General features: G+C 43.5%; 67 protein-coding genes and 1 tRNA gene (1 of these 68 running past the window's edge). 44 read left to right on the top strand and 24 right to left on the bottom strand.

Features of this window, described 5'->3' with window-relative positions:
* The 9 genes from pheS to FTD44_RS13130 form a co-directional block, all read left to right on the top strand.
* Positions 1-556, top strand: partial view of a phenylalanine--tRNA ligase subunit alpha gene (gene pheS, locus FTD44_RS13170; RefSeq protein WP_222166880.1) — the 3' portion only. 476 nt of this gene lie to the left of the window's left edge; the window shows 556 of its 1,032 coding nt (coding positions 477-1,032); its start codon lies beyond the left edge, outside the window; its stop codon occupies positions 554-556.
* A 70-nt stretch (positions 557-626) separates the two neighbouring features.
* Positions 627-1,616, top strand: coding sequence for an NAD-dependent epimerase/dehydratase family protein (locus FTD44_RS13165; RefSeq protein ID WP_222166879.1), 990 nt, complete (start codon positions 627-629; stop codon positions 1,614-1,616).
* 221 nt (positions 1,617-1,837) lie between these two features.
* Positions 1,838-3,535, top strand: a complete 1,698-nt coding sequence (gene rho / locus FTD44_RS13160) for a transcription termination factor Rho (protein ID WP_246625436.1) — start codon at positions 1,838-1,840, stop codon at positions 3,533-3,535.
* 113 nt (positions 3,536-3,648) lie between these two features.
* Positions 3,649-4,404 carry a hypothetical protein gene (locus FTD44_RS13155; protein ID WP_222166877.1) on the top strand — a complete coding sequence of 252 codons (756 nt, stop codon included), beginning with the start codon at positions 3,649-3,651 and terminating at the stop codon, positions 4,402-4,404.
* A 44-nt stretch (positions 4,405-4,448) separates the two neighbouring features.
* Entirely contained in the window at positions 4,449-5,075 is a 627-nt protein-coding gene (locus FTD44_RS13150; RefSeq protein ID WP_222166876.1) for a hypothetical protein, read from the top strand.
* A gap of 46 nt (positions 5,076-5,121) precedes the next feature.
* Positions 5,122-5,673 carry a DNA-3-methyladenine glycosylase I gene (locus tag FTD44_RS13145; RefSeq protein ID WP_222166875.1) on the top strand — a complete coding sequence of 184 codons (552 nt, stop codon included), beginning with the start codon at positions 5,122-5,124 and terminating at the stop codon, positions 5,671-5,673.
* 8 nt (positions 5,674-5,681) lie between these two features.
* Positions 5,682-6,428: a metallophosphoesterase gene (locus FTD44_RS13140; RefSeq protein ID WP_222166874.1), complete on the top strand. Its 747-nt coding sequence runs from the start codon at positions 5,682-5,684 to the stop codon at positions 6,426-6,428.
* A 4-nt stretch (positions 6,429-6,432) separates the two neighbouring features.
* On the top strand, positions 6,433-7,068 hold the full coding sequence (locus FTD44_RS13135) for an HD domain-containing protein (RefSeq protein WP_222166873.1): 636 nt from the start codon (positions 6,433-6,435) through the stop codon (positions 7,066-7,068).
* Between the two features lie 59 nt (positions 7,069-7,127).
* Positions 7,128-7,856, top strand: coding sequence for an outer membrane beta-barrel protein (locus FTD44_RS13130; protein ID WP_222166872.1), 729 nt, complete (start codon positions 7,128-7,130; stop codon positions 7,854-7,856).
* Positions 7,857-7,925: 69 nt separating this feature from the next.
* Here FTD44_RS13130 and FTD44_RS13125 read toward each other — a convergent pair whose 3' ends face one another.
* The 6 genes from FTD44_RS13125 to FTD44_RS13100 all read right to left on the bottom strand — a co-directional run bounded on the left by FTD44_RS13125 (position 7,926) and on the right by FTD44_RS13100 (position 13,172).
* Entirely contained in the window at positions 7,926-8,906 is a 981-nt protein-coding gene (locus FTD44_RS13125) for an EamA family transporter (RefSeq protein ID WP_222166871.1), read from the bottom strand.
* A gap of 101 nt (positions 8,907-9,007) precedes the next feature.
* Entirely contained in the window at positions 9,008-9,385 is a 378-nt protein-coding gene (locus tag FTD44_RS13120) for a hypothetical protein (protein WP_222166870.1), read from the bottom strand.
* Between the two features lie 407 nt (positions 9,386-9,792).
* A complete protein-coding gene (locus FTD44_RS13115) occupies positions 9,793-10,542 on the bottom strand; it encodes a hypothetical protein (RefSeq protein WP_222166869.1) in 750 nt (249 codons plus the stop codon).
* Between the two features lie 537 nt (positions 10,543-11,079).
* Positions 11,080-11,754, bottom strand: a complete 675-nt coding sequence (locus tag FTD44_RS13110; RefSeq protein WP_222166868.1) for a hypothetical protein — start codon at positions 11,752-11,754, stop codon at positions 11,080-11,082.
* A 358-nt stretch (positions 11,755-12,112) separates the two neighbouring features.
* Positions 12,113-12,814 (bottom strand): FG-GAP repeat protein, encoded by a 702-nt coding sequence (locus FTD44_RS13105; protein ID WP_222166867.1) that lies wholly within the window; start codon positions 12,812-12,814, stop codon positions 12,113-12,115.
* Positions 12,815-12,827: 13 nt separating this feature from the next.
* On the bottom strand, positions 12,828-13,172 hold the full coding sequence (locus FTD44_RS13100) for a hypothetical protein (RefSeq protein WP_222166866.1): 345 nt from the start codon (positions 13,170-13,172) through the stop codon (positions 12,828-12,830).
* Between the two features lie 128 nt (positions 13,173-13,300).
* On the opposite strand from FTD44_RS13100, the gene FTD44_RS16240 reads away from it, so the two are divergent.
* The 27 genes from FTD44_RS16240 to FTD44_RS12965 all read left to right on the top strand — a co-directional run bounded on the left by FTD44_RS16240 (position 13,301) and on the right by FTD44_RS12965 (position 28,879).
* Positions 13,301-13,570: a helix-turn-helix domain-containing protein gene (locus FTD44_RS16240; protein ID WP_222166865.1), complete on the top strand. Its 270-nt coding sequence runs from the start codon at positions 13,301-13,303 to the stop codon at positions 13,568-13,570.
* Positions 13,567-13,779, top strand: coding sequence for a hypothetical protein (locus FTD44_RS13090; protein WP_222166864.1), 213 nt, complete (start codon positions 13,567-13,569; stop codon positions 13,777-13,779). Before FTD44_RS16240 ends, FTD44_RS13090 begins: the two co-directional genes overlap by 4 nt.
* A gap of 548 nt (positions 13,780-14,327) precedes the next feature.
* Positions 14,328-16,829, top strand: a complete 2,502-nt coding sequence (locus FTD44_RS13085) for a BT4734/BF3469 family protein (protein ID WP_222166863.1) — start codon at positions 14,328-14,330, stop codon at positions 16,827-16,829.
* Positions 16,826-17,068: a hypothetical protein gene (locus FTD44_RS13080; RefSeq protein WP_222166862.1), complete on the top strand. Its 243-nt coding sequence runs from the start codon at positions 16,826-16,828 to the stop codon at positions 17,066-17,068. The genes FTD44_RS13085 and FTD44_RS13080 overlap by 4 nt, the downstream gene beginning before the upstream one ends.
* Before the next feature lie 30 nt (positions 17,069-17,098).
* Entirely contained in the window at positions 17,099-17,665 is a 567-nt protein-coding gene (locus FTD44_RS13075; protein ID WP_222166861.1) for a DNA cytosine methyltransferase, read from the top strand.
* A 444-nt stretch (positions 17,666-18,109) separates the two neighbouring features.
* Positions 18,110-18,316: a crAss001_48 related protein gene (locus tag FTD44_RS13070; protein WP_222166860.1), complete on the top strand. Its 207-nt coding sequence runs from the start codon at positions 18,110-18,112 to the stop codon at positions 18,314-18,316.
* Between the two features lie 9 nt (positions 18,317-18,325).
* Complete coding sequence (locus FTD44_RS13065; RefSeq protein ID WP_222166859.1) at positions 18,326-18,826, top strand: hypothetical protein; 501 nt, start codon at positions 18,326-18,328, stop codon at positions 18,824-18,826.
* A 124-nt stretch (positions 18,827-18,950) separates the two neighbouring features.
* Entirely contained in the window at positions 18,951-19,361 is a 411-nt protein-coding gene (locus FTD44_RS13060) for a hypothetical protein (protein WP_222166858.1), read from the top strand.
* Positions 19,351-19,986 (top strand): hypothetical protein, encoded by a 636-nt coding sequence (locus FTD44_RS13055; RefSeq protein ID WP_222166857.1) that lies wholly within the window; start codon positions 19,351-19,353, stop codon positions 19,984-19,986. Before FTD44_RS13060 ends, FTD44_RS13055 begins: the two co-directional genes overlap by 11 nt.
* A gap of 2 nt (positions 19,987-19,988) precedes the next feature.
* Positions 19,989-20,555 carry a hypothetical protein gene (locus FTD44_RS13050; RefSeq protein WP_222166856.1) on the top strand — a complete coding sequence of 189 codons (567 nt, stop codon included), beginning with the start codon at positions 19,989-19,991 and terminating at the stop codon, positions 20,553-20,555.
* 5 nt (positions 20,556-20,560) lie between these two features.
* Positions 20,561-20,746 carry a DUF4248 domain-containing protein gene (locus tag FTD44_RS13045; protein WP_222166855.1) on the top strand — a complete coding sequence of 62 codons (186 nt, stop codon included), beginning with the start codon at positions 20,561-20,563 and terminating at the stop codon, positions 20,744-20,746.
* A gap of 300 nt (positions 20,747-21,046) precedes the next feature.
* Positions 21,047-21,823 (top strand): hypothetical protein, encoded by a 777-nt coding sequence (locus FTD44_RS13040; RefSeq protein ID WP_222166854.1) that lies wholly within the window; start codon positions 21,047-21,049, stop codon positions 21,821-21,823.
* Between the two features lie 79 nt (positions 21,824-21,902).
* On the top strand, positions 21,903-22,436 hold the full coding sequence (locus tag FTD44_RS13035; RefSeq protein ID WP_222166853.1) for a hypothetical protein: 534 nt from the start codon (positions 21,903-21,905) through the stop codon (positions 22,434-22,436).
* Positions 22,436-23,275 (top strand): ImmA/IrrE family metallo-endopeptidase, encoded by an 840-nt coding sequence (locus FTD44_RS13030; RefSeq protein WP_222166852.1) that lies wholly within the window; start codon positions 22,436-22,438, stop codon positions 23,273-23,275. Before FTD44_RS13035 ends, FTD44_RS13030 begins: the two co-directional genes overlap by 1 nt.
* On the top strand, positions 23,268-23,771 hold the full coding sequence (locus FTD44_RS13025; RefSeq protein WP_222166851.1) for a hypothetical protein: 504 nt from the start codon (positions 23,268-23,270) through the stop codon (positions 23,769-23,771). Before FTD44_RS13030 ends, FTD44_RS13025 begins: the two co-directional genes overlap by 8 nt.
* 9 nt (positions 23,772-23,780) lie before the next feature.
* Positions 23,781-23,978 carry a hypothetical protein gene (locus tag FTD44_RS13020; protein ID WP_222166850.1) on the top strand — a complete coding sequence of 66 codons (198 nt, stop codon included), beginning with the start codon at positions 23,781-23,783 and terminating at the stop codon, positions 23,976-23,978.
* Positions 23,979-23,982: 4 nt separating this feature from the next.
* Entirely contained in the window at positions 23,983-24,183 is a 201-nt protein-coding gene (locus FTD44_RS13015) for a hypothetical protein (protein WP_222166849.1), read from the top strand.
* Positions 24,183-24,395 carry a hypothetical protein gene (locus FTD44_RS13010; RefSeq protein WP_222166848.1) on the top strand — a complete coding sequence of 71 codons (213 nt, stop codon included), beginning with the start codon at positions 24,183-24,185 and terminating at the stop codon, positions 24,393-24,395. The genes FTD44_RS13015 and FTD44_RS13010 overlap by 1 nt, the downstream gene beginning before the upstream one ends.
* A gap of 22 nt (positions 24,396-24,417) precedes the next feature.
* On the top strand, positions 24,418-24,852 hold the full coding sequence (locus FTD44_RS13005) for a hypothetical protein (protein WP_222166847.1): 435 nt from the start codon (positions 24,418-24,420) through the stop codon (positions 24,850-24,852).
* Positions 24,853-24,860: 8 nt separating this feature from the next.
* Entirely contained in the window at positions 24,861-25,526 is a 666-nt protein-coding gene (locus tag FTD44_RS13000) for a glycoside hydrolase family 19 protein (protein ID WP_222166846.1), read from the top strand.
* A gap of 6 nt (positions 25,527-25,532) precedes the next feature.
* Positions 25,533-26,090: a CHAP domain-containing protein gene (locus FTD44_RS12995; RefSeq protein ID WP_222166845.1), complete on the top strand. Its 558-nt coding sequence runs from the start codon at positions 25,533-25,535 to the stop codon at positions 26,088-26,090.
* A gap of 10 nt (positions 26,091-26,100) precedes the next feature.
* A complete protein-coding gene (locus tag FTD44_RS12990) occupies positions 26,101-26,352 on the top strand; it encodes a hypothetical protein (protein WP_222166844.1) in 252 nt (83 codons plus the stop codon).
* Entirely contained in the window at positions 26,349-26,711 is a 363-nt protein-coding gene (locus FTD44_RS12985; RefSeq protein ID WP_222166843.1) for a hypothetical protein, read from the top strand. Before FTD44_RS12990 ends, FTD44_RS12985 begins: the two co-directional genes overlap by 4 nt.
* 3 nt (positions 26,712-26,714) lie before the next feature.
* Complete coding sequence (locus tag FTD44_RS12980) at positions 26,715-27,776, top strand: hypothetical protein (RefSeq protein ID WP_222166842.1); 1,062 nt, start codon at positions 26,715-26,717, stop codon at positions 27,774-27,776.
* A complete protein-coding gene (locus FTD44_RS12975) occupies positions 27,773-28,234 on the top strand; it encodes a hypothetical protein (protein WP_222166841.1) in 462 nt (153 codons plus the stop codon). Before FTD44_RS12980 ends, FTD44_RS12975 begins: the two co-directional genes overlap by 4 nt.
* Positions 28,215-28,682 carry a DUF1353 domain-containing protein gene (locus FTD44_RS12970; protein WP_222166840.1) on the top strand — a complete coding sequence of 156 codons (468 nt, stop codon included), beginning with the start codon at positions 28,215-28,217 and terminating at the stop codon, positions 28,680-28,682. Before FTD44_RS12975 ends, FTD44_RS12970 begins: the two co-directional genes overlap by 20 nt.
* Positions 28,670-28,879 (top strand): hypothetical protein, encoded by a 210-nt coding sequence (locus FTD44_RS12965; RefSeq protein ID WP_222166839.1) that lies wholly within the window; start codon positions 28,670-28,672, stop codon positions 28,877-28,879. Before FTD44_RS12970 ends, FTD44_RS12965 begins: the two co-directional genes overlap by 13 nt.
* Positions 28,880-29,094: 215 nt before the next feature.
* On the opposite strand, the gene FTD44_RS12960 is transcribed toward FTD44_RS12965, so the two are convergent.
* The 5 genes from FTD44_RS12960 to lpxK all read right to left on the bottom strand — a co-directional run bounded on the left by FTD44_RS12960 (position 29,095) and on the right by lpxK (position 33,917).
* Entirely contained in the window at positions 29,095-30,171 is a 1,077-nt protein-coding gene (locus tag FTD44_RS12960; RefSeq protein WP_222166838.1) for a tyrosine-type recombinase/integrase, read from the bottom strand.
* Positions 30,172-30,249: 78 nt separating this feature from the next.
* Positions 30,250-30,322: transfer RNA gene (locus FTD44_RS12955), tRNA-Ala, on the bottom strand.
* Between the two features lie 41 nt (positions 30,323-30,363).
* On the bottom strand, positions 30,364-32,418 hold the full coding sequence (locus tag FTD44_RS12950; RefSeq protein ID WP_222166837.1) for a ComEC/Rec2 family competence protein: 2,055 nt from the start codon (positions 32,416-32,418) through the stop codon (positions 30,364-30,366).
* An 87-nt stretch (positions 32,419-32,505) separates the two neighbouring features.
* Entirely contained in the window at positions 32,506-32,751 is a 246-nt protein-coding gene (locus tag FTD44_RS12945; RefSeq protein WP_222166836.1) for a 2TM domain-containing protein, read from the bottom strand.
* 59 nt (positions 32,752-32,810) lie between these two features.
* On the bottom strand, positions 32,811-33,917 hold the full coding sequence (gene lpxK / locus FTD44_RS12940) for a tetraacyldisaccharide 4'-kinase (RefSeq protein WP_222166835.1): 1,107 nt from the start codon (positions 33,915-33,917) through the stop codon (positions 32,811-32,813).
* Between the two features lie 140 nt (positions 33,918-34,057).
* On the opposite strand from lpxK, the gene mgtE reads away from it, so the two are divergent.
* Both mgtE and FTD44_RS12930 read left to right on the top strand, forming a co-directional pair.
* The gene (gene mgtE, locus FTD44_RS12935) at positions 34,058-35,443 is read left to right on the top strand and encodes a magnesium transporter (RefSeq protein ID WP_222166834.1); all 1,386 of its coding nucleotides are present in this window, start codon (positions 34,058-34,060) and stop codon (positions 35,441-35,443) included.
* Positions 35,444-35,466: 23 nt separating this feature from the next.
* The gene (locus FTD44_RS12930; RefSeq protein ID WP_129019761.1) at positions 35,467-35,652 is read left to right on the top strand and encodes a hypothetical protein; all 186 of its coding nucleotides are present in this window, start codon (positions 35,467-35,469) and stop codon (positions 35,650-35,652) included.
* A gap of 75 nt (positions 35,653-35,727) precedes the next feature.
* Here the strand turns inward: FTD44_RS12930 and FTD44_RS12925 are convergent, their stop codons facing one another.
* The 7 genes from FTD44_RS12925 to FTD44_RS12895 all read right to left on the bottom strand — a co-directional run bounded on the left by FTD44_RS12925 (position 35,728) and on the right by FTD44_RS12895 (position 46,463).
* On the bottom strand, positions 35,728-36,324 hold the full coding sequence (locus FTD44_RS12925) for a hypothetical protein (RefSeq protein ID WP_222166833.1): 597 nt from the start codon (positions 36,322-36,324) through the stop codon (positions 35,728-35,730).
* 76 nt (positions 36,325-36,400) lie between these two features.
* Complete coding sequence (locus FTD44_RS12920; RefSeq protein ID WP_246625435.1) at positions 36,401-36,727, bottom strand: nucleotide pyrophosphohydrolase; 327 nt, start codon at positions 36,725-36,727, stop codon at positions 36,401-36,403.
* Positions 36,728-36,803: 76 nt separating this feature from the next.
* Positions 36,804-37,436: a carbonic anhydrase family protein gene (locus FTD44_RS12915; RefSeq protein ID WP_222166832.1), complete on the bottom strand. Its 633-nt coding sequence runs from the start codon at positions 37,434-37,436 to the stop codon at positions 36,804-36,806.
* 35 nt (positions 37,437-37,471) lie between these two features.
* The gene (locus tag FTD44_RS12910) at positions 37,472-39,136 is read right to left on the bottom strand and encodes a SulP family inorganic anion transporter (RefSeq protein WP_222166831.1); all 1,665 of its coding nucleotides are present in this window, start codon (positions 39,134-39,136) and stop codon (positions 37,472-37,474) included.
* A 196-nt stretch (positions 39,137-39,332) separates the two neighbouring features.
* Positions 39,333-39,635 (bottom strand): hypothetical protein, encoded by a 303-nt coding sequence (locus FTD44_RS12905; protein WP_129019766.1) that lies wholly within the window; start codon positions 39,633-39,635, stop codon positions 39,333-39,335.
* Between the two features lie 168 nt (positions 39,636-39,803).
* Complete coding sequence (locus tag FTD44_RS12900) at positions 39,804-44,708, bottom strand: Ig-like domain-containing protein (RefSeq protein ID WP_222166830.1); 4,905 nt, start codon at positions 44,706-44,708, stop codon at positions 39,804-39,806.
* A 159-nt stretch (positions 44,709-44,867) separates the two neighbouring features.
* A complete protein-coding gene (locus tag FTD44_RS12895; RefSeq protein WP_222166829.1) occupies positions 44,868-46,463 on the bottom strand; it encodes a DUF6029 family protein in 1,596 nt (531 codons plus the stop codon).
* Positions 46,464-46,620: 157 nt separating this feature from the next.
* Between FTD44_RS12895 and FTD44_RS12890 the strand changes: the two genes are divergently transcribed.
* The 3 genes from FTD44_RS12890 to FTD44_RS12880 all read left to right on the top strand — a co-directional run bounded on the left by FTD44_RS12890 (position 46,621) and on the right by FTD44_RS12880 (position 49,347).
* A complete protein-coding gene (locus FTD44_RS12890) occupies positions 46,621-47,121 on the top strand; it encodes a TlpA family protein disulfide reductase (protein ID WP_222166828.1) in 501 nt (166 codons plus the stop codon).
* Positions 47,122-47,230: 109 nt separating this feature from the next.
* The gene (locus FTD44_RS12885; RefSeq protein WP_129019770.1) at positions 47,231-48,574 is read left to right on the top strand and encodes a DEAD/DEAH box helicase; all 1,344 of its coding nucleotides are present in this window, start codon (positions 47,231-47,233) and stop codon (positions 48,572-48,574) included.
* An 11-nt stretch (positions 48,575-48,585) separates the two neighbouring features.
* Positions 48,586-49,347, top strand: a complete 762-nt coding sequence (locus FTD44_RS12880) for a phosphodiester glycosidase family protein (protein WP_222166827.1) — start codon at positions 48,586-48,588, stop codon at positions 49,345-49,347.
* Between the two features lie 8 nt (positions 49,348-49,355).
* Here FTD44_RS12880 and FTD44_RS12875 read toward each other — a convergent pair whose 3' ends face one another.
* Positions 49,356-49,751 (bottom strand): VanZ family protein, encoded by a 396-nt coding sequence (locus tag FTD44_RS12875; RefSeq protein ID WP_222166826.1) that lies wholly within the window; start codon positions 49,749-49,751, stop codon positions 49,356-49,358.
* A gap of 23 nt (positions 49,752-49,774) precedes the next feature.
* The gene (gene gcvH, locus FTD44_RS12870) at positions 49,775-50,152 is read right to left on the bottom strand and encodes a glycine cleavage system protein GcvH (protein WP_222166825.1); all 378 of its coding nucleotides are present in this window, start codon (positions 50,150-50,152) and stop codon (positions 49,775-49,777) included.
* A gap of 116 nt (positions 50,153-50,268) precedes the next feature.
* Between gcvH and FTD44_RS12865 the strand changes: the two genes are divergently transcribed.
* A complete protein-coding gene (locus FTD44_RS12865) occupies positions 50,269-50,742 on the top strand; it encodes a hypothetical protein (protein ID WP_222166824.1) in 474 nt (157 codons plus the stop codon).
* A gap of 10 nt (positions 50,743-50,752) precedes the next feature.
* On the opposite strand, the gene hpt is transcribed toward FTD44_RS12865, so the two are convergent.
* Positions 50,753-51,289, bottom strand: a complete 537-nt coding sequence (gene hpt / locus FTD44_RS12860; protein WP_129019775.1) for a hypoxanthine phosphoribosyltransferase — start codon at positions 51,287-51,289, stop codon at positions 50,753-50,755.
* 39 nt (positions 51,290-51,328) lie between these two features.
* Positions 51,329-52,663 carry a MutS-related protein gene (locus FTD44_RS16220; RefSeq protein ID WP_222166823.1) on the bottom strand — a complete coding sequence of 445 codons (1,335 nt, stop codon included), beginning with the start codon at positions 52,661-52,663 and terminating at the stop codon, positions 51,329-51,331.
* A gap of 145 nt (positions 52,664-52,808) precedes the next feature.
* Between FTD44_RS16220 and FTD44_RS12850 the strand changes: the two genes are divergently transcribed.
* A complete protein-coding gene (locus FTD44_RS12850; protein ID WP_222166822.1) occupies positions 52,809-54,245 on the top strand; it encodes an aminoacyl-histidine dipeptidase in 1,437 nt (478 codons plus the stop codon).
* Positions 54,246-54,313: 68 nt separating this feature from the next.
* On the opposite strand, the gene FTD44_RS12845 is transcribed toward FTD44_RS12850, so the two are convergent.
* Together FTD44_RS12845 and FTD44_RS12840 are read right to left on the bottom strand one after the other, a co-directional pair.
* The gene (locus tag FTD44_RS12845; RefSeq protein ID WP_222166821.1) at positions 54,314-54,820 is read right to left on the bottom strand and encodes a hypothetical protein; all 507 of its coding nucleotides are present in this window, start codon (positions 54,818-54,820) and stop codon (positions 54,314-54,316) included.
* Between the two features lie 29 nt (positions 54,821-54,849).
* Positions 54,850-55,791, bottom strand: a complete 942-nt coding sequence (locus tag FTD44_RS12840; protein WP_222166820.1) for an SPFH domain-containing protein — start codon at positions 55,789-55,791, stop codon at positions 54,850-54,852.
* A 70-nt stretch (positions 55,792-55,861) separates the two neighbouring features.
* On the opposite strand from FTD44_RS12840, the gene FTD44_RS12835 reads away from it, so the two are divergent.
* On the top strand, positions 55,862-56,356 hold the full coding sequence (locus FTD44_RS12835) for an IPExxxVDY family protein (RefSeq protein ID WP_222166819.1): 495 nt from the start codon (positions 55,862-55,864) through the stop codon (positions 56,354-56,356).
* Positions 56,357-56,427: the final 71 nt, after the last annotated feature.

Raw genomic sequence — 56,427 nt, 5'->3', positions numbered from 1 at the left:
AGCCCAAAACCCGGACTGGATCTTACGTACCCATACTTCCTCTGTACAAGCCCGTGTGCTGGAAGAAGGTAACCTTCCGGTAAGAGTGATCTGCCCGGGAAGAGTGTACCGCAATGAAACGATCAGCGCCCGTGCACATTGTTTCTTCCATCAGACAGAAGGACTGTACATTGATAAAAATGTGTCTTTTGCAGACCTGAAACAAGTACTCTATTACTTCGTGACAGAAATGTTTGGCAGCAATACTAAAGTACGTTTCCGTCCGTCATACTTCCCGTTCACCGAGCCGAGTGCTGAGATGGATATCAGTTGTACAGTATGTGGCGGTGATGGCTGTAACCTGTGTAAACATACCGGCTGGGTAGAGATCCTGGGTTGTGGTATGGTACATCCAGACCTGCTGCGCAACTTCGGCATTGACCCTGAAGTCTATTCTGGCTTTGCTTTCGGTATGGGTGTAGAGCGTATTACACAGATCAAGTACCAGGTAAACGATTTACGTTTATATTCTCAGAATGACGTACGCTTCTTGAAGCAGTTTACCCCAATTCAATAAATGTTACAGATGCAGTAAGCCCAAGGGCTTACTGCCTTTTAGTATATACAATACTCTAAACGATTTACTCTTGATATTAGTTACCGGCGCAAGCGGCTTTTTGGGCAATCATCTACTGACAGAACTTACAGGACTGTCTGTTCCGATACGCGCATTGTATCACAAGCGCCGTCCGGAATGGGAGCATCCGCTGGTAGAATGGTGTGCCTGCGACCTGCTGGACACTTATGCCGTAGCCGAGGTGATGAAAGGAGTAGATACCGTATTTCACTGTGCTGCCATCGTATCGTTCGAGGCAAAAGACCAGCACCGCGTGGTAGAGCATAACCGTATGGCTACGGCTCATGTCGTAGACGAAGCGATGGATGCAGGTGTACGCAGACTGGTGCATGTCAGCAGTATTGCGGCACTGGGTCGTGCAGCAGCACAGACACATAAAGTCACTGAAGAAACACACTGGCAGGATAGTTCAACCAACTCGGCCTACGCCATAGGTAAGTACTATGCCGAGATGGAAGTATGGCGCGGCATGGCAGAAGGACTGAATGCTGTGATCATAAACCCCGGTATTATCCTGGGTGAAACCCATGACTGGAACGAGGGCTCTGCGGCATTAATCAAGACAGCTTATAATGAATTGTCCTGGTATACCGAAGGGGTTAATGGCTGGGTAGATGTAAAAGATGTGGCCCGTGCCATGATCTCCCTGATGCATAGTGATATACAGGAGGAACGTTTTATCCTTACAGAAGGCAATCATTCTTACCGTGATATTTTCACCCTTATGGCACAGGCTTTAGGAAAGAAAGCGCCTTACCGGAAAGCGGGCAAACTGGCTTCCGGTTTATTGTGGAGGCTGATGGCCCTCAAAAAAATATTTACTGGTAAGCGCTCCAGCATTACCCGAGAAACCGCGCGTACCGCACAATCTCAGTGCTTTTACGACAATACTAAATGGTTGCAGGCCATGCCAGAGTTCCATTTTACACCTATATCCGAAACGATTCAACGTATGGCAGGTGCCTTTCTGCAGGTACAGACTTCAACTGCCCGTGCCTAGTAGGCAACACGGCATACGTATTATTATTTTTTTGCTATTCGGTATTTTTTTTGTAATCTTGCATAACAAGTCGGGCGAAATATTCAAATCGCTCCGGTCTCTCTTCCTAAATTTTATTTCAACAATTTCACACAAATCCCCCCACGTGTACATTCTATCAAAGAATCACTAAACTTAATCAAACTTATTCAATGCCATACGATATCAATCAACTTCAAGAGATGATTGTTCCAGAGCTAAACGATATAGCGGAACAACTTGGAGTGACTAATTTCAAAAAATTAGAGAAGCAGGAATTAATATATAAAATCATTGACAAACAGGCTTCAACAAGTGCCCTTGAACCGGACAAACCGAAAAGAGCACGTAAGCCGAGAATAGAAAAAAAGACTGCCGAAGAAGGAGAAGAACAAAGCTCTCCGGCACCTGAAGTAACTCCGGCAATTGAGGAAGCACCTGTACTGGAAAACAAATTAAAAAAAGAAGCCAGACCGAAGAAACAGGTTAAAAAGACTAAAACAGAAATACAGGCAATCAACGAAGCTGCTGATCTGGAGTTTGACGCACCGGAAGAAACTACTGCCCCTGCTACTATAAGCAATGAATCCAGTGCAGCCCCTACTACCCCTACCAAAGAAGTAATCGTAACCGAATCTGGTGAAGCAATCGAATTACAGGAGCCTAATCCTGTATCAGAACCACAAACTGAGCGTTACGCACATAAAAATAAACAACAACATAACAATAAACAGCAACAACAGCAGCACCGCAACCAACAGGAGCAAAGCAATTTCAATATTGAATTTGACGGCGTGATTGAAAGTGAAGGTGTACTGGAAATGATGCCTGACGGTTATGGTTTCCTGCGCAGCAGTGACTATAACTACCTCAGCTCTCCGGATGATATTTATGTTTCCCCTTCTCAGATCAAACTGTTTGGCCTGAAAACCGGCGATACCGTAAAAGGTAATGTACGTCCACCAAAAGAAGGTGAGAAATATTTTGCATTGCTTAAAGTATCTACCATCAATGGTCGCCTGCCGGAAGAGATCCGTGACCGTGTACCATTTGATTACCTCACTCCGCTTTTCCCGAATGAGAAACTGAACCTGGATATGGGCGCAAGCAACCTGAGCACACGTATCATGGACCTGTTTACCCCGATCGGTAAAGGACAGCGTGGCCTGATTGTGGCACAGCCTAAAACAGGTAAAACCATGTTGCTGAAAGAGATCGCTAATGCGATTGCCGCGAATCACCCTGAATGTTACCTGATGATCGTACTGATCGATGAGCGTCCGGAAGAGGTGACAGATATGCAGCGCAGCGTAAATGCAGAGGTGATCGCCTCTACTTTTGACGAGCCTGCAGAGAAACACGTTAAGGTATCGGGTATTGCTTTACAGAAGGCCAAGCGCCTGGTAGAAGTAGGTCATGATGTAGTGATCCTGCTCGACTCTATTACCCGCCTGGCACGCGCGCACAATACCGTGGCTCCGGCATCCGGTAAGGTACTGAGTGGTGGTGTGGAAGCTAATGCCATGCAGAAACCAAAACAATTCTTTGGTGCGGCACGTAAGATCGAAAACGGTGGCTCACTGACGATTCTGGCTACAGCCCTGACTGATACCGGTTCCCGTATGGATGATTATATCTTCGAGGAATTTAAAGGTACCGGTAATATGGAGCTGCAACTGGATCGTAAACTGGCCAACAAACGTATCTTCCCGGCTATCGACATTACCTCATCCTCTACCCGTCGTGACGATCTGCTGATGAGCAAGGAAGCGCTGGGTAAAATGTGGGTATTGCGTAACCACCTGTCCGATATGAATACAGATGAGGCGATGAAATTCTTATTGCAGAATATGAAAGGAACCCGCAGCAATGAAGAGTTCCTGATTACAATGAACAAATAATCTGAATTATAAATTAATACAAAAGAAGCGCCGCTATTCAGCGGCGCTTCTTTTGTATTACGTATGGTATATTTTACTTTATTACATTATCTTTAGGTACATACCATGCTCATATGAATTCCTTTCAGCGTCTGTACTTGATGATGATTTCTGTTGCACTGTGCAACCTATTCGGGTCCTGCGGTCATAAACAACAACTGCCCAAATCTTTGCTTACAGGAGAATGGCATCTGGATTCTATATACCCAATGCCAGAAGAATGGAAACAAGAGTGCGCCTGGTTTCCAGATACAAATACGTTCTGGAGCTTCAGTTATGAACATGATCATTATATTCTCGACAGTGCACTGGTAGTACGTCATGATAGCATTTTTCATAAAGGGGACTTCAGATATACATTCTGGCAGACCGACACAAACCGGCTGATTATTACACGCCCAAACAAACAAGTATACTATTATCGTAAAAGCTCGTACTCCAAACCAGATGACTTCAAAGAAAGATTAGCAGAATTTCAGACAGGAGACTCGATCCGCTCACATATCAGGGGCTGGTGGAAGCTAATACATGCAGCTTACATTCCTGTCCGGTTATTAAACTATCCCGGGCAGGGGGCAAATGAGCTGACCATACACTTCAAAGATAACGGGCGGGCAGATATGTTTGTGAACAATGATACCGGCGAGATCGCAGATTATTACTGGCATGGTATGAAAGATGACATTATAGGTATGGGTATATCCTTACATCGTTATTGTCTGAGAGAGAATATCCCAGTTTATACAATTAACCAAGATACCCTTATAACCGGTTCAATGGATCGTGTAATGGACACTTTAATATTTGTCAGAACACAGCCGCTCCGGTAAATCTATTCCGTATATTTGATCTTTGCAACCATAAATACACGCTCATGAATTTCTTTCTGCGCATCAAGCACTGGCAGTTTTTCTTAATTACATTTGCCCTGCCCCTGGCATTGGAGGCTTGTTTTATCCCTTCAGTCATCTTCTCACAAACATTCAATCCGGATATAATAGTCGTTTTCAGTATCATGATGCTTATCGTCCTGTTCATGCAGATGGGCTGGTCATATACGATCGGCACAAACCTGCACAAGCGCCTTCCTCCCAGTGTACCTATGCCGTTAAAGCGATTCAAATGGTTCCTGTTTATACCACTTGTCTATATAGGGCTGATCCTGCTTGTATTCATGCCACTGGTCCTGAAAACTATGGATATTGAATCACCGGACAATAGTATCCCGGTTGTCATATCTGTTGCCCTGTTACTCATCATTCCGGTACACCTGTTTTCTATTTTCTGCCTCTTATACACCCTGTATTATAATGCCAAATCATTAAAAGCAGTCGAGACACAAAGACCGGTAACCTTCAGTGATTTCGCTGGGGAGTTCTTCCTGCTATGGTTCTTCCCGGTAGGTATCTGGATCATACAACCCCGGATCAATAAAATATTTTCCGAGGAACCTTATGATCATAATTTCCCCTTTATGAACGATACGGATTATACTTCCTGATCGCTCTGCAACATTATCGCTTAAATAATTACATAATTTATATAAAATGTCCTACTGCGCTGCTATAGAAACCATGCAACCCGAGGCCCGCAAAGACCTGCACAAACGTTATCATGACCATCATTACGGCTTCCCGATTCATGATGATAATGAACTGTTCGGCCGGCTGATCATGGAGATCAACCAGGCAGGCCTGAGCTGGGAAACGATCCTCAAAAAAGAAGAATCCTTTCGCGCTGCATATAACAATTTCAACATCGCTGCCATTGCGGCTTATACAGAGGCGGACAGGGAGCGATTGCTCAACGATGCCGGCATTATCCGCAACCGCCTTAAAGTCAATGCTGCTATTGACAATGCGAAGACCATTCAGCAGCTGCAAAAAGAATTCGGTTCTTTTGAGAAATGGCTGGAGCACCATCATCCCAAAACAAAAGAGGAGTGGGTAAAGCTGTTTAAAAAGACGTTTCGCTTTACCGGTGGCGAGATCGTTGGGGAATTCCTGATGAGTATAGGCTACCTACCCGGAGCACATACAGAAAGTTGTCTGGTGCACCAAAAAGCAGTAAAAGCAGGTGCATTGTGGGCTAAGAAATAAGATAAAATATGAGGATACAGATCATCAGTGATCTGCACATGGAATTTGGTGCTGAACTCCTGAACTTTACAGACATAGATCTGATTATTATGGCTGGGGATGTTCACCTGGGTACGAAAGGCGTGGAATGGATGCGGACGCTAAACAAAGATATTCCGATTATCTATGTTTTAGGTAATCATGAATATTACAAAGGAAACTATCCTAAAACACTGCATAAAATCAAAGAATCAGCATTGGATACCCAGGTACACGTTTTAGAAAATGAATCAGTAGTTATCGAGGATATTACTTTCCATGGTGCCACATTATGGACAAACTTCGAATTGTTCGGAGATGCAAGAACATATGGGATGATATGTCAGGACAGAATGAATGATTATAAAAAAATTACTTATGGCGCCTCTTATTCCCGCTTAAGGTCAATTGATACATACAAAATACACAACAGGTCGGTAAACTGGCTGAAAGATAGCCTAAGTCAACCATCGACTAGCAAAAATATCGTCATTACACACCATGCCCCAAGTCCTAGATCATTGCCTGAAATATTTGCAAAAGATAATGTTTCCACAGCATATGCTTCCAATCTGGAGTCGCTGATCGAAACATACCAGCCAAGATACTGGATTCATGGGCATATTCATACACCCTCCAGATATACAATCGGACAAACCGAAATTATCTGTAACCCTCATGGCTATATTGATCAACCCGATAATGGCTTTGAAAGAAAAATGATAATAGAATTATAGCAGCATGTCATATACACTTCGCGAAATATTTATTCAGCAAATAAGCCAATATGGAGCTGCATTACATGCACAGGACCGCCTCTGGAATGATATTACCAGGGCGTATAGTGCCTGTGGTCGCCATTATCATACTTTGCAGCACCTGGATCAGATGTACAGTACTTTATCTGCTATACAGGATCAATTACAGGACACCGAAGTAATCTGGCTGGCCCTTTGCTACCATGATATTATTTATGATGCCAGCCGTCAGGATAATGAAGAGCAAAGTGCCGCATTTGCCAAAGAAATATTGGATGCCCTGCAGCTCCCGGCTGAAAAGGTGCAACAGTGTATAGACACAATCCTGGCGACAAAAGCACATACTGTTTCTGCTGATATGGATATAAACTATTTTACTGATGCAGACCTGAGTATCCTGGGGCAGGACTGGGAGCGGTATATACAGTATGCCAAAGACATCCGTAAAGAATATGCTATCTATCCCGATGAACAATATTATCCCGGAAGAGCCAGAGTCATACAGCATTTTCTGGATATGCCCCGCCTGTTTAAAACGGAGTATTTCTATGGGCAATATGAGGAGAAGGCCAGAGAAAATTTAGTAAAAGAACTACAGTTTTATGAGGAAGACATCTGATCCGCATCTGATACTGAAATCAACAATACGCACGTTTATGAAATACTAACTACTAATATATGCACAAACTCCTATTATCCTGCAGCATGCTGCTCAGCGTTGCTGCCATGGCCCAGGAAGCACCTGCCGGCCATCAATCAGCCAAACCTTCCCGATGGCAGATCGGGCTTAATGTAAGCCCTCAGATCAATTATCGCCTGCTCCGGGCTACTCCCGGAGATCAGGGAAGTGCAATAGCTAAGGATTCCCGGAATCAGAGCGAAATACCGCGGCCTCAATATACAGCCGGGGTATCTTTAGGCTATCAGCTGAATGAACATATAAGCCTGAATAGTGGCTTGCAATATAGTAATTGGGGTGGCCAAACTAAGCGAAGAGACCTGATTTATGCGTTCCCGAATCCCGCACTTCCCACTCAAGTCAGTATGTTGTATAATATTAATTATCTGATACTTCCGGCAACAGTTAATGTAACCTTTGGACACAAACGGCTGAAATTCACTGCAGGAGCGGGATTAAATGCTATGTATCTGCTCCGTGAACAGACCAGGCAAAGCCTCTTCTATGCAAGCAGTGAAACAGAGATACAAACAACAAACACTTCGTATTACCGAAAATTCAATCTCGCGGCACAACTCAGCGCCGGTGTTGACTATGCTTTAAATGAGAAAGTACATCTTAAACTGGAACCCATTTTCCGGTTTGCTGTGATCAAAAGTGTTAATGCTCCGGTAAAAGAAAACCTCTACAACTATGGCCTGAATATAGGCACATACTGGAAGATATAAAGAAGTATTCTGACATCAAAAGCCGCGCTTAGCGCGGCTTTTGATGTCAGAATACTTTACTGATAATATTTATTCAGTTTTTGTTTTTCGCTTGACAAGCAGTCCGCGAACCTGTTTTTCCATCAGATTAAAGACAAGACCCGCCATCACAAATACAGATGCTGTAATCTTCCAGGGTAATAAATCCTCATTTAAAATTAAAGCCGAACTCAGGAAGCCTACAACAGGCACCAGCAAGGTAAATGGTACCACCGTTGCGGTAGGATATGATTTTAATAGATAACCCCAGGCACCATAGCCTACATGGGTAGAGACATATACAATATAGATGACTGCAGCAATTGTCTCTGCAGAAACATGCTGAAATGAATTTCCTATCATTTCCGGCCCCTCTAAAAGCAATGAAGTCACTGCCATAAAAGGGAAAGCAACCAGATTGCCCCATACTACAAGTGCCAGCGGTGATGCAGCATCTACTTTTTTGGTAAACATATTTCCGATCGACCAGGATAAAGCTGCCAGCAAGGTGAGGATAAGGCCTATCAATGAAGTACTGCCATCTGCATGACTAGCTACAATGCCAATACCTATAAATGAGATCAGCGAACCAACAATCTTCCATGCGCTGGGACGATCTTTAAAAAAGAGTGCAGCCAGTCCCATAGAGAAAAACATCTGCACCTGTAATACAAGTGATGCCAGACCTGCCGACAATCCCAGATGAATACCGCTAAAGAGTAATCCGAATTGTAAGGCAAAAGTAAACACACCATAGCCTAGAATGAGTTTCAGCGGGGCTTTAGGTCTGGGCAGAAAAAATATCCAGGGAAAGGCACTAAGCCCGAAACGAATCGTACTGAGTAAAAACGGAGAAAATACTTCCAGTCCTATATGAATGGCGATAAAATTCACTCCCCAGACAAGGGCAATGAGTAGTGCTACTAAAAGATGTTTTGTTTTCATGATCGTATACTGCAGCGAACTATTGCTCTGCTTCAATGATGGCAAAGATACCGGCTTTACTGCCAGCATTTTAAATAATTCAAGCATCCTTTTCTATAAAAATGGTAAAACAAAGACCAGGATATTGATTAGTCCTGGTCTTTATCATTCGAGTTTTATCTGTAGTATGCTTTATATGCTATATTAATCTAATCTTGTATTACAAAATATCCATCATCATTAGTTGACAAATCAAAAGAGTGTGCCGTTGCTATTTTATGCTTATTGCCAATGATGATCAGCTCAGCTTTCTCTTGTTGCGCAGACTCATCAAAGAAGTAGGTAATGTAAACCTTCGTAACATTATCTAAGAGTCCTAAGCTAATAACATTATGTGTGAGTTGATCACTCATAAGATCGTATCTGCCGGATCTCCCTTTTTTCTGATATTTAGTAACTACCGGATACAATATTGAATTTATTGTGCTTATACGCACTTTATTAGAGTGGCCCTCATTGCTACAGGAGATAATAGAGGCTGCAACAATAGCGAAGGGAAGTACTGACAATAGTATAATTTTCTTCATAGATAAAAAATGAGCAGGTAAAATAAAGCACGATAGTAAGTACTTTTTTCGGCAACCAGTATACATCTAAGTAAATTGCTTTATTGATAGTCAATAAAGCAATTTTTATTCGAAAAGCATCTTATTGATTACCATATCATTTCAAATAGCTACTATTTTCCACACTTAAGTTATTAATTCTCATTTTACTCCATTATTTAAAACAGAATGAAAACGTTGAAGTCAAAAAGGAGGACAAGTATCAGAATAAAAAAGCGCCTTAAAATCAATACCGGATTGACATTTAAGGCGCTTTAAAAATAAAATAGCGGGGCAATTGCCACCGCTGTTTGTGGAAAGTATTCTATCCTCGAAAGTTTTACATTACTTTTTTACTTAGGTCAAGTGAACTATTTATATCAGGATTATCAATTTAAAACATCTGCAAAAGCACTATTACCTTCATATCTAACATTTGTAATCCCCGCATTGTTTGGATATAATTTTTCAGCTTCCTTTCGCAACTGCCTTTCTATTCTATGTGCATTTTTTGTACCAAAAAAGCCTTTTGTGGACACACTTACCGTACCAATAATATTCACCTCGCCACCATTTGGAATTTGCGCTGTATATGTATTTTCATTTTGTTCAACTGGTGGCTGGGAAGTAACCGGAATTGGCTCTGCATAAGATTTAGCGCTATTCTCTATTTGCGGTTCCTCTATATATGATTCAGTAGAATCATCTTCGGAAGAATCAGTATATATATATTTAATAGACACATAAGATAATAAAGCAATAGCAATAACGATTAAAGCTCCCCACCAATACCATGGACGTATAAAGCCTCGCTTAGGTTCAGGATAATCATGATGAACATCTTTATATATTATTGTTTCTTCCTCTTTAATGGGTCGTTTTTCTACAGTAGCTTCTTCATATTGTTGTATTGGAGGAATGAAAGGTTTTGGCTTATTAATTTTAATAAATTCATTCTCCATCATTTTTGCATCATTTACTCCGATGCGCCAGCTATTATATAGCTCTGTAAGATGTAAGCTGATTTCGTCATCCTCTAGATTACTCCATGACTCTAAAACATCATCAGGTATATTATTCCCAGTTTTCCTTTTGTATAAATAAGAAATATAATTTTGAACATTGTTATTATTTATCATTTCATATATTAGTTAAAAAGTTTTTAGCAGTCAGCTTCTCAACTCCCAATTTTCCATCTATCTTTCTGTTCCTTAAAAATAATATATTTCTCAAGAATGCATAAATATTCTACATAAAATTATTTTAAGGCTGGAGGCAGTCTCCTCATACTACGTTTAAAAATTGCGGATGGATACATGATACTAATATTTGATACACAAAAAACCGCTCTAGGAGATGATTTCAGATGATTCTGGAGAATATAGAAAAAAGTTCTTCCATCTTTAATCATTATCAAGTCTGCACTCTATTTCTGTCAAAACCGGCTTTTGCACCAGCATTTGTATAAGTTATTTATTTTTTGTTCGTGATTGTATTGCAAATAGAATAACTAAATAGTCAATAGTACATAATGCAATTGCTGGTATAAGAATTTTAGATAGTATGTTATCTTTTTTGCCCAAAATAATAATAGGTACAAACCTGTTTTGGGCAATTACATAGAATCCTAGAAAGATATCTTTTTCCACCAGTTGGATTGCTTTATGTTGTACACATTAATTTTTAAACTTAAACTTTATTGTAATTAATCCATTTTGTTCTACGGGAGCCGTGGAAAGTTTATTAAATTTGATTTCTCGTATTTTGGATTCTAATATTTTCTTTAATTCTTCATTTGTAGCAGAAAGTATAATGTATCGCGTAATATTACCTTGACGATCAACCCATACTTTTGCACTCATTACCCCTGGTTGAGTAATCATAATACCTCCTGATGGAACAAAAACTACAAGCCTATCGCTGGATGTATTATTTATTTCGATCTCACCAGCTTTTTTACTTTTTAAACTCCACTCAAATGGCAGGGAGCACGGATCACACTCAAATGAAAGCACTTTACCTACACATTCCGCTAAAGTTCCAACCTTAACATATGTATATGCAAGATCAACACTTTCTTTTATCGTTTTACCAGCTTCTGTATGTCCTTCTATCACAAATTCATATTCATTTGCACTAGCATTATAAATCTTAGTATAATACCTATCAATATTTACTTTAATTGGCGTTTCGTTTTCACAGCATCCACAAAAAAGAATAACCTGCCTTATCCCGTTATTTTTAAATAAGCTTTCTGTTTGTTGTGCCTGAGCTTGTGTTATTATCTGTAACTGGTCTGCATTAGCTTTAATACCTATCAATAATAGAAATAGTAGCAATAATCTTTTCATCGATTTCAGTTTTAATTTTAGTTAATGAATACCCTTAGCAACTGGTTTTGTTGGTCCTCGGCTTTATTTCTTTAAGATTTTTATTTGCTCCTTAAAAATAATATATTTCTCAAGACAGCATAAATATTCTACATAAAATTGTTTTAAGGCTGGGGATAGCTTCTTCATGCCACGCTTGAAAATTGCGGATAGATACACGAGACGAATATGTGATACACAAAAAAAACCGCTACTATAGCGGTTTTCAGAGGAATTGTGGAGAATACCGGATAGTCGGGCGCAATGCTGTAACCCTTGTTGAATCTGTATTTCTCGTGTATGATTTATGTAGTCGTGTAGCAATTTATGTATGAAAATATTAGTCATTAAGAAATGCTTCTTCTGTAACATTCCGTTTCTTCATTACACCATTAACAGGTGATTCAATTGTGAAAAATGGTTTGTTCGTTTTAGAAATACCGTAAGTCTTAATCTTTACCAATTTCAAGGAGTTATCAGTATTAAATGTATAGTACTTCATTTGGTTCCAAGCATAACCATCCTTATCATCAGTATAAATTAGTTTTTTCCCTTTGTCAATATTAATACCGCAACAGACTTGATTATTTATTTCTTCTATAGCTTTAGATTTTATGAATTTATCAGTCGATTTATTGTATAGATATACTGTGTATCTATAAAAATTATACCCTCCCGGTTCGCCCACAATTGCAATATCAGCATGACCATCGAAATTATAATCCCTGAAATCAATATTACCATCTAAAGGCAAAGACAATTTTCCTTTATCGTTTTCAATATGTATCGATGCGCTCTTATGAACAAGAAAAGGGGTATTGTTTCCTTTGACATATAGTTTTACTACGCCTGTTTGACGCGAACTCACTTCTGCTGGAATGTTTCCAGCAGGTGTTTCGTGAGCCTCTGTCATTTCAATACTAGGAATAACAGCTTCTATATGTAACTCACCAATATCACGGGTTAATGTAGTACTCTTTATTTGTGCAAATATGCAGGTGGGTAATACAGAAATACCCAGGATAATGAATAACTTTTTCATGTGTGATTAATTACTATTTATGAACACTTTTAATACGTTTTTTATTCGCAGGTGCAGGTTCTTCATCGCTTTTACTGAGAATGTCTTTTTCTTCTAAGCAGTTATTATACTTTTCAAGTAATTCGTAATACTTATCCTTTGGAACTGTTTCGGGACTTGTAATTTCGACTTCATCAAAGAAGTAGGATATAGGTTTGTCAAAGTATATAGCAATCCTTTCTAATGTATCAACTTTCATGGTCTTTTTTTCCATTGTTTGGCGAAATCCAGTAGGAGTAACGCCAATCAACTTATAAAACTCCATTTTAGACGAGCCTATAGATTTTACTAATGTGCTGATTTTCTTATAGTTAAGCATACAAATTATAAATACTTGTGATTATTCATCATTATTTGATATTTATCACTATACCTTTGTTCCGTAAATGATTTATTTCTTCATATTTGGAACTGCGATTGTTCCAAAAGTAAAATAAAATTCCCTATATGGAACAAAAACTAACCAAAGAAGCCCCAAAGCCGCCAAAGCTCCGGTACAACATCAATTCGTACCTGCTTGCCATGACTCCGGTGGTTCGTAGTAAGGTAAAGCAACGCATCATGCGTAAGTGTGGGAACATTAGCAAAAGCACACTTTCCCGGTGGTGCAATCTGACAACAGGAGATCATGCAGATATACCGGCAATGTCCTTACTACATATAGCAGATATTTTAAATGTTGAAATAAGCGACCTTATAAACGATAAAAAGTTATGAGCAAGAAAAAAACCTTTTGGGCTGTAACTATTGGGAATATGCGCGTTACAGCATTCAATGCAGAAAATAAGACAATTTCCCTTTGTCCTACAATATTGGTAGGGTATAAAAAATTTACAGTAAAGGAACTGGTAGAGTTTAAAAAAGTGGCACCATTGTTTTACTTAGGCCATGATTTTAAATACACTGAATATTTATCCCTGGGCTAATTATGTGTACCCGCGCCTGCTCACCCCCCGACTTTAAAGAGGATCAATGCAAATGCGACCGGGAAAACCGGTACTGTTTTGAGCCGCTGACCTATTACAAGAATGAACAAACCCGCCGCGCCTTCCTGCTCATATCTTGCCCTCAACGCCCCGACGATCACCAGGTGTGTTACCTGGTCGAGTTTGGGCATACCCAGCAACAGATCGTATCGAGAACCGCCGCCGAATTTCAACAATTACTCACGCTTAAGAAATTAATTCCCTTCACCCCTCAATATCCCGATAATGACTGGTAAATATAACAATTGGAAAGAGTGGTATACTTCACTTAATCCGGACGAAAGAATAGCCTATAAAGCCGCACTATCACATAATTGCCAGCCAATGAATCTTATGCAAATGATGGAAGTGGCTAACAACCAATTCTTCTTTTCAATGCTGCATTTGCATAAGGCTTTAATATACATGGGATATAAGATGTACCACATGCCGGCCAATAAATGTATTACACAAAAAATCATGTCCCAAGCCCTGCAAAGTATATAACCATGATCCAAAATACCGAAATATCCATATTTTCTAACGCTCGCAGTAAAGTTCCTGCGGGCGTAATATCATTCAATGAAGCACTACAGCGCATTACCGATGGTACTTATGAGAATGAAATTACCGAACTAAGGAACATAACCGATAAGAAGCAACGATCAGAATTTAAAAAAGCTCTGCCAGCCGTAACCTGGTCAGGAACATTCGCGAAACGTAGTGCTGATGCACTGACAGATTACACGGGCTTTATCTGTATAGACATTGACGACCTGGACAATGTAGAATCCGTAAAGCTCCAGCTAACAGAAGACGATATTTTCTTAGCGGCCTGCTTTGTGTCTCCCAGCGGCAACGGGCTGAAACTGGTATTTTATACCCAAGCCGATTACTCCAAGCATTTAGAGGTGTTTGAAGCCCTAAAAGGGTATCTGTTTAGTAAATATTCCCTGGTCATAGATGAATCCGGAAAAGATGTTTGCCGCTTATGCTTCCTGTCATACGATCCGGAAGCATACGTCAATAATAGCCCGTATGCGATAGATCAGCAGTTTATTGCCACCTATACCCCGCGCAAAGCCGATAAGCCTGCACCAGCTAAACCAAAGCCGGCCAACACGGCTAAAAGTGGTACTGACTATTGGGATAAGATACACGAGATCGTTACAAAAACGGTGCAGCCAATGGATGGCACGTACAATGCCTATATAAACCAGTTCGCAATACAGGCGAACCGTTACGGCCTGGGTATTCAACAGTGTGCCGATGGTGTAGCGCATTTCTGTGGGTGGCCGGAACCGGACAAAGAGGACTTAGCGACGATCAAATCAGTTTACAGCAAATTCAGTAATGAAAGCAGCAAGTATCTTGACCTGGTATCGTCTGATTTACGGGGTACTGGTTTAAAACTAAAACAAGAAGATCCGGAAGCAGTGCCACCGATGTATGATGAAACCGTTCTATTCTGGTATCAGGTACCTAAAAGGGATAAGGCAACCGGAGAGGTATTAAAAGACCCGAAAACAGATGAACCGCTGGGAGAGTATAAGTATAGTTACGACGATGCAATTACATTCCTTCAAAACAATGGCTTTTACAAGTATAAAGCGGGTGAAGGCTATCAGTTTATACACGTAGACCATAACCGTAACGTAATCGAGCTGGTGAATGAATTGAAGATCAAAGAATTTATGATCGAATACCTGAAAAGCCAACCTTCAAATGAGTTTAAAAGTGTCCGTGAAATGTTCCGGCGCGGGGCAAAGAACTATTGCAGCACTGGTATATTAGAAGGATTGGAGTACTATACGCCCGATTTTAAGCGAGACACGGCCAAAGCAGCGTATATATACTTTAGCAATAAGTATGCAGAGATTACATCAGACGGTATAAAAATGATAGACTATACCGACCGTCAGGGTGCAATTTGGAGAAAGCAGCAGATAGAGACCGAATATAAAGATATAGACTACCAGGAAAGCGATGTAAACCGCTATATGTGGTTAGTAGCCACCGGACGCAAAGCAGAAATCGCAGAGCGGAGCCCTGAAGAATGGGCAAAGTACAATAGTATGTGTACCACGATGGGCTATTTACTACACCGTTACAAAAGCCCGGTTCTGACCAAAGCCGTTATCGCTGTAGATAAGTCGCTCCGGTCAGGGAATGATAACAACGGCCGCTCCGGCAAGTCTTTGTTTATTAAGCTGGCCGACCGTATGCTGAAGGTGACCACCCTGGATGGCCGTAACTTCAAATTTGACGGCAACCGCCCTTTCTCTAAAGTTACGCTCGATACCGGTATTATAAACTTTGACGATGTACGATCAAACTTTGACTTTACCCGGCTGTATTCCTTGCTGACAGAGGATTTTTCGATTGAGAAAATGTACGTCGATACGATCACTATTCCTTACCAGGATTCACCGAAAATGTACCTATCCTCTAACTCAAGTATTAAGGGTGAAGGGCAAAGTATGTTAGCCAGGCAGCAGATCGTAGAGTTTGGCACCTACTTTAACGCCAGCCACACCCCCGCTATCGAGTTTGGCCGTATGTTCTTCCACGATTGGGATGCAGACGAGTGGGCACGTTACTATTGCTTCATGCTGAACTGCCTGCATATGCACTTACGCGATGGCCTTCTGGCTTTCCCGCTGGACAATTACGGTATGAATAAACTGATCGACACTGCATCAGAAGAGTTTGTCGAATACATGGACGAGACCGTAAAGGATCAAATGAAATACGGGCATAAAGAATACGACGCGGGCAAGCTGTATGAAAAGTACCTGGATCATGCAAAGCCGAAATACCCGCCAAAGAAAAATACCTGGTCCAAGTTTGTGAAGATGTGGGCCGAGCTGAACGACCTGGAAATAAACGCGCACAAACAGGACGGCCGCGACCGCCGCTCCGGAGTAGATTACTACACCTTCACAGTAAAAGGGCAACCAATAGCAGCCCCGGACAGTGGAGACACCAATTTTAAACCCCTTGATTTATGAAACATATCATTATAGCCCTGCTATCCCTTTGCTGCCTTTCTTCCTGCGAGCTGCAGCCATCCAAGCGAAAATATATCGTTACCGTTAGCCAGCTCAGTTACCAGGCACCAACGGTCATTTACTGCGATAGCTTTCATATCGGTTACAACCGGGTTACGGTGCTAATAGATAGCGTATTCCTGCCAGTAAACGGCACCATCCATACAATACAGTTAAACAGTAATTACAAACCTCAATAACGGCCCCGGCTCCCTATACCCGGCAAAACATTGGATATACTTTTAGGATTTGAAGAAAGCCAGGCAATAACTTACGAGTTTGTAAAACGTGGACACAACGCTTACAGCTGCGATATTCAGGAATGTTCAGGATCGATTCCTGACAGGCATTTGAAAATGGACATTTTCGATGCCATACATCTACAAAAATGGGATTTGATAATGCTTCACCCCCCTTGCACCTATACTGCCATTAGCGGCAACCGCTGGTACTGGAATAGCCCTCTCAGGTTAGAAGGGATAGAGCTATGCAAAAAAGCATGGCTGGAAGCTCGAAAAGTGTGCGATATGGTAGGATTGGAGCAACCTAAAACGATCATGCAGCGTTTTATCGGCCCTAAGACACAAGTTATTCAACCTTGGCAGTTTGGGCACGGTGAAACAAAGGAAACTTGGTTGTGGCTGCACAACCTGCCAAACCTTACACCTACTCATATTGTTCCCGGCCGGGAAAATCGTATATGGAAAATGCCCCCGTCAGTAGATCGTCAAAAGTTAAGATCGAAGACATACCCCGGCATAGCTCAAGCTATAGCAGATCAATGGGGTAACATCTAACCTCCCATTGCCACACCGCCGCGCGAAGCCGGCCTGAAACCATCCCCCGCCCTTTCGGCGGGGGATACCTTTTTAGCGCAGCACCCCGGCTCCCGCGCTTCGCCTCTCCCCTGACAGCAACGGTGGTTGAGATTTTGGATTTTGGGCTTTTGGCGGCTCCGGAAAAAATCAAAAATCCCGAATACTATATATTATATTTTTTCTTCTATTTTATACTTTAGTATTATTACCATAGATTTTTTGGGCTTTTGGACTTTCAAGCTAGAAAAAGCATATTGTATGCTGCTTTCAGGCTTTTTCATACAGTCCAAAACCAGTCCAAAACCAGTCCAAACATAGTCCGAAAGTGCAAACACTGCATACACGGCCTTTTGTTCTGTTTATGGAACGGTGTTCTTTTCGGCTCGATGTGTATGCAACTTTGTCGACACATTTTAACACATCATGAATACAGAAAATCTTCTCCCACATCAGCAGCGTGTCGTTACCGAAAGAATCGAACTCGACGAAAAATTACATAAGCTGTCCCAGTTCCTTAAGACTGATATTTTCCAAAACCTGCACTCAATCGAGCAGGAGTTACTTACCAACCAGTTCAACGCGATGAGCGAGTATTCTACAATACTGGCTGACCGTATCTCCCTGTTTTAAACCTTACCAATGGACTTAAAAAACAAAATGTCGGTGTACTTCTCCGGTGATCAGCTGGAGCGTATAGCCACCTTCTGTGAAGTCGTAGGCATTAGTATACCTGAAAGCCCGACGCTGGCAAACCTCTTCCTGCAAGTGTTAGACCAGCATGAAAACCGCTGTAATGCTTTTGCATCCACGGTGTCCGAACTGGAAAACCTGAATGCAGACCTACAACGACAAATCGAAACTGCAAACAGTGTAGATGCAAGCCAGGACATCTTTTTACAGGAGCAACTTAATGAAGAAAAGGCAAAGTATGCAAGGCTTGCCAATATACACACGGAACTACGAGACCGGGCGAAAGGCGCAAAAGAGCTGCATACCAGGTATGAAGCCCTGCTGGAAGAAAACAAAAAACTGAAAGCCGAAATCGTATCGTTCTCCCGGATGGTGCAGCAGGAGCAGCAGGAAAAGGAGCAGGCACCGAGTAAAAAGGTAGGCTGGTTCAACAAAATGTACAACCGATGAGTAGATTATTTCCTATAAACGCCATGCCCGGCGCATTCGTACTCCCGGTTATACTTACCGCACTTGTAGGAACTCCCGCCGATTACGGCATCCATAAAGCCACCAATCACAAACGAACAAACAAATGCAGAACCAAGAAACCGCACCACAAACCCAGGAAGCGACAGCACAGAGCGAATACGTGCAGGTAAAACGCTCCGAACTCGAAGCCTTGATCGCTCAAAACAAAGCACTGAAAGCCAGGGATTCAGATTTTACCCGGATGCTACATGCCAGTACCTATTTGATCGGTATCATTAAAGATGATCTTTTCGGCGGCACTATCCCAGGCGGTGACATTGGCTTAACGGATTATATGAGAATGGGAAACCGTGCTTTTAAGCTGTCAAAGAAGATAGAGAAAGACCCTGATTTTTCCGCCCGTTTCGGTAAATCCTTTGCCACCGTTGTAGACATCGGCGGGCAATACCTGTACCCGGAAAGCCAGCACACTATACCCAATAACCAAACAAAAGAGCTACCACATGGAGAATAATAACACCGACCTGGAACAATTACCATACGATCCTACACATGAAATTGAGACCGTTAGCATTGAATCGGTACTGTCTGAAGCAACGGTACACCGCGACGAGACCGCGACCGCTGACGAGGCAAGCCCGGAGGAGTTGTCCGCTGCTGGAATCGAAGTTGATCCGGAACTGATACAACCTACGTTACCGGCTGTTTCGGCTTCTGATACAATCGCAGGGAGCTATGACAGCAAGAAGCTGGCAGAAACGATCGTCGATTTGGTAGATACCGCCCTGACCGCTACCGGGCCGATGCTGTACAGCCGTATGTTATCGCCTGATGATCGAAGGGATATGAAAGCCCTGGCTTTAAAATATCGGCAACAGAAAGCAGATCGTATCAATACTATGGTATTATCCGAACGTGATCAGGAAGTGATGGAAATCTATGTAGATTATACCGATTTTGAAGAGGCGCTGCCATTCACTAAAGACGAAAAGAAATCACTGGTCGAACCGCTTTCCCAGGTTCTGAAGCACACCAAGTTTGAGACCACCCCGCAAACCGCGCTTCTTATCGCTGCTGGCATGGTTGCTTTGCCTCGTGCTATTCCTTTGTTCACTCTCGCTATTTCCAAAAACAAGTAAGTATGCCACCACGCATGAATAAAGTCGCATTGACCGTCGGTCGGCGCGGCTCCGGGAAAACTACGCAGACACTTAAGGTATTATCTGTATATCAGGGATTGTATGAGCGTAACTTCATCTTCGATACGATCAACCATGAGGACTACAGGCAATACCCGATTATTAGCCCGGAGATGATCCCGGCGATAAAAAAGGGCACGGTCCGGGTAATGGTTAATCAAATCAGCTTCCCTTCCATAATGGCAATCATAAAGGAGCATTGCCGTAACTGCGGGCTTATATACGAGGATGCAGGTAAATACATTACGGAGACAATCGACATACAGTTTCGTAACGTACTGTTGGACACTAAGCAACGGAATGTGGATGCACTGATCCTTTTTCATGGGTTTGGAGATGTACCCAGCAAGTTGTACCGGGATGTAGATATGCTCACGATCTTCAAAACAAACGATTCGCCACAAACCTACAAGTATAAAATACCGCAATTCGAGTCAGTATATAAGCTGCACCTGGAAGTAATGAAAAGCCCTGTAAAATGGGAGCATCGTACGCTAATGATCAATTAACCACCATGAGAAAGAAGGAAGTATATAAAAACACATTGGCTAAGCAGTACCTGGTAGATGTGCGTACTTTCAATACCTGGATCAAAAAGCATTTGGATAAGATCGGACTTACAAATGATGAGTACGCCAAAGTAAAAAAATTTACTCCTTTACAGGTGGTAAGAATATACGAATGCCTGGGCGAACCCTGACCGCTCCACACATTAAAGTACATTATTACACATTATCGCGCGTTATCACGCATTATCACGCCCTAAGCCGAAAGTACGGTTTTAGGGCGTCATAATTTTGTACTCACAACAATCAAAAATAAAATCTTTTTCAAATGAAGGACACTTTAAAAGGTATCGGACTGGCTGTATTAAGCACGGTAATCGCACTGGTAATCTACAACAAATACATTGCCAGCAAAGTAATCCCAGCAGCATAACAACCACTTCTCCAAAACGTAAAACAACAATTTTTAAAAACAACTATTTCAATTCATCAACATGAAAAGAAACCAGCAATTTATCGGCCGCAAAGCAATGCAGGCCATCGAGAAAGAAGCGAACGACAACCTGTCCAACTTTGACGGTTACGAAAACGATTACGAGGACGATAACTACGAGGACGATTACGACGGTTCCGGTGATGATCACCTCGATTTTGACGGCAGTAACTCCACAGATGCAAGTTTCCGCAACGAGGCCGCTAACTCCCGTACCATCCAATTTATGGTTACAAATGCCATTCGTGAAGGTGTTACACCGGCCCGCGCATCTTTCTACCTGAATCCATCCTTTGTAAACTTCAATGCAGACGGTACACGCGCTACTGGTGTAGCCAAAGAAGGTACATTCAATAGTATCGAAGGTATTGCACTGACTGCTGTAGGTAGTCAGACAACTGTAGACAACTTCCAACGCTTTGTATACAGAAACCCTACACGTGTAGTAGGTATGCGTTTAAGTGCAACCGGTGCAGATGGTGCAGGCCCGCGCCAACTGGGTGACATGAAAATCCGTATCATGCCTCAAAGCATTTTCAACCAACAAGGAACAAAAGAGATCATCCCTGCAAACTTTATCAGCGAAACCGTAATGAAAGACAATGTCGTTACCGTTCCTGCTAAATTCCAAATGGATGACCAGGTAGCAGTGCTGTTTACCATTGAACCGGGTGCTACACTTACCATCAATCTGATGATCGGTGCAACTGTGAACAATGCAAAATCCCTTGATCGTAAAGTAGGCCGTGCAAAACGCAATGGTGTAATCAAGGCGTAACAACCAAACATTAAATAATAGGATATATAAGAAGCCGCCGCACGTCGGCGGCTTCTTTTGGTTCTAAAACCCAATATCAATGGCAAGAAAGACAAAAACAGAACGTAAGGCCGCAAGACAGGAAAAGAAAGCAACCCGTCAGGCCGCACGTCAGCAGAAAAAAGCAGACCGCGCCAACGGGATCAAGCCCAAAAGCGGTATCGGTGGCATTCTCGGCGGTAACAAAAGCAGCTCCAGCAGTTCGGGCGGTTTCTCTGTAGGAAAGTTTGGTGCTAAAATCGGGCTTGCTTCTTTAAGTAACAGCAATGCTGAACCACAAAATTTTGCTGCATCCTTATCTGAAAAAAAATCGACTGGTGAGATCATCCAAAACACCGCCGAAACCGTTGGTGCCGTTGGTGGTCTGATCGGTGATGTGATCGGTAAAGTTCGTGGCATTGCTGGTGGTGGTGGTTCCGGTGAAGGTGCAGGCGAATACGAGGAAAGCGATGTACCGGGTAATCCTGGCGGTGCTGGTATCGGCGGCTGGTTAAAGCAAAACTGGTACATCCCTGTGGGTGTCCTGGTGGTCGGTGTCGGTATCTATATGTTCACCCGTAAAAGCCCGAAATAATGTTTACACCCGATAACATCAAAATTTATCACGCAGATATAAAGGCACGCACCCCGGCGCGCTGCAATCGGCGCACGGGTGAAATATACATCAATATCAACCGCTGGGGCAGCATACCACCCGAACACCGGGTATTTATCCTGCTGCATGAAATGGGGCATATTATTTTGAATACGTCCGATGAAGTAGCGGTCGATGCCTGGGCACAAAATCAGTATATACAAGCTGGTTACACCTTGACCGACAGTGTAAAGGCGCTCACGCAGGTACTATCCGGCAATAGCTCCGAACAAATACTCCGGGCTGAAGCTCAGCTCAACCGGGCGCGGGCAATGGACGGAAAGCCAGCACAAAGCAACTACACTATGAATAATCCGAAATCCTTTCAGGATATGGTCGAGGAACAAACCGACTTCATGCACAGCGATTCCTTTTTAGGCATCGGCGGCAACAAAGAAACCCGCAAGCAAAAACGGGCTATGCGTATGGAGCGTAAGCAAATGCGAAACGACCGAAAGCAGGTCAAGAATGATAAAAAGAAGGCCAAAGCAGATGCCATCCGTACGCGTGCAGAAGCTGCACAGACTAAAGCAGATGCACGTCTTTCCCTTGCAGAACAGGGTATTGTTGCACCAACTACAGGTGGTCAGATCATGGAAACGGTCGGTGGCATCGTAAAAAATGTATTCGGGAAAGGCGATCAGAGCCAGGGCGGGTACATTGAGGACGTAAAGCCCTGGTATAGTACTCCCGGAGCGATTATAGGCTTTGTATTGGGCGGTATCGCACTTATGGCCGGTATTTTCTTACTCGCAAAAAACGCACGCAGAAATGGATAAACAAGCCTTAAAAAACCTATTCACAGGATTGCCGCTTTGGGCAAAAGGTATTCTCGCCCTGGTCGTGGTTGGTGTTGTAGTTCTTATCGCACTGAAAGCAAAAGGCATCCTTGAAACCATTACCCGGAAACTGACAGCAAAGAAGGCCGTTACAGAGGTCAAAAATGAGCTGAAAGACTTGGAAGCACAAGGACAGAAACCGACCTACACAATCAGTCAGTTTAAAGTAATGTGCGATAAGCTTTGGCAGGCAATGGACGGGATGGGAACTGATGAAGATGCGATCTATGATGTATTCGGTATGATGAAAAATGATGCTGATGTATTGATGCTCATAAGCACATACGGAACCCGTGACATTGATGATGCAGACGCACTTTGGAAAAACGTTAAATCCCTCACTCTGACACAGGCTTTAGCATCTGATATGGATCGTTCAGAGATTGGAAAGATCAACAGCATATTAGCCACGAAACAAATTAATTACCGCTTTTAATCGCTCATCATGGCACTAAAAGAGACAATAAACGACCTACGTAAAAACCCGGACAGCGCACTGAATAAATATTTATCGACTGGATCATTTGGTGAATTTGGTGTAGAAACCAGTACCGCCGTAAAAATCGGCCTGGCTATTTTCTTAGGCATCACGCTTGCCGGGATTTTCGTAGTGATCTATTACAAAAAAGCAGTTAAAAAATAGCTCAATGAAAAACTTCAAAAACATTTTAAAGTCACGCACGGTAATCTTTATCCTGCTGGCTATCCTGGCAACCATTGCCAAGCAGAATAACATTGATCTGCCAATCGTAAGCGATTCACCGGAGATCGCGACGTACGTACAGTACATTTCGCTGATCCTGGCCGCAATCTTCCGGTTCCGAGCCAATAAAAAGCTGACCGTTTAATGAAAGCGGCTGTACGGTTAGACGCTCATATCAATACCGATGCAGTTATCGCGGGAATCGTAGCCAGGAATCCCGGTGCAGAAGAGGATATCGAGCGCATCAAGGAACAAACATTTATCAAAGCCCTGCTTTTCTTCCTGGCAGACAAAGCATTTGATTTTATCATCGGGCTTATTCAAAAATTCTTAATCAGAAAGTATGGCATCAGCTAAGACAAAAAAAATCGTCGTTAATATGCTTCCCGTGCTTATTGTAGCCGCTTTCGGTGGCCTCGTGTACCTTTTGTACCGTCGTGGAATATTTGGCCGTATATCGCCTCGTTTCGCACCGATAGAAGTAGAAGTAACCCAGGATAACACCAAAGTAACCCGCTCCAATGCTTCCGGATCTACTTCAACCAGTACCGGCACCAGCACAAAAACTGTTTGGGTTGCAGAAAGTTTCCCACTGGTAAAAGGAATGATCGGCCCAAATATCAAGCTGCTTCAGTCCGTGTGCAAAATTGGTGTAGATGGTAAGCTCGGTAACGATACCGAAACGGCGATCAAAAAGAAAGGATATAGCCTGCCATTGAGCCGTAAAAGCTGGGATATGATCTGCTTTGGCTTCGATACCAAAAACGACGGTATTCCTGATTGGGCAAACACATTTTTTCAAAAGAATAAATAGCACATAACATGGCAGAAAACCTTATCAGTAAAGATGTTATTTATAGCATCGTTGGAAACGACGCACGTGCTGACATCGTGGAATCACTGGTAGCAACGATTAATACGCATGGAGTAAAATATGGATTAGCGAGCTCTAACGCCCTAGCAGTATTCTTAGCTCAATGCGCTGTAGAATCTGATCGCTTGAAAACTCTTAAGGAATACGGGAATAAATCATATTTCAATCAGTATGACATTAGATATAATCCCGCCAAAGCAAAAGAGCTAGGAAACACGCAACCAGGTGACGGTGAAAGGTTTAAAGGTAGAGGTATTTTCCAGCTTACTGGTAGATATAATTATCAAAAATTCTCTAAATGGTATTTTGGAGATGATCGCCTTTTAACCAGTCCTGAACTACTCGAGCAGCCTAAATATGCGATTTGGTCAGCCTTATATTACTGGTCAACTAAATCAGGTCTAAAGGATGCAGCTATTAAAGGAGATATGAAAGGAGCAACTAAGAAAATAAACTCCGGGTTAAAGCACCTTGCCGAACGAACAAAATACTACGCTAAGGCAATAGCCGTATTTAAAAAAAAAATATGGAATGTGGTATGGAAGGGAGCGACAGCCGCTGTTAATATCCCTCTGCATACTTTTCTTAATAAGCTGTATCTACATTATAAATAAAAACAGATGGAAGTTAAACTGGCCGCAATTCGTATTAAAGTAACGCCTGTAGTATGGCTTATTTCTGCGATCATGGCCGGTTTAGCCATCCTGCTAACACTTAGACGAATGTTATCGAAAAAAGCACTCAGTATCGCTACTACACAATTAGGTATCCGTGAAACCGGTAACAACACCGGAAAGGACGTTGAAAAATATTTGAAGTCTGTAGGACTTCCGGGCGGGCATCCCTGGTGCATGGCATTCGTAGTATGGTGCTTTGAGCAATCAGCCGCAATCCTGAAAACAAAAAGCCCCTTGCTACGTACAGGCGGCGTATTGGATCAGTGGAACCGCGTACCAGCAAAGTATAAAAAATCAGCTCCCAGCGTTGGCAGTATATTCATTATGTCAACAGGCGGTGGTAAAGGTCATACCGGCATTATCACTAAAGTATTTCCGGATGGAACATTTACCGCAATTGAGGGTAACAGTAATAGCAACGGGAGCCGTGAAGGTGTGCAGGTTGTAACCAATACTCGCAGCACATCAGATAAAACCATCGTCGGATATATCACTCTATAACCTACACCCAATGGAATACAACCAGCAGAAACTATCACTTATCCGAAAATACCCGCTTGAAACCCTTGTTGCATTCCTTTTTCTTTCTATCCTGGTATTATGTAAATGGATCAATGGAATACAGAAAGATGTAAACGAAAACGCATCAAAGCTGGAGCAATATTTGAAAACAGACAACGGCGCAATGATCCGTGCATTGGAAAATAATACCGCCGTCCTGAAAGAAACAAAAGAAGCCCTTATCAAACATCAAGACCAATGATTTACGCAAAAGGATTAGTCGAAAACAACGGTAAACCGATTACTGGTGCAATGGTTCGCATTACCGATGCGGCCGGCCGGTCGATCATGCGTAATGCAGTTGAGGTAATCAGAGAGACGGACCAGGAAGGAACCTTTATCATTCCTGCAATCGAATCCGATTACATAACCATTTCTAAGGCTGGATATAACAGGCGCATTTTCAAAGTAGATTCTGTGCCAGATATAGTAACCATTCAGGCCGGAATGTCAACCGGGGCACGGCTGACCAATACTTTAAAGTATATCGGCTTACTGGCCCCGCTGGTGTCCATTCTCTTTATGGGCTATCAGTTTTACTTATTAAAAAAATCAAAATAGAGTATGGCTTTTACACCTGAGCAGATCAAAAACTTTTCAACGGTCGAACGCCTGATATATTCTAAAATATACCCTGGTACTATGTCATTTTCCGCAGCAGAAATCAACAATTTTTCGACCGTAGAACGCTTGCTGTTTGCAATGAATAACAGCACACCACCTACACCGGTAACACCAACGCTACAATTAGTTACGGCATCTGGAAATGTTACTCAAAATGGTATCATTATTGATCGAACCAGTGACAATACCGGTCGATTAGTGTTCAGGGATAGGTCATCACGGCCTGGATTTTCTGCCGGTACAATGTCGGTAATTATGTTCCCTACTGCTGCTGCCATTTGGGGAGATGCGTACGGTTGCGCTATTATAAAGCTGGGAGCCTATGCGTCGGACAATACAGCAAATATGTTTGTAGACGCCCGCTTCCTTGATCCTTATGGAACAGTTAAGACGTGGAATATTAATTCCTACGTACATACAAACAATGTGTTTGTATGTAATGATTACGACTATTTTAAAGATAAGCCAGTACGTTTAATGACTGATGCAAACGGAATATTACATATTGTAATCGGAACGGATGCAACATTTTGGAGACAACCACGGTTACAGGTTATCAATGTAGTTGCACGATGGTTAGAAGATCAGTCGACCGTTTCGGCTTATTTCGGCACCACGACAGGCTTAACGCTCTTTTCAGATGTTACCAAGCGATACGCCCCGTACTCGGCCGATTACAGACCTGTATTTTCAAATATGGTTAATTGTACAGTTGCGCCAATTTCCGGCCTCTATACCTTAACTGATGGCTTCGTAGATATAAATGCAACGGTTGATATTATAGCAACCGATCCGTTTTCCGATATGACCTTCGATATGAGTTTAGCGGTGCCTTCTGACTTCACTGATATAAAAGACGTGGTCGGTTCAGTGGTCGGCAATGGTACACAATCAAATAAGGTGCTGCCAAATATAGCTGATAACCTTATCCGGGTAACGCTGAACAATCCAACGACCGGACATTACACCCTACCTATTCAACTAAAATATAAAGTCAAATGACAGGATTAAACATAGGCTCCGATGAAGTAGCGATCAGTAAGATAAGCTATTCTACTACGAAAAAGGCACTGCATATTATTGCTGTACGGCTTTACCTGGCTGATCCGACCGGTACTTTCGGTTTTATAAATGAGATCAGGGATAAGATCAAGGGAAAAGCAAAACAGGACATAATTTCCGTCGAAGTGCAACTTTATGAACTCCCTGCCATTATCCGGGCTTTAGGACGTTACCCAGAGGTTTACGCATCCGACTTCAACAAAACACTAAAGGATAACCTGGTAGCCCTGGCAATGGCATTAAAAGCGAGCCCGGTCGAACTGGAAAGACAGCAAGGCGATTTTATTATATATCAGTTCCTTTTGATCGGAAACGGTATAGAAGATCACCTGGAAGCCGAATATATCCAGGCCGTAACGATCCTAAAATTTGAAGCCGATGTTATTAACGCTTCATAACATAGCAGAGCATATAAGGAACTATACAGCCCTTAAATGCCTATCGCCTACCCTTGAAAATAACATTTTCCGGATCACAGAGCCGGTAAGCATTCAAATATCGGACGGAACAATATTCGATCTATTACCCGGCTGGGAGTATGACGGTGCCTCTGTTCCCTGGATTGGTCAGCCGATCTTCCCGAAATGGGGTGTATATGCTTATCAGTCGTTTGTACATGATATATTATACTTCACACTATACGAAAAAGGACAAAAGTTCGCCGATATGGAGCATTACCGCTGGGGTATTGCCACCGGAGTAAGCCAGGCACAAAACAGGGCACGATATAAGTTCCTACGCACTTGGGGCTGGACGGCCTGGAACCGGTCAAAGCATCGCCCGTCTGATCGCGCAAAAGCAAACAGATTATTAACCTATATAAACGGAATACAATGCCACCAGTAAAAAGAAAAACCACGACAAAGAAAGCCGCACCTAAGCGCAAAACAGTAAAAAAAGCTGCTACACCTAAGAAAAGCAAATGTGCCTCTGAATTAGGCCGCAAAGGCGGGTTAGCCTGCAAAGCCGCCAAAAAGGGCATCCATTCACCAGCTTATAAAAAGAAGGTAGCCGCTAAAGCAAAGAGCAAAAAGAAAAAGTAACCCTGTATCAGCATCTACGAACAATTATCTTTTCACCAGCCCCGTAAGGCTGGTTTTTTCGTTTTTGGACTGAAATAACCCCAGTTTTGGACTATTCGGGGGCTGGTTTTGGACTGGCAAAAAAAGAAATAACATGCTGAATATCAGAATGTTATTTCTTTATAGTCCAAAAGTCCAAAAAAAATAGACCTAAAAACCATACACATATACACACACTATAGTGAAGGGAACCTATCACGGAGATCTGGACAATCCAATACGCCCAAATCCTTTAGATATTGGTTCACCATATCCAGGCTATGGTGTCTCAGCTGTAGCTGTAGGTCTTTTAATCCGATACCGGCTTTAACACATAAAACAACTCCGGTATGTTTCCACGAATAAAATGCGTAACGGCCTCTTATTCCTACTTGTTTAAGCACTTTTGAATGCTGGGTATTGAGCCAGTTTTGCGCTATCTGTTCAGGCCCAGGAACGCCGCTTTTGCTTAGAATATAAAAGGAGTTGGGATAATCTTTTAGGTATAAAATTTCATTTAAAAACTGATTAGGTATAAATACCTTTTCAGTTTTTTTGTTTTTACTGAATTGTCCTGGAACTTCGATATATCCTTCATCAAAGTTTATCCACTCTATACGCATATGCCTTTGTTCACCAGGACGAATAAAGCAATAAAATAGAAACTGAATCGCAAGCCATAACTGAGGTGGTTTATCAGCGGCTTTGATCTTTTCAATTTGGTCTTTACTAAAGTATAGCAACGACCTAGCCTCTCTCTTTATACTTATTTCAGTATCGACAGGGTTTGCCTTTACCAGCTTGTTTTTTAGTGCTTTTTCATAAGTGTAGGCCAATATATCCCGGTACTTCTTTACCGTAGACTGGCTCATGCCATCACTTTTAAGATTTAGTAGAAATTTATGTACATCAAGCGATGTCGCATATTCAGGACGTGGATAGTATTCACAGAATACATTTATAATAGTCTTATAGGTTTGAAAGGTTTTTTTTCGCCATCCAATTTGCCCGGATATTAGGGCTTGGTGTAGCACGGTTGCTGGCTCTTCTTCTGATTTTGAATACTTTTTTACAATATCAGATATAAGTAACTGGGCGAGCTCCAGCCGTTCTTCAATAGTGTTGCCCCTGTTAATATTACCCTCTTTTACGCACCTTTTACCATTAGGGTATTTGGGGTGTTCCTCCCACCATTCGACGCGCCAACGCTTCAATAAGTCATTGTCAAAGGAATGTAATTCAGGGGAAAAAAATTTTTTTTCTCGTGTGTTCATGCTGAAAATTCGAGCATACACGAGCTATTAAGAATCATACACAAGAAAACCGCTACTAGAGCGGTTTTCAGGGAATTGTGGAGAATACCGGAATCGAACCGGTCACCTCTTGCATGCCATGCAAGCGCTCTACCAAATGAGCTAATTCCCCATGGGATTGCAAATATAAGTGCTTTTTTCTTTCCGCCAAAACTATTCAAAAAAAATCCAGACACCCTGTTCAGCCACTGTATAGACCTCATATCCCGCTGTAAATAACTGTGTTTTCAATCGCTGTATTCCGTTACGGGTATGACCTCCGGCCAGTATAATTTGAGCAGGATGCAGCCTGATGATCTGCTCGGGATCTGCTTTTCCGGACAGGATCAGAACATCCATTTCCGGCGCTAATTGATGCAATGCTGTAGCATCTGCCCAGGCAATCCGTTTAGCAGAAAGATTCACGGTTCCATAAGTCAAAGGGACTGCCTTTTGTTTTCTGATCCGGTAACCCAGGTGTGCCGGCCTTAGTATATATTCCTGCGCTGAAATGCTTATGGGTTGTGTACTATAGGTACGTGCGGTGCGACCGGATATTTGCTCTATCAGTGTTTCTTTACCTGCAGCATAGATTATAATTCCGTTCTGGCGTGTAGCCATAAAATCCTGTACCATCAGGTTCAGCACAAACAAGAGCAGTAGACCTATACCTGCTGGTAGTGCCGGATAATACCGACGCAGGAAATAAACGGCCAAAACGATAATAATGATCATCAGCAATACATAATCCCAGGTATCAAGCGGTAGCCAACTGGCCGCATCTGGTGTATAGCGATCCAGGAAGCCCAACAGGGAGTGAAAGGCCTGTGTACAGGCAACCAGTGCCTTACCACATATAAGGGCAATTACGGGCAGCTGTATAGCCGAAAATAAAATAATCACCAATGACATCATCATCAGCAGTGTACTGAATACTGCTGCCAGTACATTGGCCGGAAGAAACCATACGGGAAACTGATGAAAGTAATAGATGATCAAGGGCGCTACCAATATCTGTACTGCCAGGCTCATCGCTATGGTCTCCCATAATAGTTGTAATGGCCGGAACGAAAATGAAAACCAGTTACGGACCGGTCTGTAAAATAGTATAATGGACAAAACCGCCAGCAGAGACAATTGCACACCGATATGATATAACCAGGCCGGGTTAATGCACAGTAATGTCAATGCCGTTATAGCCCAGAGTTGCAGAGGCTCCGCCCTGCGCCTGCTGCACAAGGCCAGGGTGATCACAGAGAAACTGATGGCTGCCCTTACAGCTGATGGCGGATAATCACATAAGGCAATGTAAGCCCACACGAAAGGTAGCACCAGTATATATTTGATCCACTGTCTACCCGGATCGCGCATTCGGTAAAAAGGCAGTACAAGCAGCATAAACAGCAGGTTGACATGCATGCCCGAAATAGCAATAATGTGCATGATACCGGTATGCGTATACATGTCCTTCAGTACGCTCATCTCATCCGTTACTTCGTTAAGGAAAGTGGCTTGAGCAAGGGCGGAGGTCAGCGTATCGGGTATATACTGCTTCAGCGCATATAGTATAACAGATCGTGCCTGATCACTTGTCCGGACTTCGGAGGTTTTGCTAAGGATGTGTACATCATCCGGTGCAATGAACTGCTGGTGATAAAACCCGTTACGCTGTTGTTGCCTTATAAAATCTACCGCAAAGGGATTATGATTTTGTTTGAGCAACTGCAATTCATTAGGCACACGATATATCGCTCCCCTACCCTGTAATCGGACAGTATCATTTTTATAGACGTACAACCTTACCTTACCCGATAAGGTATGCCAGCCGGTATGATCTCTGCCGGCCATTACAGATACCGGAATATAATAGGTAGCATTCTTTTCACGGGGTGTATCCAGCACCCGGACCTGAAATTCGCGGTAGTTCTGATAGTGTGCACCTATCCAATCAGGCGACTGCCTTGTATCCTGGTAGGCATATAGTACCCAGGCAGTAAGGGTAATAACAGAGAAAGCCGTCGCATTGCTGCAGTACGAACCCCATTTGTACCTGGACCTTAAAATGAAAGAGGAAAGTGCGATAATGCAGAGCAAGGCCCAGCAGCACAGTATTAAAGTACGGGAGTAGTGTATGCCCCAAAGGTCGTAGCTGATGATACCCGCAACAAATGCAGCCAGCACATAAAGCATGGGGGCTTTGCTACCGGCAAGAGCAGCAGAATAAAACATAGTATGTAGATTATAGGTAGGGGCAAGATACAAAAATCCCCCGGACAAATGTCCGGGGGATTCAATTATATTAAACTAAAGTAAATATTAGTTTTGGAGTTGTTTTTTAAATGTATCCATACCGCGGTCTTCATAATTAGCCCAGATGGTGCAGGCATGTCCTACAACCAACAGTCCCCATGCTGCAGTAACCCAGGCTGGCCAAGGGTATACCCATTCTGTTTTTCCTGCATATGTAATGTACCACATAGCTATATTCGCAACAGCAAAAACGACTAAGTGTAACAGGAACATTGAAACTTGCTTACCGGTATGTTTAATTCTTTTTGGCATGACTCTTGTTTTTTCGGGTACAAAGATAGTACCTTATCGTGTATTATTTAAAATATTTCTTAAAAATTTTCCATGGCTGCGTAGAAAGACATGCGTGTATCTACAATATACTCCAGTACAATCTGGTCAAACTGCTCTTTGCCTTCTATAAAATCGATTTCTATTGGCAATACCCAGACTGGTACACCCCAGGCCTGCAATGTATCACGGTGCAGGGCCAGTCTTGTGGCATCCTTCTCTGTAGTAATGATAACCGGTTGTTTAGCCTCCCAGTTTTTACAGGTTTGTTTTATTTCCTCGAGATTAGCAGTAGTAAAATAATGATGATCGGGATAACGCAGCAAGTGTACGTCGGCTACCTGTTCTCTCAGGTGATGCAGCATCGGCTCCGGCCGGGCGATACCACTGACCAGGATAATATGCTGCTCTTTCTGCAATGATACGGGGTTACCGGTAAAGAAGTCAAAGCAGGTACCGTAACGGATATGAGTAAAAAACACTTTCTGATGCGGCAATGGATTGATGCGTTCGGTGATGGCCTTGCGCTCAGCTGCCGGCAAATCCGGAGGGCATTTGGATACAATAATTACATGGGCTCTTTTAGCGGCCCTGCGCCCCTCTCTCAGGTTACCGAAGGGCAATACATAATCGGTATAGAACGGACGGGAATAATCTGTGATCAGGATATTTAGACCTGCCTTTACGGAGCGATGCTGGTAAGCATCGTCCAGCAAGATGACTTCTGTTTCCGGGCGTTCTGCCAGCAAAGCGGGTATACCGGTCATCCGTTCTTCACAGACGCTTACAGACATTTCCGGAAACTTGAGTTTGAATTGCATTGGTTCATCCCCTATCTCATAGGCTGTAGTTGATTCATCGGCCAGCTTAAACCCGCGGCTGCGGCGCTTATACCCGCGGCTTTGTGTAGCCACCAGGTATTCATAACGCAACAGGCGCATCAGGTATTCTATATGCGGGGTCTTGCCGGTACCACCGGTAGACAGGTTGCCTACGCTGATCACCGGTACACTAAATTGTACAGAGGAGTAAATGCCGGTATCATAAAGACGATTGCGCAGCCACATAATCGCACCATACAGCAGCGAAAACGGGTACAGCAGCAGCTTCAGCACCGATACAAAAATCATTAACGGATTCAGGTTCATAAGCAGCGAAATTATGACTTCTCCCCCGAATAAGGTTTAAAATTAAATTTCTGTAATTTGATCTGATCTTAAATAAAATAGCCGAATTTCGCAGCCTATCCTGAAAAATTTTTCACTAACCTTTCTAAAATTGAGGCATTATGGAACAACAGCTGCAATCCATAATTGAAAAAACGGAGCACCTGATCGAATATGGTACCGACAGGGACCTTCTGCACTTTTTAGAGGATCAGAATATCTCTGATGTAAAGGAACTGGTAGATGAACTGCCGGACCATGCTCCGCGCTTCTTTGAAGTGCTGCCCATCGGTCGCTCGGTACATGTATTCAGGATCCTGGACTTTCCTACCCAGGCCCGTATCCTTAAAAAGCTATCTGGCCATAAGATTTCCGAGCTGATCAATGAGCTGCCACCGGATGACCTTACTTCGCTCTTCAGCGAACTGAGTGGTGATGCGGTAAAAAAACTCATCATCCTGCTCCCGGAAGAAGAACGTAAAGAAGCCCTGAAACTGCTGGGATATAAAGAAGACAGCGTAGGCCGTCTGATGACCCCGGATTATGTAGCAGTTAAAAAGCACTGGAAAATAAGCCGTGTGCTGGATCATATACGCAGGTATGGTGTAAACTCCGAAACGATCAATGTAATCTATGTCATTGATGAAAACGGTGTTTTGCTGGACGATCTGCAGATCCGTAAAGTATTACTGGCCGATCCGGATACTTTTGTTGAAGACATCGTGGACAACCGCCTGGTATCCCTCAACGCCAATACCAACCAGGAAGAAGCGGTACAGGTATTCCGTATGAATAATCGTGTGGCCCTGCCCGTGACGGATGATAAAAACATTCTGCTGGGTATTGTTACTGTAGATGATATCCTGTGGGTAGCCAACGAAGAATTTACAGAGGACATTCAGAAAATCGGGGGTACCGAAGCCCTGGATGAACCTTACCTGGATACGCCTATATTCAGCTTGTTCAAAAAGCGTGTGGGATGGCTTGCAGTCCTGATGCTGGGTGAGATGCTTACCGCTACAGCAATGGGATTCTTTGAAGACCAGATCCAGAAAGCAGTGGTACTATCCTTGTTCATTCCGCTGATTATCTCCTGCGGGGGTAACAGTGGCTCACAGGCCTCAACCCTGATCATTCAGGCAATGGCACTCGGAGAAGTTACCCTTAAAGACTGGTGGCGTGTTATGCGCCGTGAGATTGTCTCCGGTTTATTGCTGGGTACAAGCCTTGCGGTAATCGGCTTTGCCCGTATTTATATCTGGCACCTGGTCGATCCTACGATATACGGTGATCACTGGCTACTCTTATCTATGGCCATCAGTACCTCGCTCATATTTGTAGTACTCTGGGGTTCGTTTGCCGGGTCTATGCTGCCTATGCTGTTAAAGCGTTTAGGGGCCGATCCAGCTACCTCTTCTGCGCCTTTTGTCGCTACCCTGGTAGATGTTACAGGACTGATTATTTACTTCTCCTGTGCCGTATTATTCCTAAGAGGTGTATTATTGTAAGTATTATATAAAAATTATTGATTATGCAGACTGTAGATATTTTAAAGATTGTCGTACTGGCCCTACTGGCGGTAGTTGCATCCATCCGCTGGATCCGCTTTTTCAAAGCTAAAAAGAGAGGAGATGAACACCAGTTTACCCGTTTTGAAAGCATTAGTGTACTCGTACTGATGCTCATATTCCTGTACCTGACTTTCTGGTATAAATAGAACCAGGTTTTAATATAAAAAGAGGAAGGGATAAGACGGTGTCTTATCCCTTCCTCTTTTTATATTAATGCTTTATTAGAAATATTTCTTGGCAAAAGACTTCCCGGCCATTGCATAACTTTCTTCCAGGCGGGCGCCGGTATCGTAATCATAGCCTCCGAAAGTACGGCCTGGCGCATCACTCATCTGCACCTTGGCAATTACATTAGCCTGATTAGCCGTTTCCACAACCCAGAACTCGCCATCAATAGAGGCATTTTTACGCATGACATGCACATTAAAGCCCGGTTCGGTAAAGGTTGTTTTGAATATGAGTGTATATTTTGCTGATGGAAAGTTACCAACCTTGGTTTTGGCAGAGTGCTTGTTGAACAGGTCTTCAAATGCCGGTTCAAAACGCTTGCTGCGATCTGCTTTCCAAGCTTTGGCCCAGGCATCTCCCCTGCCCGCTTCCTTTTCATTATAATCCGCCTTTTTCTTTCGGATATAATCGGCTTCATCATCAAATTTACCTACACCCATTTTGCTGTAATCATATACAACATTCAGTTGGGTTTCGTTCTTAACGGCATCCATATTGCCTTCCAGCACTTTAAACTTAATGGCCATAGCCTGTACAGACAGCATACTTGCGCCTGCAACCATCATTACGGTAGCATACAACTTGTTCATAATAATTGCTTTTGTATTAGGTGATTAATCTAAGATATGACAATTATTACAAATATGCAGCTAAATGCCATATGAATTATAGCTTATCATTTTCTTTATGACGCTGTGCATCCCGTTTGGTTTTCTTAGCCATATTACGTTCAAAGGCTTCGGTAAGATCGACCCCGGTCTGGTTGGCGAGGCAGAGCAATACCCATAATACATCGGCCATTTCATCGGAGAGGTCTTTGCCCTTATCACTTTCTTTAAAAGACTGTTCGCCATACTGTCGCACCATAATGCGGGACAGTTCACCAACCTCTTCCATTAATATGCCCAGGTTGGTCAGCTCGTTAAAATAGCGGACGCCTATCGTTTTGATCCATTCGTCTACCTGTCCCTGTGCGTCTTTCAGTGTTATCATGTTGTGTTATTTTAGGTAAAAATATAAAGGGACAAAGTACGTTACTTTGTCCCTTTATAACAATATTCAATTCAGATTAGTTTTGCTCGCCCAGGAGTTCAACCGTACCTTTTGATACGTTGTATACTGCGCCTACCAAGCTGATCTTACCTTCTTCTGTCAGTTTCTTGATCACCTCGCTTTGCTGCAAAATGCTGTTGATAGAGTTCTGGATATTCAGGCGGGTTACATCTTCTACGAATGCATCGTTCTTGCTATTCTTCTCGCCATCTCCTGCATTACCCGCTGTTACCGCAGGCTGGATCTTATTCAGCAGACCTGTCAGGTTACCGAACTCTACATGATCACAAGCGCCTTTTACCGCACCGCAATTGGTATGCCCCATTACCATGATCAGTTTAGAACCGCTTACACCTACCGCGTATTCCAGCGATCCCAGTACGTTTTCAGACACCACATTACCGGCAATACGCACACTGAATACATCACCAATACCCTGGTCAAACAGGATCTCTACCGGAGCACGGGAGTCCATACAGCTAAGGATAGCTGCAAATGGCTTCTGCTGACTACCGGTTTCTTCAACTCTGCTTAAAAAATTTTTGCTCTTGCTGATTCCGTTTACGAAACGGGTATTGCCATCCATTAAGATCGTTAATGCGTCGTTCGGGGTTAATTCTTCTAAATTGTTGTTATAAGACTGTAACATGATTTTAATAATTTTTTGATTTTGATTGTGTTTGTTTACTCTTTGTCGCCATTCAGCTCCTTCAATAGCTTTTTGTGCTTACCGGACCATTTCCGTGCATGCTCATCCTGCTCCAGTTCGGTCATCAGGTAGTGCACATTAGCACCTTCCGGAATTTTATAATCATTCTTAAATCCTACCAGGGATACTGTAATACCGCGGCTCGGCGCCTGTACAGTATAGAACTCCCTGATCTCTTCCAGCACATCATAGTCAATATATTCAGCTTTACTTGCATCAATAATTACCGTACTGCCTTCTGCAAAACTATTCAGGGTTGTTTTGATACTTCCTTTGTTGAGGAACGATACTTCCTGAGCCAGTTCCAGGGTGGTTACATCTTTTTCTTCAGACTGCACACGACGGTAATAATACGGGATACGCATATTGCTGCGCAGCAGGTAGAAGATACTGATGAGCATACCCAGTCCTACGCCTTTTAATAATCCAAGGAATGGCAGGGCAACAGCCACAGCGGTAACCGCAAAAGGGATAAACTCTGTAGGGCCTACTTTATACATATGTATGAAGGTTGCAGGCTTTGCCAGGCGATAACCGGTAAAGATAAGGATCGCAGCCAGCGCAGATTTCGGGATCATGTTCAGGATCGCCGGAATCGTAGCCACACAGACCAGCAGTAAGATACCGTGTATAATAGCCGACAGCTTGGACTTGGCACCGGCATTGATATTGGCACTGGAACGAACAATTACCGAAGTAATAGGCAAACCTCCGATCAGACCACTGATAATATTACCGATACCTTGCGCTTTCAGTTCCGCATTACCGGAAGTGTTGCGCTTCAGCGGATCAAGTTTATCTGTCGCTTCAATACAAAGTAATGTCTCTATAGAGGCAACCACTGCAATCATTACTCCATATTGCCATACTTTAGGATTTTTTAAACCTGAAAAATCCGGCATTTTAAACTGCTTGAAAAATGCTTCGGCAGAATCTGGAACATTCAGCTGTACCAGGTAATCTGCACCCAGGTGTAATGCACCACCGGTAGAGTGGAATAAGGAGTTGAGCAAAGTACCTACAACCACTACAACGACACCGGCCGGAATCATCTGTATTCTGCGGAATGGCTTGGTTTGCCACAGGATTAATATAGCCAGACATACCAGTGTGATGACCACAGCACCAAAGTGAATGTTTTCGGTAATACCGGTCAGGATATCGGTATTCATTCCCCGCTCTCCGTCTCTCATACCGACCAGCTTATCCGGACCGCTGAAACCTACCGCATCGGGTAATTGCTTAAAGATAATGGTAAGACCGATACCGGCCAGCATACCTTCAATAACGCTGGAGGGAAAGAAGTTGGCAAAAGTACCTGCTTTGGCAAAGCCCAGAACGATCTGAAATACCCCGGACAGCAAAACGGCACAGAGGAAAATTTCAAAAACGCCCAGGTCGGCAATAGCACCCACAACCAGGGATACGAGACCTGCGGCAGGGCCACTTACACTAAAGTTACTTTTGCTCAGAAAGCCTATGACAATACCACCAACAACACCGGCTACAATACCGGAAAATAATGGTGCACCTGAAGCCTGGGCGATACCAAGGCACAGGGGTAAGGCGATCAGGAATACGATCAGCCCCGCTAAGATGTCATGCTTAGCATATGCAAATAATGATTTATTTTTTGACATGATGTTTTGTTACGCTTGTTTGTTCTGAAAGATATAGTAGGATGGCCGGTACCAAACAGGCAACATAAGCCTGTAATGATTCTGCTGAATATTACACGCATAGCCGCACAAGGATTCACATGCAATTGCAGGAATCGGTAAGGCACCAAAAGCCAGGCTGACAGATCGAAACCGGTCAGCTAATCATAAAAGGTAACTAAACTAAATTGGGAGGTTGTGTGGGGACTTCAAGATGATGAACCTTAAACAAAGCTTCATCCATGATGATGTAAGTGATCTTCTCTCCGGAGCCGACCGCTTCCGAAAGCAGGCCATAATGCAGGTACCAGAACTTCTTTAAATCAGAATCTTTTTCTGTATCAATATAGCTGTGGTTATTATGAACTTCTTCTTCCGATACAACCCTTTGTTTGGACAAAATATCGCTCACTACCTTTGCCGGTACTAATTGTACCGCCAGCAGCAGGAACAGAAATATGGCCAGAAAAGGTCTTTTCATCGTTGCGAAGATACAAAATCATGTGATACATATTTTTTACGGTTAAGTTAATGTTTTAAGAAAGATCATTTTTTGTACATAACTATGCCTATACTCACCCTTTAAGCGCATACAAAAAGAGAGGAGCCTTTGCAGGCTCCTCTCTTTTAAGTAAAACAGTATATACTCTTATCGGATCACTTGTATTTTACGTACAACCATTCCTTTATTGGTATGGATATGCACGATATAAGTTCCGGCTGCGAGATCATTCGTGGTAATGAATTGTTTCGTCTGGCCATCTGCTTTTACCTGCAGCATAACCTGGCCCAGCATATTGATCATCTGGATACTTTCCATTTTCACACCTGTAGCGGCATTTTCAATAGTCAGTGTACCCTGCTGTACCGGATTAGGATACAGTTTGATATTAGCCAGTTCAGGATTTACTTTCTTAACAGAAGTCGCCAGCAGATCTACATCAATAACCAGGCTGGTATCCATAGTACCGCAGTGATTAGAGGCAGTCAAGGTTACATTATACAAACCGGATGTTGCATACACATGAGACGGATTAGCCTGTGTGGATACTGCAGAACCATCTCCGAAATCCCAGCTATAACTAGTTACAAACTGAGGATTCAATGGCTGGAACTGTACCATACCCAGTTGTTGGTTAAACATCGGAATGAAGTTAAAGCCATCTATAGTAGGATCATCGAAGAAAGAAACCAGTGCCGTATCGCGACCTTTACAGCTATAACTGTTCGTCACTTCAACAGAGTATGTTCCGGTTGCAATCGGGTTAATGGTTTGTGTTGTTGCACTGGTATTCCAGGAATAGCTTGCTCCTGCATTACCCGCATCCAGCACATAAGTAGCATGATTACATACGATAGTATCCGGTCCGAGGTTAACCACCGGCAAAGCTCTCATGGTTACGGTAGTACCGGTAGTAGTACGGCTACAACCAATCGCATTGGTGATGGTTACGCTATAAGTACCGCCGCTGTTGACATTGATTGATTGTGTCGTTGCACCGGTATTCCATAAATAAGTAGCACCGGTATTAGCCGCATTCAGTGTAGTGCTGCTGCCCTGACACAGATCGAGCGCTGCTGGCAGCACATTGGTTGGTGTTGGTTTAAGGGTTACAATAATCGTATCACGTTTAACACAGGTATTGCTGCCCGTTACAACCACACGGTATGAACCAGCTGTATTGACTGTAATAGTCGGTGTAGTGGCACCTGTATTCCAGGCATAGCTTGCACCGGCATTTGTGGCATTAAGCGTCAGAGATGCCGTTGCACAAATAGAGGTATCATTACCCAGGTTTACCACCGGAGCAGGTATCGTAGTCACCACAGTACCCGGTGTAGTAATAGAACAACCCTGGGTATTTTTAATGGTTACGCTATAAGTGCCCGCGGCAGTTACATTAAGTGTTTGTGTCGTTGCACCGCCATTCCAGATATAGGTACTACCTGCATTACCTGCATTTAAGGTAATGTTGCTGCCCTGACACAGGTTGGCTGTAGCCGGTAGCGGATTAGTAGGGTTAGTACCGGTACTGATCACGATGGTATCTCTCTTCACACAACTATTCGTTCCCGTTACGGCTACATGGTACGTACCGGTAGTGGTTACTGCAATCGTTGCGGTAGTAGCGCCGGTGCTCCACAGGTAAGTAGCGCCGGTTGTCGTTGCATTCAGGTTAATGGTTGCAGACGGACACAGGAAGGTATCGTTACCCAGGTTAACAGCAGGAGCGGCATTCACCGTTGCAATTACAGCTGTACGGGTCGCCGTTACACAACCTGATGCTGTTGCACCGATAGCAGCCTCTACATAGTAAGTTGTTGTTGTCGCAATAGAAGGTGTTACAAATGTACCACCGGTACCCAATGCAGTACCACCGGTTGATGCAGCATACCATTTAATGGTATTGCCCGGACGGGCAGTCGCATTCAGGCTTACCGTACCCGTACCGCAACGGGCGGCTGGTGTAGTGGTCAGAATGGCTACGGTATCCAGTCGGATGCATTTTACCGGACTGAAGCAGTTGGTGCCGCCGGTAATAATTTTCACTCTGTAACAACGCGAAGCGGCAAGACCTGTTGCAGCATACGAAGTAGTATTTGCAGCGGCAATATCAGCCCAGGTTGCACCATTATCTGCCGAAACCTGCCATTGCAGTGCATTTGCGGCATAGCCGGTTGCCGGGGATAATTGCATCGTTGCAGTACCGCTCGCACAGATCGTATCTGCAGTAGAAGAGATCGTAAAGTTTGCAGGAGTTATGGTTGCATTTAAAGTATCATTTGTCGGATCAGAATCTGTAGTACCATTAGGCACAGTAGTCCATACCACCAGGCTGTTTGCACCGGCAGGGAAGGTACCGTTACCGATTACTACAGTATCCGTATTAGCACCTGTTGTAGCTGTAGCAGGAACCAGTGTTCCGGTCCATGCATATGGTGTTTGTGTTACCCCGTTTATTTTCCAGTTGATCTGCACCGAAGTGATTGCATTCGCGCCAGAGTTTTTCACCACTACTTTTACGGCCTGGCTACCCGGACAGAAGTTACCTGTCGGCGTAATTAATGCTGGTAAAGAAGCGTTATTCGCACCGGTTACCACTTCAAAGGCACCAATGGTAGGAGGATTATTACGCAGGGTTCCGTTAATATCTGAAGCAACAGAAGCAGTAAGGTTTACACCGGCACCAACCAAAGCTGTATTTGCAGGCGTAAAGTTGCCGGCATTAGGAGCAACAAACTGCGGATCTACAGCCGGCGAGCCTGGCTCAAATGCAGGATATGCTGTCTGGAAGGCAGACTGCGTTGCGTAAGCTGCAGTATAGTACCCGTAGTTCTGTGTACCTGTTTGTGTAGAATTGACATAAATATTATTCTTCAAGGCAGAAGAGATACTGGCTGCAGTACTGTAGTAGAAGCCGTACTTCGTACCTAAAGTACCTCCGGTAATGCTTATGATATTGTTCTTCGCCTCAGAGCCGGTATTGGTACCGGTAAGATAGATACCATAGTTGGTAGAAGTACCGGTCAGTATTTTGCTTATGTCGATGGTATTATGGTAATACATACAATATTGCGCCGAGCTGATGTGGTAAACACCATAGATAGAACCACCCTGGTTAATGTTATATATTACATTGTTATAGATCTGAGCAGGACTGGTGCTGGTACCTCCATATCCGGTATTATAAATGGCATATACAGAGTTTGTATTTGCCACTGTACCGCCATAAGGAGAGTGAATGCGATTGTTGCGCACGATACCGCCAGCAGTTGACGATCCGAGATAAATACCGTAAAAAGTACTGGTCGTGGTTTTCGTTGCCCTTTGCACCTCGTTATTTTCAATAATATTATTCAGACCTGCACCGGTAATATATATTCCATATAAATAAAAGTTTTCAACCTTATTACCGCGAATAATATTGTTACTGTTTACACCTGTCATGGTTAAGGTATAATAAGGACCTCCGCTACCGGTAGTACCCTTAATGTAGTTCCCGGAGATAAAGCAGTTGGTCGCATTGGTTCCGGTAGTGACTGCAGAGCTATTAGACCCCGACATAGCGATACCGCTACTATTCGCTGATAAGGTGCTTGTAATTGCCGTCAGGTCAAATGTACAGCGGGTTATGGAGTCAAAAACACAGTTGCTGGTCAGTAAGGCACCCCAGCCATAATCGGTAGCCAGCGCTTTAAAGGTAAGGCTGTCAATGCGTGTATACTGTGTGCCCGATAGGGTCAGCAACTGACGCTGTGTAGCTGTGTTGGTAAATTGAACAGTAGCACCACTACCATTTATACGCAAGGTATTGGTAGCGCTTGATCCTGGTACATTACCCAGACTAAATATCTCGTTATAAGGACCAGATCCAGAAACAACATTTACCACTACAGGTCCGCACATACCGTAAGTCATTAAGGTATTGGCCAGGGCTGTAAAGCTGGCAAAGTTGCTACCACCGGTAGCGGCAGCACTGTTGATGGTATAAGTACCGGATAAGGAAGCCTGTAGTGTAGCACCCAAAGTATCATTGGATACAAAACCATCAGAACCACCATTAGGCAATGCGGTCCATGACTTGAAGGTTACGGCTGCACCGGTAAAGGTATAAGCACCCAGGGTTACCTCGCGCTCATTAAGCCCTGTACCACCAACGGTATCTAACGGTAAGGTAAGACTGTATGGTGTTTGTGCCACCCCGTTCAGCTGCCATTGTACCTGCAGGTTATTGATCACAGTATTACCGTAGTTTTTCACTTTTACTTTTACCTGATTACTGCCCTGACAGAAATATACAGGAGCCGTTAACTGAGATACTCCGGCATCGTTAGTGGTCACGATTTCGGCACTTGCCGCAAACACATTGATCACTGATGTGGATGAACTCGTATTGTCTTTGTTGATTTGTACACTCGCAACCAGCTTGCTCTGGTTGGCCGGTAAGACCGCAACGGTGATCTGATATAATCTCGGGTCTGATGTATTGGCTTCCAGCGCGTCTGTAGAACGGTTGATACGGCCAAAACCCAGCAAGGCAACAGGTTGTGCTGTACTACCAAACCAATCCGGAATAATGGTCGCTGTAGAGATGGGCTGATTGGTACCATCTGTAAAGTTGATCTGTCCGGTAAAGTAGCTGGTGCCACTTCCTGAAGTCATCAGTAAAAATATATTCTTAGCCGCCACGTTATTGGAGAATACCATAGTGGCAGAAGTCCCGTTGGTCGGGATGCGCACACTGTTATTGCTGCTGTAGGAGGCCAGGTTAAAATACAGACCTGGTGTGGCTGCCACGGTACTGTTCACTACCCCCGATGCCGGGAAGCCCCATGCAAGTGGTGTACTGCTTGCTGTCTGCTGCCAGCCTTGCGCCACAAAAGCGTAACTGACGCCATCCACATCTGAAGTGGTTGTAGCCAGTCCGGTCCCCACTCCGTTGACCACAACATCCGCATTATACCCGCTGGTTAGGGTAAACGGAACATACGCTGCGTAAATACTTTGTACATACGCAATTAGAGCGAATGCAAGTAAAAGTCTCTTCCTCATAGTTAATCAAATTATACTTTTGTTCATATAGTTGTGGTGTAAATATATAAATGCAAATGCACAATTTTTAACATTTACTACAGAAAAAATATATTAATGAAAAAAGGCTGGCTTGCGCCAACCTTTCGATTTTCTATGATGTCTTTTATTCCTTTTTTACTAAAAACTGGAGGTAATCATCAATTTAAAGCCGTTGAATGCCGGTTCATAACGACATACCCCACCGGTACAGTTAATACCTTCTACTTGTTTTACCCAGGCTGCAGAGAAGCGGTGTGCTCCTTTTGTATAAGCCACAAACGCATTGTAATAGTGCTCTTTTTTCGCTGTTGCAGTAGAAGGCTTGATGTTGTACATATCAGAGATTGCAAAAGACCATTTAGGGGCTAAAGCATACTCTACCTGCAGGAAAGCCCAGCTACCGAAATCCTGCTTCGTATCCATGTACTGCGCCTGCACGGTGATCGATCTTTTTGGGGACAGTTTGTACGCAAATTCAGCAAACGGTGTAAGTGCTTTTACCATCGGATGTCCAGGTTTGAACTGGTAGTATTCCTGATTGTAATTCATATAGTGCAAACCTAATTGCAAACGTACATTTTTAATACTGCGGATATTGGTCTCGAAATAAGCCTCACGGTACAATTTCAGTTTTTCGATTGTATTGATATGGGTATAGCTTACATTGAAATCGTATTCATCATTAGGAGAATACAGGATATTACCGCCCAGTGCCAGCTCGCTCCAGTCAAGGGATTGCGGTGTATAACGGGCAATAAGGCGCTGCGGGCGGATCTGTGCTACAATCGGCTGCCAGTTAACCATACCGAAGTTTGCAGATTCGGAAGGTGAGGTACGCATTACAAAGTTCTGCGTTCTCTTTGCGGTAACATTCGCTGCAAGCCCTTTAACGGCATAGCTCATATTGGTATAGAACAAACTACCGTCATTTACCTGGATACCGCCATTATAATCATTAAATGCTTCCTGACTCTTATACGCTCCTTCTACATACCAGGAGAAGTTGCCGGCAGATAGCATATTGTATGCCGTAAGCGCATACATATTGTATTTAGGTTCTTTACGCTCTTCTAAAGGCAAGGCATTGATACGGGTAATAACCGCATCCATACTGCTTTTATCCATAGTACGGTTCACCGCACCAATACCAGGGTTGAAAAACACTTTATCTTTTATGGAGAAGCTACCTTCAAAGTTGATCCCTTTTATGATCGGCGAATAACGGTCAAACAGGTTCTTCTGTTGTCCGGTAAAGGCTTTAACGGAGATATTATCGGTAAGGTCATACTTTAATCTTAAGCCCACCAGTGCATTATCGATCAGCAGACCACGATCTTCGTACGCACGGAAGATAATACCGCTACCAATCTGGTCGTAGATATAACCGCCGGTGATGCTCAATTTCTGAAATTCTTTACTGATACTCCACGCACCAATACCGAAACCGGTTGTCGGCTGGGTAGGAAAACGCAGGTTAGAGTTATGGAAGGCATCCATTCTCAGGTAACCGGTAAACCCATAATTGGAATAACGAAGGCTCAGCCAGCTTTCTCCACCACTCAGCAGGTTATCATACAAAGGGTTGCCCGAAGCGTTGATCGCAGTGTCTCTGTTAAAGAAGTTGACATTGGTCATCAGATCACCGGAAAAAACACCACTGTTCTGATTCTGTGCAGTAGCTGCGGTACCCGCCAGGAGCAGCGAGCTTAAAAGTATAGGTAATTTCTGACCCATTGCTTGGTACTTATTTTTTAAATTAGGTTAAACTTTATCGCTTTTCATCCATCTTATAATAGTTAATAAAATGAAAAAACGAAAACGATAGGCTAAAGTAGTGCATTTTTACTATATTTGAAATCCTAAATTAAATAACCATTAATTATTCTTTTAAATGAAAAAGATACTTGCGCTTGTAGCGGCTATTACACTTGCTTTTCAGGTAAACGCTCAGGAAGGTTCTTCCCTGCCTGACACGAAAGTTAAAGACATGAACGGCAAAGCAGTAGCGTTCAACACTACAGTAGAAAAAGGAAAAGTTACCCTGATCAGTTTCTGGGCTACATGGTGTATTCCTTGTAAAAAGGAAATCAAAAACATCAGAGGTAAAATGGCTGACTGGAAAACAGAAACTCCTGATTTCAACTATATGACCGTTTCGGTTGATGATGCCCGTGCAATGGCTCAGGTACGCAGTTACGCAAAATCTCAGGGCTGGGACTTCCCGGTATACCTGGATCCTAACTCTGATCTGAAACGTTCTTTAAACTTCCAGAATGTACCATTCTCTGTTATCGTTGACAAAGACGGTAAAGTTGCCTATATGCAGACTGGTTTTGAAGAAGGTGGTGAAGATGTACTGTACGAAAAAGTAAAAGAAATCGCAGGAAAATAAGCGATGCAATTATATTAAGAAAGAGGCTTTCCATACCGGGAAGCCTCTTTTTTAGCTTATCCGGGCTGAATCAGTTAGTTTTGCAACAATTAATTGAATTCAGACATTTATGGCACAATATACTTTCAATCTCGCAGACGTCCTCACAGCAATGGAATTTGATAACCTGAATCCTATGCAGGAAGCAGCTATAGCTGCCACTCAGGAGAAGGATCATGTCGTACTGCTTTCCGCAACCGGTTCCGGCAAGACCCTTGCCTTCCTGTTGCCGATCCTGCAAAGACTGGATACTTCGGTTCAGCAAACACAAGCGCTGATCGTCGTACCGTCCCGTGAACTGGCTATGCAGATCGAGAAGGTATTTAAACAAATGCGTACCGGTCTGAAAATTACCTGTTGCTATGGCGGACATAAAAGAGAGATCGAAGAGAATAACCTGATCGAAGCACCTTATCTTATAGTAGGTACTCCAGGCAGGCTTTGCGACCACATCCGTCGTGGTAATTTCAAAACAGAAAACATTAAGCACCTGGTGCTGGATGAATTTGATAAAACACTGGAACTGGGCTTCCAGGAAGAAGTAGAGTTTATCATCGACAGCCTGCCTAATGTACAGCATAAAATGCTCACCTCCGCAACCAGCTCTATGGAGATCCCTGAATATGCAGGCCTGGTTGATCCACAGGAATTAAACTTCCTCAGCGAGGATAATAAACCGGAGGCCCTGGCGATCAAACAGGTACTCAGTACGGACAGAGATAAGCTGAATACTATTTTCGATCTGATCTGCCACCTGGGTAATAGACCGACCATCATCTTCTGTAATCACCGCGAATCGGTTGAACGCACCAGCCAGCTGTTATGGCAGAAAGGCATCATCAATGAGTTCTACCATGGTGCTATGGAGCAGAGAGACCGTGATGCGGCCCTGTGCAAATTCCGTAATGGCAGTACCAGCCTGCTGGTAACAACTGACCTTGCTGCACGTGGACTGGATATCCCATTCATCCGTTATATCATCCACTATCATCTGCCGCTTACAGAAGACAGCTATACACACCGTAACGGCCGTACAGCACGTATGGAAGCCAGTGGTACCGCTATCTTAGTCCTGAGCCAGGACGAGAAATTACCGGCATACATTACCGAAGAGGTTGAAACGATTGAATTAAACCCTCCTTACGAACTGCCTGAAAAACCAAAATGGGTAACCGTTTATGTTCCCCTGGGTAAGAAAGATAAAGTCAATAAAATAGATATTGTTGGCTTCCTTTCTAATGTAGGCCAATTGAAAAAAGAAGATATCGGTCTGATCGAGGTGAAAGATTTCAGCGCTTTTGTGGCCATCCGTAAAAGCAAGGCTGCCCATACCTATACGCTGATCAAAGATGCGCGTATCAAAGGTAAAAAGGCCAAACCGGAGATCATTAAGCAACAGTTCCTGAACCGCTAATACCGACTGCTATGAGGTCTTACATCTGCATTATCTCCAGCCTGCTGTTACTCTTTACCTCCTGCGGACAGGTAACGGAACAGGATGTAAAAGAACTGAAGAAAACGGTAAAGAAAAAGATCGCAGAGTCTACTGCGGATGAGTCTTTCATCCTGGACTTTACGACCGAACCGAAAATGGTACAGATGTACTGGAGAGATGATCAGAAGCATACCTTCAAAAGCTTCGACAGCCTGGACCAATGGTTGCAGACCGAGGGCAAATCCCTGCGCTTTGCGATGAACGGCGGTATGTACATGGAGGACAATAGTCCGCTGGGACTTTATATAGAAAACGGAAAGACTTTAAGAAAATTAAATACCCGCAGTGGTAAGGGTAATTTCTATCTGAAACCGAATGGTGTGTTTTATACCACCCGTTCGGGGAAAGCCGGGATCATGCTTACCGAAAAATTTAAACCATCGGCCGACATGCGTTTTGCAACGCAATCCGGGCCTATGCTGGTCATCGATGGTAAGATTCACACTGCATTTGACCAGGCCTCGCAGAATGTCAATATCCGTAACGGAGTGGGCATTCTGCCGGATGGCAAGGTACTGTTTGCCATGTCCAAATCGCTCATTACATTTTACGATTTTGCACGCTATTTTCAGGAAAAGGGATGTAAGTATGCTTTATACCTGGATGGTGGCATCAGCAAAACATATCTGCCCGAGCAGAGATATGAAGATAAAACGGGAGACTTCGGAGTGATTATCGGAGTTACTAAATAAAAAACGGCTTACTTTTCGCCACACAGTTTCCGGAACAACTGAAATACCAGGATGCCGATCAGTGCACCTATACTATCTGCCAGCGCATCATACAGATCGCAGCTGCGGCCCTCAACCAATCCGCTTCCCTGCAGTAATTCTACCGCATAACCATAAGCCGTACAGATCAGCAATACTTTAAGGCTATTCTTTAAAGTGCCAGGGTGTTTATACACGGCAAGGCACAGAAAGGACAGGACAGCAAATATGCCGAAGTGTACCAGTTTATCATATTGAAAAATAGTCAGGCTGGGTACGTCTTTGCCGGGCAGCAAACAGCCTGCAAATATAAAAGCAGCCCATCCGATACTCAGACAGGCTGCTCTTATTTTATTCCGTACCAACCAATCAAATACAGGACGCATTCTGGTGGTCGTATTTTATGTTATTAACCGATCAGGTTTTGGTAAGCATCAGCATCTAACAGTGCTTCAACATCAGCAATGCTATCTACTTTTACTTTTACCATCCATCCGTTACCGTATGGATCGCTGTTTACCGCTTCAGGCTCAGCAGCCAGGTCAGCGTTTAATTCCAGTATGGTACCTGCAACCGGCAAGTACAGATCAGATACGGTTTTTACCGCTTCTACAGTACCGAAAACTTCTTGAGCGCCTAATTGCTGTCCTACAGTTTCAACTTCTACGAATACGATATCACCTAATTCTTTCTGAGCGAAGTCAGTAATACCGATAGTAGCGATATCCCCATCTAAAGAAATCCATTCGTGTTCTTTAGTGTACTTTAAATTAGCAGGAATGTTCATACCTATTTATGTTTTTAATATTTGCTGCGAAAATACAATTTTTAAATTTCCTTGGAAACAAATTTATAAATATATAATTTCATTATTAAACTCTTGGATTATATAACCCCCACCCCATGATCCGATACCTGTTCTATAGTATCATTTTGTGCATTGCCCAGTGCGCCGCGGCACAGCAATCCGTTCCTGTCCGGATATTCCGGGACTCCGTACTGCTGCCGGACAATATCATCATCCTGGGGCCCGAACTCCGGGATACAGCAAATTATACCATCACTGTAGAAGCACACCTGCCTGCAGCGGCCAAAAATGCGAACCAATACACCATCCCCTTGCAATTTTATTGCAGCAATCAAACCGGAAAGTCGCTGCTGTACTATCCTGAAGCGGTTTTCTACCATGACTCCAGGCTGACATATGATCGCAGGGAGATAATACGCTTACAGGCGAAAGAACAAAAAGTAATGCAAATCACCTTGTACAGGGCATCCTCTCCCACGTTCTCCAAGACAGATCTGCTGCAATGGCAGGTAATGGGAGGAGGCATGTTGTATATTCCTGTCGCCTTCCGGCTGGTCTATGACCAATAAAAAAGCTGGCTTATTCTGCCAGCTGATAAATACTTGGAATGTTACGGCCTAAACCATCATAATCTAATCCGTAACCCACTACAAACTTATCCGGGATCTCGAAACCCAGGTAATCGGGTTGTATATCGAACTGGCGGGCAGATGGCTTGGTCAGCAGGGTTGCGATCTTCAGTGATGCGGGGCCTTGCTGTTGCAGTTCCGGCATAAAGTTAAATAAGGTACGACCGGTATCCAGTATATCTTCCAACAGGATGATATGGCGGTCTTTCAGGCGTTCATCCAGACCTATAGCGGTAATGACTTTACCTGTAGAGGTAGTGCCTTTATAAGAGGCCAGTTTAATGAAAGAAATCTCCGCTTCAATATTCAATTTACGAAACAGATCGGCCGCAAATAAAAACGAACCGTTGAGGATAGCAATAAACAAAGGTTTTTTGCCTGCATAATCGGCACTGATCTGTGCTGCAATCTGTGCACAGGCTGCATCAATCTCCGCAGCAGAAATATAGGGTACGAACTGTTTATCGTGTACTGTAATCTTATCCATTATTGATCAACTATATATGGCTGCAAAGGTACAGCCTTTTTATACAGAGCCTGCGTTATCTTTTTTATAAGTCAACAGATCCAGCACCCCTTCATTCTTCAATACAATAAAGCCGATCTTGTCGTTGGAAACTCCCTCTTTCAAGGCATAAGTAAAACGGTAATTGCCTTTTGGATCAATAACGGTTTCACAATAGCGGAACAATATACCCGGCTCCTGCTTCAGCTCCTCGTACAATTCGTACAGGTGAGTAGACAAGGCCAGCAGGTTGCTTTTGTGCAGGAGCAGGTGCTGGATGACCGCCTTACTGCATTCATAAGCATCATGTACATTGGTGCCTTTAAACAACTCATCCATCAGTACCAGGTGGCGGTTGCTCTGCTGTATTTTCTGTGCAGTCAGCTTCATACGCTGTACTTCGGCAAAAAAGTAACTTTCGCCGAGGAAGATATTATCTTCTACCTGCATATTGGTGATGATGCCATCCAGGAAGCTGATAGAATATGCCTTTGCGGGCACACCCATTCCGATATGTGCCAGCAATGCACTCAGCCCCAGACTGCGCAGCAGCGTGCTCTTCCCTGACATATTAGCCCCAGTCAGGAATAACATATACTGCTCCTGCCCCAGCCCGATGTCATAGCTTACCGGTTGTTGTAACAATGGGTGAAACAGTTGCCTGGCCTGCAGTTTAATATCCTGTTCATTACTGATCTCCGGCATTACAAAGCCCAGATCAAGCGTAGCCTTAGCCATACCAAACCAGGCGTCCATATGGGCAAACTGGTCAAATACCGTAGTCATATATTTTTTCAGGCCACGACGGGCATTATAACCGGCATGCATCAGTTTACGCAAAGCTGTATGCTCATTCATATCCAGCATTTCACGGCATATGGGCTCTCTCAGCAAATGAGCAAATGTCTCCTGCGCCTGCAGGACCAGTGCAGGTGTATGTTCATCTTCAATCGCATTAAAAGCAGCCAGACCCTTTACCAGGTCTATCAGGTGCATTACCGAAAACTGCAATAGAGAATAGGCATTTTTATTAAAGATCTTCTGGATAGTGGCATCTAATGAAAACAGCCATGAGCTTGGCTTATAGTGCAATCCATCGTTCGATTCAAAAAATTCGCGCAGCATCACCATAGTACCATTAGAAATAACCTCCGGCCACACATCCTGATGCCTCATCCAGTACTGCACTGCCTCCTGCTGCTGTATAAGCTCCTCATACTGCCTGGTGGGATGTGTCAGAAAGTGACGCAACTGCCGTGTACCCAGATGGGTAGTGCTGCGGTTAATCAGGTCAAAAACATTGGCCGAACCGGTAAATACAGAGAGGTCTTTTAAGGTTATATTATCAATGTGCACTTAGGATATGATTTGGTCTGCTACAAAGACGAAAATACTTGATTTTTTCCCAAAAATTTCTGAAGGCCGCCAGAGACCACAATTTCTTCATCCGCTGTATACTCCAAACCTTTACCTTTGTATGCAATCATTAATCATAACTGTCATGCCATTAAGCAATATTGAACCACAGATTATCTGGAAGAATTTCTCCAAGCTGAATGCTATTCCCCGTCCTTCTAAAAAAGAGGCACGTGTTATTGAATTTATCAAACAATTCGGTACTGATTTAGGTTTGCCGACATCAGTAGATGAGGTAGGTAATGTGATCATCAAAAAGCCGGCAACTGCGGGCATGGAAGACCGTAAAGCGGTGATTCTGCAATCGCACCTGGATATGGTATGCCAGAAAAATAATGATACCGTATTTGATTTTGACAATGAGGGCATCCGCATGAAAGTGGATGGAGACTGGGTAAAAGCAGAAGGCACCACATTAGGGGCTGATAACGGACTGGGTGTTGCTTCCATCATGAGCATCCTGGAATCAAACGACATTCCGCATCCTGCACTGGAAGCGCTGTTTACGATAGATGAAGAAACGGGTATGACCGGCGCACTGGGCCTGCAGGCAGGTCAGCTGGAAGGCGACATTTTACTGAACCTGGATACGGAAGAAGATGATGCATTTAGCATCGGCTGTGCGGGTGGTGTAGATGTTACGGCTACGCAAAACTATGACCTGACAGAAGGTGATGGCGATGCGGTAAGCATAACTATTTCGGGTCTGAAAGGTGGTCACTCTGGCATGGATATTCATAAAGGTCTGGGTAATGCCAATGTATTACTGGGCCGTTTTCTGCACCTGGAAATCGACGATATTCAGCTGATCAGCATCGATGGCGGCGGTCTGCGCAATGCGATTCCGCGCGAAGCTACAGCCAGCTTTTATTGTGGCGATTTCGCCGATTACAGCGCTGCGTTTGAAGCCTTAAAGGCAGAGGTGATGGAAGAATTCCAGTCGCTGGAGCCGGGCTTAACCATTAGCCTGAAAAAAATTGATGGTGGTGCAGAAGCCTTATCCAAAGAGGATTCCAACACGATCGTGTATGTACTGAAATCATTACATAATGGCGTATACCGTATGAGCCCTGATATCGCAGGACTGGTAGAAGCGTCTAACAATATTGCACGCGTAGAACTGAAAGAAGGTGCTTTGTCTATCCAATGCCTGACACGCTCTTCCGTTACGTCTACCAAAGTACAAGTAGCAGAGCAGTTGCAATCGGTATTCGAACTGGCCGAGATGAGTGTATCTACCTCTGGTGATTATCCGGGCTGGAAACCAAACCCGGACTCTTCTATTCTGAAAGTAATGGAGCAGCGTTATGAAGCATTATTCAGCAGCAAGCCTCATGTAGAAGCATGTCACGCAGGACTGGAATGTGGTATCATCGGAGCGCATTATCCTAAAATGGAAATGATCTCTTTTGGTCCTACCATTAAAGGAGCACACTCTCCTGAAGAGCGCGCCAATATAAGCTCTACACAGAAATTCTGGTCTTTCCTGAAAGATATACTGAGCAATATTCCAAAGAAATAAAACCCTTGTTATAAAGCGAAAAGGCGGCCAATGGCCGCCTTTTCGCTTTATAACAAGGTACCCTTACTTCATTTAAATTCTTTCATAAATGCCTGCAGTTGGTCTTGTTCCTCATCGCTGTAAAATACAGATTCAATTTTAGTACAATCCGGACCACATTCTTTGGCGCAAGTCCATTGCCCATCCATCATTCCGGGTATAGTACACACCTGGGGTTTACCCTGGCAAATAACCATTCCTTTTCCCACGGAGGCACTGGTAAACTGTATTTCCTTCCCGGAAACAAATAATTGCATTGCCATCCTCAAATGCCCGTCTTTACTCACTCCAAGCAATATCCAAAAGGGTTTACCGGTTTGCTCATCTTTCTGCTCCAATACGCGATACTCCTCTATTGTATATTCCAGGTGCCGACCTTTACAGACAGATTTCCAGAATTGTATTATGGGTTCAATATTGCGTATGCTTTGCAACTGCTCTGTTGAAGAGATTGTAACGGCTTTTTTTTGTTTTGCAGAGGAACTATTACAGGCAAAAGCCAACACAATAATCCAGAGTAATACAAACTTATTCATGAAAGTAAAATTAAGATTGATCAGATTACTTACCCTTTAGGCTTAGCCTGAGACAGGATAGAAGAGCCCTGCGCAATAGACATCATTTCTTTCAGTGTGCGCTGCATATTATCGGCATTACCATCCAGGAAGATCGTATTGCCTTTGCCATTTTCTGCAAAGTGTTTGATCGCATCAGTCCACATAGAGAACAGGATAAATGAGGCATCCAGGTTGGCCTGCTCCATTTCTTTCGCAGCTGCTGCCATACCATGTGCCACCTCTTCGCGGAACAATGCCACACCCTGACCTCTTAACTGGGCTGCCTGGCGCTCTGCTTCTGCCTGAATCTTGATGGCATTACCTTCTGCTTCTGCACCTTTCGTTTTGGTGATGAGTAAGGCCTGACCTTCATTTTCGGCGGCGGCTTTCAGGTTATTAGATGCTACTACCTGTGCCATAGATTTCATGATCACTTCATCGAATGTAATGTCATTGATCTGCAGATCGATCAGGTGATACCCCCAGTCTTCCAGAGATTTGTCCAGCTGTTCTTTTACGTGCAGGATGATCTCTGTACGCAATGCCAGGATCTCACTTTGCTTTTTGGTAGCTACGAATGCCCTTACCGAACCTTCTACAGAACGCACCAGGGCCTGCATCAGGCTGCGCTCATCCATAAATTTGAAGGCTACGCTTTTTACGGTTTCTTCTTCCTGGTTGAACACGGCATACAGCAGCATGGCTGAGAAGTTTACATTAGCCTGATCCTGTGTAATGGCCTGGAATTTCAGCTCTATCGATCTGTTCTGGATGGAAATGCGTTTAAAAATCTGCTCGATCAGGGGAATACGAAAGTTAAGCCCCGGGCGTAATACACGACGAAACTTACCGAATACCGTAACCACGGCTACTGTTCCCTGGCGTACGGTAACGAAACAGGTGAACAGGAAGAGTACAATGACAATGAGAATGATGTAAGTAGGAGACATAATTGAATATTTTTGTGTTAATGCAGCTAAAATAAGTAATTTTAGCCAGCATATTATAAGAAGGCATACAGTGGAGCTCCTAACCCTTGATTTAGACAAAATAGAAGACGATTTTTTTGACAACTGTCAGCTGCTGGGCCTGCAAACCAATGCTAGTCCCACCCGTTTATGCTGGCTGCTGGAAACCTATCTGGGTCTGTGTTTTCAGCGAAGAATGACAGACGATATAGATGTACGCCGTATTTATGATGTACCCCAGGCACCGCAACTGAACGGAACCTTGTTCGATCACATCGATACTCCGGATGAGCCGGTTCACTTCCTCGTATACCGTCATGTATTTCACTACACCGATCTGGGTATACTGTTATATACCAATCACCGCAATGGTTATTATCTACTGCCGGAATCCAAGAGTCAGAATTATCTGTTGCTGATACAGGATGAAGACTTCCGGATACGGGATAAAGAACTGACGGAGTGGTTGCAGGAATTGCCCACTATAGAAGGGGTATCGGTCTTGCCCCTTGATCAGCTGAAACATAAGTCTAACCTGATTATATAAAAAGTGTTGGGGGGGGGGGGGGGCCCCCCCCCCAGATGTTTTTAAAAAAATTTTTTTATATTATTTTGGTT

Origin of the sequence: Edaphocola aurantiacus, assembly GCF_019797745.1 — a bacterium.
Classification (GTDB): Bacteria; Bacteroidota; Bacteroidia; order Chitinophagales; family Chitinophagaceae; genus Edaphocola; species Edaphocola aurantiacus.
Note: the sequence above shows the minus strand (reverse complement) of the source record. Positions and strands in the feature narration are given on the sequence as shown.

What these genes read in the sequence shown, in the direction of transcription:
- rho (WP_246625436.1), top strand. Translation starts at nt 1,838, where the DNA reads ATGATTGTTCCAGAGCTAAACGATATAGCGGAACAACTTGGAGTGACT.
- FTD44_RS13155 (WP_222166877.1), top strand. Translation starts at nt 3,649, where the DNA reads ATGAATTCCTTTCAGCGTCTGTACTTGATGATGATTTCTGTTGCACTG.
- FTD44_RS13150 (WP_222166876.1), top strand. Translation starts at nt 4,449, where the DNA reads ATGAATTTCTTTCTGCGCATCAAGCACTGGCAGTTTTTCTTAATTACA.
- FTD44_RS13145 (WP_222166875.1), top strand. Translation starts at nt 5,122, where the DNA reads ATGTCCTACTGCGCTGCTATAGAAACCATGCAACCCGAGGCCCGCAAA.
- FTD44_RS13140 (WP_222166874.1), top strand. Translation starts at nt 5,682, where the DNA reads ATGAGGATACAGATCATCAGTGATCTGCACATGGAATTTGGTGCTGAA.
- FTD44_RS13135 (WP_222166873.1), top strand. Translation starts at nt 6,433, where the DNA reads ATGTCATATACACTTCGCGAAATATTTATTCAGCAAATAAGCCAATAT.
- FTD44_RS13130 (WP_222166872.1), top strand. Translation starts at nt 7,128, where the DNA reads ATGCACAAACTCCTATTATCCTGCAGCATGCTGCTCAGCGTTGCTGCC.
- FTD44_RS13125 (WP_222166871.1), bottom strand. Translation starts at nt 8,906, where the DNA reads ATGCTTGAATTATTTAAAATGCTGGCAGTAAAGCCGGTATCTTTGCCA.
- FTD44_RS13120 (WP_222166870.1), bottom strand. Translation starts at nt 9,385, where the DNA reads ATGAAGAAAATTATACTATTGTCAGTACTTCCCTTCGCTATTGTTGCA.
- FTD44_RS13115 (WP_222166869.1), bottom strand. Translation starts at nt 10,542, where the DNA reads ATGATAAATAATAACAATGTTCAAAATTATATTTCTTATTTATACAAA.
- FTD44_RS13110 (WP_222166868.1), bottom strand. Translation starts at nt 11,754, where the DNA reads ATGAAAAGATTATTGCTACTATTTCTATTATTGATAGGTATTAAAGCT.
- FTD44_RS13105 (WP_222166867.1), bottom strand. Translation starts at nt 12,814, where the DNA reads ATGAAAAAGTTATTCATTATCCTGGGTATTTCTGTATTACCCACCTGC.
- FTD44_RS13100 (WP_222166866.1), bottom strand. Translation starts at nt 13,172, where the DNA reads ATGCTTAACTATAAGAAAATCAGCACATTAGTAAAATCTATAGGCTCG.
- FTD44_RS16240 (WP_222166865.1), top strand. Translation starts at nt 13,301, where the DNA reads ATGGAACAAAAACTAACCAAAGAAGCCCCAAAGCCGCCAAAGCTCCGG.
- FTD44_RS13090 (WP_222166864.1), top strand. Translation starts at nt 13,567, where the DNA reads ATGAGCAAGAAAAAAACCTTTTGGGCTGTAACTATTGGGAATATGCGC.
- FTD44_RS13085 (WP_222166863.1), top strand. Translation starts at nt 14,328, where the DNA reads ATGATCCAAAATACCGAAATATCCATATTTTCTAACGCTCGCAGTAAA.
- FTD44_RS13080 (WP_222166862.1), top strand. Translation starts at nt 16,826, where the DNA reads ATGAAACATATCATTATAGCCCTGCTATCCCTTTGCTGCCTTTCTTCC.
- FTD44_RS13070 (WP_222166860.1), top strand. Translation starts at nt 18,110, where the DNA reads ATGAATACAGAAAATCTTCTCCCACATCAGCAGCGTGTCGTTACCGAA.
- FTD44_RS13065 (WP_222166859.1), top strand. Translation starts at nt 18,326, where the DNA reads ATGGACTTAAAAAACAAAATGTCGGTGTACTTCTCCGGTGATCAGCTG.
- FTD44_RS13060 (WP_222166858.1), top strand. Translation starts at nt 18,951, where the DNA reads ATGCAGAACCAAGAAACCGCACCACAAACCCAGGAAGCGACAGCACAG.
- FTD44_RS13055 (WP_222166857.1), top strand. Translation starts at nt 19,351, where the DNA reads ATGGAGAATAATAACACCGACCTGGAACAATTACCATACGATCCTACA.
- FTD44_RS13050 (WP_222166856.1), top strand. Translation starts at nt 19,989, where the DNA reads ATGCCACCACGCATGAATAAAGTCGCATTGACCGTCGGTCGGCGCGGC.
- FTD44_RS13045 (WP_222166855.1), top strand. Translation starts at nt 20,561, where the DNA reads ATGAGAAAGAAGGAAGTATATAAAAACACATTGGCTAAGCAGTACCTG.
- FTD44_RS13040 (WP_222166854.1), top strand. Translation starts at nt 21,047, where the DNA reads ATGAAAAGAAACCAGCAATTTATCGGCCGCAAAGCAATGCAGGCCATC.
- FTD44_RS13035 (WP_222166853.1), top strand. Translation starts at nt 21,903, where the DNA reads ATGGCAAGAAAGACAAAAACAGAACGTAAGGCCGCAAGACAGGAAAAG.
- FTD44_RS13030 (WP_222166852.1), top strand. Translation starts at nt 22,436, where the DNA reads ATGTTTACACCCGATAACATCAAAATTTATCACGCAGATATAAAGGCA.
- FTD44_RS13025 (WP_222166851.1), top strand. Translation starts at nt 23,268, where the DNA reads ATGGATAAACAAGCCTTAAAAAACCTATTCACAGGATTGCCGCTTTGG.
- FTD44_RS13020 (WP_222166850.1), top strand. Translation starts at nt 23,781, where the DNA reads ATGGCACTAAAAGAGACAATAAACGACCTACGTAAAAACCCGGACAGC.
- FTD44_RS13015 (WP_222166849.1), top strand. Translation starts at nt 23,983, where the DNA reads ATGAAAAACTTCAAAAACATTTTAAAGTCACGCACGGTAATCTTTATC.
- FTD44_RS13010 (WP_222166848.1), top strand. Translation starts at nt 24,183, where the DNA reads ATGAAAGCGGCTGTACGGTTAGACGCTCATATCAATACCGATGCAGTT.
- FTD44_RS13005 (WP_222166847.1), top strand. Translation starts at nt 24,418, where the DNA reads ATGCTTCCCGTGCTTATTGTAGCCGCTTTCGGTGGCCTCGTGTACCTT.
- FTD44_RS13000 (WP_222166846.1), top strand. Translation starts at nt 24,861, where the DNA reads ATGGCAGAAAACCTTATCAGTAAAGATGTTATTTATAGCATCGTTGGA.
- FTD44_RS12995 (WP_222166845.1), top strand. Translation starts at nt 25,533, where the DNA reads ATGGAAGTTAAACTGGCCGCAATTCGTATTAAAGTAACGCCTGTAGTA.
- FTD44_RS12990 (WP_222166844.1), top strand. Translation starts at nt 26,101, where the DNA reads ATGGAATACAACCAGCAGAAACTATCACTTATCCGAAAATACCCGCTT.
- FTD44_RS12985 (WP_222166843.1), top strand. Translation starts at nt 26,349, where the DNA reads ATGATTTACGCAAAAGGATTAGTCGAAAACAACGGTAAACCGATTACT.
- FTD44_RS12980 (WP_222166842.1), top strand. Translation starts at nt 26,715, where the DNA reads ATGGCTTTTACACCTGAGCAGATCAAAAACTTTTCAACGGTCGAACGC.
- FTD44_RS12975 (WP_222166841.1), top strand. Translation starts at nt 27,773, where the DNA reads ATGACAGGATTAAACATAGGCTCCGATGAAGTAGCGATCAGTAAGATA.
- FTD44_RS12970 (WP_222166840.1), top strand. Translation starts at nt 28,215, where the DNA reads ATGTTATTAACGCTTCATAACATAGCAGAGCATATAAGGAACTATACA.
- FTD44_RS12965 (WP_222166839.1), top strand. Translation starts at nt 28,670, where the DNA reads ATGCCACCAGTAAAAAGAAAAACCACGACAAAGAAAGCCGCACCTAAG.
- FTD44_RS12960 (WP_222166838.1), bottom strand. Translation starts at nt 30,171, where the DNA reads ATGAACACACGAGAAAAAAAATTTTTTTCCCCTGAATTACATTCCTTT.
- FTD44_RS12950 (WP_222166837.1), bottom strand. Translation starts at nt 32,418, where the DNA reads ATGTTTTATTCTGCTGCTCTTGCCGGTAGCAAAGCCCCCATGCTTTAT.
- FTD44_RS12945 (WP_222166836.1), bottom strand. Translation starts at nt 32,751, where the DNA reads ATGCCAAAAAGAATTAAACATACCGGTAAGCAAGTTTCAATGTTCCTG.
- lpxK (WP_222166835.1), bottom strand. Translation starts at nt 33,917, where the DNA reads ATGAACCTGAATCCGTTAATGATTTTTGTATCGGTGCTGAAGCTGCTG.
- mgtE (WP_222166834.1), top strand. Translation starts at nt 34,058, where the DNA reads ATGGAACAACAGCTGCAATCCATAATTGAAAAAACGGAGCACCTGATC.
- FTD44_RS12930 (WP_129019761.1), top strand. Translation starts at nt 35,467, where the DNA reads ATGCAGACTGTAGATATTTTAAAGATTGTCGTACTGGCCCTACTGGCG.
- FTD44_RS12925 (WP_222166833.1), bottom strand. Translation starts at nt 36,324, where the DNA reads ATGAACAAGTTGTATGCTACCGTAATGATGGTTGCAGGCGCAAGTATG.
- FTD44_RS12920 (WP_246625435.1), bottom strand. Translation starts at nt 36,727, where the DNA reads ATGATAACACTGAAAGACGCACAGGGACAGGTAGACGAATGGATCAAA.
- FTD44_RS12915 (WP_222166832.1), bottom strand. Translation starts at nt 37,436, where the DNA reads ATGTTACAGTCTTATAACAACAATTTAGAAGAATTAACCCCGAACGAC.
- FTD44_RS12910 (WP_222166831.1), bottom strand. Translation starts at nt 39,136, where the DNA reads ATGTCAAAAAATAAATCATTATTTGCATATGCTAAGCATGACATCTTA.
- FTD44_RS12905 (WP_129019766.1), bottom strand. Translation starts at nt 39,635, where the DNA reads ATGAAAAGACCTTTTCTGGCCATATTTCTGTTCCTGCTGCTGGCGGTA.
- FTD44_RS12900 (WP_222166830.1), bottom strand. Translation starts at nt 44,708, where the DNA reads ATGAGGAAGAGACTTTTACTTGCATTCGCTCTAATTGCGTATGTACAA.
- FTD44_RS12895 (WP_222166829.1), bottom strand. Translation starts at nt 46,463, where the DNA reads ATGGGTCAGAAATTACCTATACTTTTAAGCTCGCTGCTCCTGGCGGGT.
- FTD44_RS12890 (WP_222166828.1), top strand. Translation starts at nt 46,621, where the DNA reads ATGAAAAAGATACTTGCGCTTGTAGCGGCTATTACACTTGCTTTTCAG.
- FTD44_RS12885 (WP_129019770.1), top strand. Translation starts at nt 47,231, where the DNA reads ATGGCACAATATACTTTCAATCTCGCAGACGTCCTCACAGCAATGGAA.
- FTD44_RS12880 (WP_222166827.1), top strand. Translation starts at nt 48,586, where the DNA reads ATGAGGTCTTACATCTGCATTATCTCCAGCCTGCTGTTACTCTTTACC.
- FTD44_RS12875 (WP_222166826.1), bottom strand. Translation starts at nt 49,751, where the DNA reads ATGCGTCCTGTATTTGATTGGTTGGTACGGAATAAAATAAGAGCAGCC.
- gcvH (WP_222166825.1), bottom strand. Translation starts at nt 50,152, where the DNA reads ATGAACATTCCTGCTAATTTAAAGTACACTAAAGAACACGAATGGATT.
- FTD44_RS12865 (WP_222166824.1), top strand. Translation starts at nt 50,269, where the DNA reads ATGATCCGATACCTGTTCTATAGTATCATTTTGTGCATTGCCCAGTGC.
- hpt (WP_129019775.1), bottom strand. Translation starts at nt 51,289, where the DNA reads ATGGATAAGATTACAGTACACGATAAACAGTTCGTACCCTATATTTCT.
- FTD44_RS12850 (WP_222166822.1), top strand. Translation starts at nt 52,809, where the DNA reads ATGCCATTAAGCAATATTGAACCACAGATTATCTGGAAGAATTTCTCC.
- FTD44_RS12845 (WP_222166821.1), bottom strand. Translation starts at nt 54,820, where the DNA reads ATGAATAAGTTTGTATTACTCTGGATTATTGTGTTGGCTTTTGCCTGT.
- FTD44_RS12840 (WP_222166820.1), bottom strand. Translation starts at nt 55,791, where the DNA reads ATGTCTCCTACTTACATCATTCTCATTGTCATTGTACTCTTCCTGTTC.